General features: G+C 42.4%; 48 protein-coding genes. 17 read left to right on the top strand and 31 right to left on the bottom strand.

All coding sequences use genetic code 11. The features are described from left to right. Nucleotides 1-1,617: 1,617 nt before the first annotated feature. Entirely contained in the window at nucleotides 1,618-2,451 is an 834-nt protein-coding gene (gene psbO / locus DP114_RS30240) for a photosystem II manganese-stabilizing polypeptide (protein WP_169266848.1), read from the bottom strand. 965 nt (nucleotides 2,452-3,416) lie between these two features. On the opposite strand from psbO, the gene DP114_RS30235 reads away from it, so the two are divergent. From DP114_RS30235 to DP114_RS30220, 4 genes are all read left to right on the top strand, one after another. Further along, nucleotides 3,417-3,767 carry a hypothetical protein gene (locus tag DP114_RS30235; protein WP_171977883.1) on the top strand — a complete coding sequence of 117 codons (351 nt, stop codon included), beginning with the start codon at nucleotides 3,417-3,419 and terminating at the stop codon, nucleotides 3,765-3,767. 499 nt (nucleotides 3,768-4,266) lie between these two features. Continuing rightward, complete coding sequence (locus DP114_RS30230) at nucleotides 4,267-5,124, top strand: cell division protein FtsQ/DivIB (protein ID WP_169266851.1); 858 nt, start codon at nucleotides 4,267-4,269, stop codon at nucleotides 5,122-5,124. Nucleotides 5,125-6,775: 1,651 nt separating this feature from the next. Continuing rightward, nucleotides 6,776-8,107, top strand: a complete 1,332-nt coding sequence (gene ftsZ, locus DP114_RS30225) for a cell division protein FtsZ (RefSeq protein WP_171977882.1) — start codon at nucleotides 6,776-6,778, stop codon at nucleotides 8,105-8,107. Nucleotides 8,108-8,370: 263 nt separating this feature from the next. Beyond that, nucleotides 8,371-8,544, top strand: coding sequence for a hypothetical protein (locus DP114_RS30220; RefSeq protein WP_169268724.1), 174 nt, complete (start codon nucleotides 8,371-8,373; stop codon nucleotides 8,542-8,544). Between the two features lie 4 nt (nucleotides 8,545-8,548). Here the strand turns inward: DP114_RS30220 and gshB are convergent, their stop codons facing one another. Together gshB and grxC are read right to left on the bottom strand one after the other, a co-directional pair. After that, nucleotides 8,549-9,514: a glutathione synthase gene (gene gshB / locus DP114_RS30215; protein ID WP_171978347.1), complete on the bottom strand. Its 966-nt coding sequence runs from the start codon at nucleotides 9,512-9,514 to the stop codon at nucleotides 8,549-8,551. A gap of 200 nt (nucleotides 9,515-9,714) precedes the next feature. After that, on the bottom strand, nucleotides 9,715-9,987 hold the full coding sequence (grxC, locus tag DP114_RS30210; RefSeq protein ID WP_171977881.1) for a glutaredoxin 3: 273 nt from the start codon (nucleotides 9,985-9,987) through the stop codon (nucleotides 9,715-9,717). Between the two features lie 212 nt (nucleotides 9,988-10,199). On the opposite strand from grxC, the gene DP114_RS30205 reads away from it, so the two are divergent. From DP114_RS30205 to DP114_RS30195, 3 genes are all read left to right on the top strand, one after another. Beyond that, the gene (locus DP114_RS30205; protein WP_171977880.1) at nucleotides 10,200-11,393 is read left to right on the top strand and encodes a Coenzyme F420 hydrogenase/dehydrogenase, beta subunit C-terminal domain; all 1,194 of its coding nucleotides are present in this window, start codon (nucleotides 10,200-10,202) and stop codon (nucleotides 11,391-11,393) included. Between the two features lie 159 nt (nucleotides 11,394-11,552). Then, nucleotides 11,553-13,778 carry a photosystem I core protein PsaB gene (gene psaB, locus DP114_RS30200; protein ID WP_171977855.1) on the top strand — a complete coding sequence of 742 codons (2,226 nt, stop codon included), beginning with the start codon at nucleotides 11,553-11,555 and terminating at the stop codon, nucleotides 13,776-13,778. A gap of 299 nt (nucleotides 13,779-14,077) precedes the next feature. Continuing rightward, nucleotides 14,078-15,352, top strand: a complete 1,275-nt coding sequence (locus tag DP114_RS30195; RefSeq protein ID WP_169268641.1) for a competence/damage-inducible protein A — start codon at nucleotides 14,078-14,080, stop codon at nucleotides 15,350-15,352. Between the two features lie 630 nt (nucleotides 15,353-15,982). Here the strand turns inward: DP114_RS30195 and DP114_RS30190 are convergent. The 4 genes from DP114_RS30190 to DP114_RS30175 form a co-directional block, all read right to left on the bottom strand. Further along, complete coding sequence (locus DP114_RS30190; protein ID WP_169268640.1) at nucleotides 15,983-16,264, bottom strand: hypothetical protein; 282 nt, start codon at nucleotides 16,262-16,264, stop codon at nucleotides 15,983-15,985. A gap of 2,116 nt (nucleotides 16,265-18,380) precedes the next feature. Then, nucleotides 18,381-19,379 (bottom strand): UDP-N-acetylmuramate dehydrogenase, encoded by a 999-nt coding sequence (murB, locus tag DP114_RS30185; RefSeq protein WP_169268639.1) that lies wholly within the window; start codon nucleotides 19,377-19,379, stop codon nucleotides 18,381-18,383. Between the two features lie 155 nt (nucleotides 19,380-19,534). Then, nucleotides 19,535-20,998, bottom strand: a complete 1,464-nt coding sequence (gene murC / locus DP114_RS30180; protein ID WP_169268638.1) for a UDP-N-acetylmuramate--L-alanine ligase — start codon at nucleotides 20,996-20,998, stop codon at nucleotides 19,535-19,537. Nucleotides 20,999-21,738: 740 nt separating this feature from the next. Beyond that, on the bottom strand, nucleotides 21,739-21,894 hold the full coding sequence (locus tag DP114_RS30175) for a hypothetical protein (RefSeq protein WP_171977879.1): 156 nt from the start codon (nucleotides 21,892-21,894) through the stop codon (nucleotides 21,739-21,741). Nucleotides 21,895-22,211: 317 nt separating this feature from the next. Between DP114_RS30175 and DP114_RS30170 the strand changes: the two genes are divergently transcribed. Further along, complete coding sequence (locus tag DP114_RS30170) at nucleotides 22,212-23,228, top strand: type I glyceraldehyde-3-phosphate dehydrogenase (protein WP_169267907.1); 1,017 nt, start codon at nucleotides 22,212-22,214, stop codon at nucleotides 23,226-23,228. Between the two features lie 35 nt (nucleotides 23,229-23,263). Here the strand turns inward: DP114_RS30170 and thiL are convergent, their stop codons facing one another. The 8 genes from thiL to DP114_RS30130 form a co-directional block, all read right to left on the bottom strand. Continuing rightward, nucleotides 23,264-24,337, bottom strand: coding sequence for a thiamine-phosphate kinase (gene thiL, locus DP114_RS30165; RefSeq protein ID WP_169267908.1), 1,074 nt, complete (start codon nucleotides 24,335-24,337; stop codon nucleotides 23,264-23,266). Nucleotides 24,338-24,532: 195 nt separating this feature from the next. Continuing rightward, complete coding sequence (locus tag DP114_RS30160; RefSeq protein ID WP_169267909.1) at nucleotides 24,533-25,735, bottom strand: LL-diaminopimelate aminotransferase; 1,203 nt, start codon at nucleotides 25,733-25,735, stop codon at nucleotides 24,533-24,535. An 83-nt stretch (nucleotides 25,736-25,818) separates the two neighbouring features. Further along, complete coding sequence (locus DP114_RS30155; protein WP_171977878.1) at nucleotides 25,819-26,148, bottom strand: thioredoxin family protein; 330 nt, start codon at nucleotides 26,146-26,148, stop codon at nucleotides 25,819-25,821. A 260-nt stretch (nucleotides 26,149-26,408) separates the two neighbouring features. Then, nucleotides 26,409-27,569 (bottom strand): glutaminase A, encoded by a 1,161-nt coding sequence (gene glsA, locus DP114_RS30150; RefSeq protein ID WP_216669948.1) that lies wholly within the window; start codon nucleotides 27,567-27,569, stop codon nucleotides 26,409-26,411. Nucleotides 27,570-27,945: 376 nt separating this feature from the next. Then, nucleotides 27,946-28,206, bottom strand: a complete 261-nt coding sequence (locus tag DP114_RS30145) for a hypothetical protein (protein WP_169267911.1) — start codon at nucleotides 28,204-28,206, stop codon at nucleotides 27,946-27,948. A gap of 256 nt (nucleotides 28,207-28,462) precedes the next feature. Continuing rightward, complete coding sequence (locus tag DP114_RS30140) at nucleotides 28,463-29,239, bottom strand: PspA/IM30 family protein (RefSeq protein WP_171977876.1); 777 nt, start codon at nucleotides 29,237-29,239, stop codon at nucleotides 28,463-28,465. Between the two features lie 166 nt (nucleotides 29,240-29,405). Next, a complete protein-coding gene (locus tag DP114_RS30135) occupies nucleotides 29,406-30,104 on the bottom strand; it encodes a PspA/IM30 family protein (protein WP_171977875.1) in 699 nt (232 codons plus the stop codon). Nucleotides 30,105-30,322: 218 nt separating this feature from the next. Further along, complete coding sequence (locus tag DP114_RS30130; protein ID WP_171977874.1) at nucleotides 30,323-31,510, bottom strand: hypothetical protein; 1,188 nt, start codon at nucleotides 31,508-31,510, stop codon at nucleotides 30,323-30,325. A gap of 211 nt (nucleotides 31,511-31,721) precedes the next feature. Between DP114_RS30130 and DP114_RS30125 the strand changes: the two genes are divergently transcribed. Further along, on the top strand, nucleotides 31,722-32,279 hold the full coding sequence (locus DP114_RS30125; RefSeq protein WP_171978345.1) for a DciA family protein: 558 nt from the start codon (nucleotides 31,722-31,724) through the stop codon (nucleotides 32,277-32,279). A gap of 691 nt (nucleotides 32,280-32,970) precedes the next feature. After that, nucleotides 32,971-33,270 (top strand): hypothetical protein, encoded by a 300-nt coding sequence (locus DP114_RS30120; protein ID WP_169267915.1) that lies wholly within the window; start codon nucleotides 32,971-32,973, stop codon nucleotides 33,268-33,270. Between the two features lie 319 nt (nucleotides 33,271-33,589). Here DP114_RS30120 and menB read toward each other — a convergent pair whose 3' ends face one another. Continuing rightward, nucleotides 33,590-34,423: a 1,4-dihydroxy-2-naphthoyl-CoA synthase gene (gene menB, locus DP114_RS30115; RefSeq protein ID WP_169267916.1), complete on the bottom strand. Its 834-nt coding sequence runs from the start codon at nucleotides 34,421-34,423 to the stop codon at nucleotides 33,590-33,592. 86 nt (nucleotides 34,424-34,509) lie between these two features. Then, complete coding sequence (locus DP114_RS30110) at nucleotides 34,510-35,199, bottom strand: phosphatase PAP2 family protein (RefSeq protein WP_171977873.1); 690 nt, start codon at nucleotides 35,197-35,199, stop codon at nucleotides 34,510-34,512. A 376-nt stretch (nucleotides 35,200-35,575) separates the two neighbouring features. On the opposite strand from DP114_RS30110, the gene DP114_RS30105 reads away from it, so the two are divergent. Beyond that, on the top strand, nucleotides 35,576-37,600 hold the full coding sequence (locus DP114_RS30105) for a KAP family P-loop NTPase fold protein (RefSeq protein WP_171977872.1): 2,025 nt from the start codon (nucleotides 35,576-35,578) through the stop codon (nucleotides 37,598-37,600). Between the two features lie 789 nt (nucleotides 37,601-38,389). On the opposite strand, the gene DP114_RS30100 is transcribed toward DP114_RS30105, so the two are convergent. From DP114_RS30100 to DP114_RS30080, 5 genes are all read right to left on the bottom strand, one after another. Further along, on the bottom strand, nucleotides 38,390-39,547 hold the full coding sequence (locus DP114_RS30100; RefSeq protein ID WP_171977871.1) for an acyltransferase family protein: 1,158 nt from the start codon (nucleotides 39,545-39,547) through the stop codon (nucleotides 38,390-38,392). Nucleotides 39,548-39,720: 173 nt separating this feature from the next. Then, nucleotides 39,721-41,010 (bottom strand): sensor histidine kinase, encoded by a 1,290-nt coding sequence (locus tag DP114_RS30095; protein ID WP_171977870.1) that lies wholly within the window; start codon nucleotides 41,008-41,010, stop codon nucleotides 39,721-39,723. Nucleotides 41,011-41,014: 4 nt separating this feature from the next. Then, nucleotides 41,015-41,692: a response regulator transcription factor gene (locus tag DP114_RS30090; RefSeq protein ID WP_171977869.1), complete on the bottom strand. Its 678-nt coding sequence runs from the start codon at nucleotides 41,690-41,692 to the stop codon at nucleotides 41,015-41,017. A gap of 119 nt (nucleotides 41,693-41,811) precedes the next feature. Beyond that, entirely contained in the window at nucleotides 41,812-42,510 is a 699-nt protein-coding gene (locus DP114_RS30085; RefSeq protein ID WP_171977868.1) for a phosphatase PAP2 family protein, read from the bottom strand. 183 nt (nucleotides 42,511-42,693) lie between these two features. Beyond that, nucleotides 42,694-43,551 carry a COG4705 family protein gene (locus tag DP114_RS30080; protein WP_246162896.1) on the bottom strand — a complete coding sequence of 286 codons (858 nt, stop codon included), beginning with the start codon at nucleotides 43,549-43,551 and terminating at the stop codon, nucleotides 42,694-42,696. 223 nt (nucleotides 43,552-43,774) lie between these two features. Between DP114_RS30080 and DP114_RS30075 the strand changes: the two genes are divergently transcribed. Together DP114_RS30075 and DP114_RS30070 are read left to right on the top strand one after the other, a co-directional pair. Then, a complete protein-coding gene (locus DP114_RS30075; protein WP_169263283.1) occupies nucleotides 43,775-44,269 on the top strand; it encodes a PepSY domain-containing protein in 495 nt (164 codons plus the stop codon). Nucleotides 44,270-44,447: 178 nt separating this feature from the next. Continuing rightward, nucleotides 44,448-44,897 (top strand): DUF2127 domain-containing protein, encoded by a 450-nt coding sequence (locus tag DP114_RS30070; RefSeq protein WP_171977867.1) that lies wholly within the window; start codon nucleotides 44,448-44,450, stop codon nucleotides 44,895-44,897. Between the two features lie 20 nt (nucleotides 44,898-44,917). On the opposite strand, the gene DP114_RS30065 is transcribed toward DP114_RS30070, so the two are convergent. The 4 genes from DP114_RS30065 to DP114_RS30050 form a co-directional block, all read right to left on the bottom strand. After that, nucleotides 44,918-46,150, bottom strand: coding sequence for a sensor histidine kinase (locus DP114_RS30065; RefSeq protein WP_171977866.1), 1,233 nt, complete (start codon nucleotides 46,148-46,150; stop codon nucleotides 44,918-44,920). A 90-nt stretch (nucleotides 46,151-46,240) separates the two neighbouring features. Beyond that, a complete protein-coding gene (locus tag DP114_RS30060; protein WP_169266932.1) occupies nucleotides 46,241-46,915 on the bottom strand; it encodes a response regulator transcription factor in 675 nt (224 codons plus the stop codon). A 173-nt stretch (nucleotides 46,916-47,088) separates the two neighbouring features. Continuing rightward, nucleotides 47,089-48,156: a hypothetical protein gene (locus DP114_RS30055; RefSeq protein WP_169266931.1), complete on the bottom strand. Its 1,068-nt coding sequence runs from the start codon at nucleotides 48,154-48,156 to the stop codon at nucleotides 47,089-47,091. Continuing rightward, complete coding sequence (locus DP114_RS30050; protein ID WP_171977865.1) at nucleotides 48,153-49,067, bottom strand: hypothetical protein; 915 nt, start codon at nucleotides 49,065-49,067, stop codon at nucleotides 48,153-48,155. The genes DP114_RS30055 and DP114_RS30050 overlap by 4 nt, the downstream gene beginning before the upstream one ends. Before the next feature lie 538 nt (nucleotides 49,068-49,605). Between DP114_RS30050 and DP114_RS30045 the strand changes: the two genes are divergently transcribed. Continuing rightward, nucleotides 49,606-50,031, top strand: a complete 426-nt coding sequence (locus DP114_RS30045) for a glycosyltransferase (RefSeq protein ID WP_169266934.1) — start codon at nucleotides 49,606-49,608, stop codon at nucleotides 50,029-50,031. Between the two features lie 83 nt (nucleotides 50,032-50,114). Here DP114_RS30045 and radA read toward each other — a convergent pair whose 3' ends face one another. Further along, on the bottom strand, nucleotides 50,115-51,680 hold the full coding sequence (radA, locus tag DP114_RS30040; RefSeq protein WP_171977864.1) for a DNA repair protein RadA: 1,566 nt from the start codon (nucleotides 51,678-51,680) through the stop codon (nucleotides 50,115-50,117). A gap of 169 nt (nucleotides 51,681-51,849) precedes the next feature. Between radA and rpaB the strand changes: the two genes are divergently transcribed. The 3 genes from rpaB to DP114_RS30025 all read left to right on the top strand — a co-directional run bounded on the left by rpaB (nucleotide 51,850) and on the right by DP114_RS30025 (nucleotide 53,933). Further along, nucleotides 51,850-52,578, top strand: coding sequence for a response regulator transcription factor RpaB (gene rpaB, locus DP114_RS30035; RefSeq protein ID WP_169266933.1), 729 nt, complete (start codon nucleotides 51,850-51,852; stop codon nucleotides 52,576-52,578). Nucleotides 52,579-52,608: 30 nt separating this feature from the next. Continuing rightward, complete coding sequence (locus DP114_RS30030; RefSeq protein WP_169266928.1) at nucleotides 52,609-53,247, top strand: cofactor assembly of complex C subunit B; 639 nt, start codon at nucleotides 52,609-52,611, stop codon at nucleotides 53,245-53,247. 167 nt (nucleotides 53,248-53,414) lie between these two features. After that, entirely contained in the window at nucleotides 53,415-53,933 is a 519-nt protein-coding gene (locus DP114_RS30025; RefSeq protein ID WP_169266927.1) for a DUF456 domain-containing protein, read from the top strand. A 23-nt stretch (nucleotides 53,934-53,956) separates the two neighbouring features. Here DP114_RS30025 and DP114_RS30020 read toward each other — a convergent pair whose 3' ends face one another. The 4 genes from DP114_RS30020 to DP114_RS30005 form a co-directional block, all read right to left on the bottom strand. After that, nucleotides 53,957-54,586 carry a hypothetical protein gene (locus DP114_RS30020; RefSeq protein ID WP_169266926.1) on the bottom strand — a complete coding sequence of 210 codons (630 nt, stop codon included), beginning with the start codon at nucleotides 54,584-54,586 and terminating at the stop codon, nucleotides 53,957-53,959. Between the two features lie 86 nt (nucleotides 54,587-54,672). After that, nucleotides 54,673-55,395: a Stp1/IreP family PP2C-type Ser/Thr phosphatase gene (locus tag DP114_RS30015; RefSeq protein ID WP_169266925.1), complete on the bottom strand. Its 723-nt coding sequence runs from the start codon at nucleotides 55,393-55,395 to the stop codon at nucleotides 54,673-54,675. Nucleotides 55,396-55,411: 16 nt separating this feature from the next. Further along, the gene (locus DP114_RS30010; RefSeq protein ID WP_169266924.1) at nucleotides 55,412-57,097 is read right to left on the bottom strand and encodes an ABC1 kinase family protein; all 1,686 of its coding nucleotides are present in this window, start codon (nucleotides 57,095-57,097) and stop codon (nucleotides 55,412-55,414) included. A 113-nt stretch (nucleotides 57,098-57,210) separates the two neighbouring features. Next, the gene (locus tag DP114_RS30005) at nucleotides 57,211-57,540 is read right to left on the bottom strand and encodes a DUF6825 family protein (RefSeq protein ID WP_169266923.1); all 330 of its coding nucleotides are present in this window, start codon (nucleotides 57,538-57,540) and stop codon (nucleotides 57,211-57,213) included. Nucleotides 57,541-57,671 lie beyond the last annotated feature (131 nt).

Here is a 57,671-nt window from a genome sequence, read left to right as displayed (position 1 = left end):
AAAGAAATACTCACTTTTAAACCAAGCTGCGATTGCAGTTATAGCAGGGAACGCTTAACGCTTAACACCCGAACGCTTAACAGACTTGAAAGTCTCTTAGTGACCGTGTTTTCTCATTAGTTCGTGTCCTAATCTACCTGGCGACTGCTATGTATATCAGATTTTTTGCAGCATAGCCATTGGAAGATCAACGTCCGGACAATATAACGGCTCTATTTTGAATACAGTACAACCTGCCCCTAATCCCCGGAGAAGTTCGTTAACCCTCCCCGTTCTAGCAGGTGACGTGAAGATACCTAGTAGGGCGGCTGGGGTTTTGTACTTTATCCAACTCAGAAACGCTATAAACACACGAACGCCTTATAGATGCTTTTGTGGAAGGCAGCGAACTTATACCAAATACAGGAGTGTCCGATACCTACATAACACACAAGCTCCAATGGCAGTTAACAATTCAAAATGGACTGCGTCCCGCTGTGCTAACAAAATTTACGCATTAAAGACATTTATGCCTACGGCACGCTACGCGAACAGTTGGGGATTTCAACCCCTACTAAAACTGAAACTACGTATAGACGTAGAGGTCACCGGATCCTTTAATTTACGATAAAGAACTTTGTGCTCAAAGCAGCCACCACAACTCAATTGACAATGCAGCTTAATTTAAATTGGAGGGTTCTTTTGTTTTTTATACCAATCCGCCTTCTAAAACGTAATTTAGATTTTGCCAATACTCTTAAAATTGAGATACTTGAGGCATTTCAGTTTTACGGTAAGAATTGCAATTTGGTATTAATTAACTTTCTGGTATATCCTGTGACTTTCCGAAAACCACATAGAAATAAAATAAAAAATTATAACTCAATAATAAACCGTAATTATACTGAATTATAGTTGTGAAGAAATTGGAGATTATGGGAAATTAAAGAATATATACCAAAAATAAAAACAGATTCTAACAGGGATAATACTTAACTTTGAAAGACATGATCAGCGCTCGCCCCAAAAGATCATATTTATTAGTGAAGGAAGTCAACAGTTTTGCCCACCCGTTAACGAATACGGCTGGATGTTTTATTTTTTGGATTTCCTCTAGTAAACGCATCAGCTTATCAAATTGACTTTACAATTCATAATCTAAATTTAAAAGAATTAAAGATATTTACATGCTCAAATAAAAAGCGCCATACACCCGCTTGATCGAAGGACTGAAAAACTGCGGTGCCCAACGGGAGAGTTCTTCGGGTATGCCTGAGCCTTCGGCACAGCTTCGCTCTCACGGCACGTCTGAGCGCAGAGCGCACGCGGCTTGGGCGAACGACGAACGCAGTCGCCTCTGTCGGGAGACCCCTTCGGGTGTGCGCAGAGCGCACGCCCGAAGGCGTTGCAAGAGCGTCTGGTGGAGGAGATACGCCAGATGCCTAGCTGTTGGGAAACAAGGATCGCAGCCGGTTGTGGTCACTTCCTGCAGCGCTGTCTCACCAGTCGCCTGTAGAAGCAAACAAGAAGCGCACTTGATGTCGTTACCCAACCAACAGAGGTAACTCCAAAACCTCCTTCTTTGAAATTCTCCTGTCAAGAGGGTAAGAGGTTACCTCTTAGGTTTATCAGAACAATCTAGACTTGAGCAGGTTCTACACGAGCGTAGAACAAACCACGAATTTTGACTTCCTCAGGCTCTTTCGCGCCTAAGTCGGTATCTGAAGGCTGTTCGCTCACGAAAGTACCTGCAATTTCACCAGTAGAGCTATCTACTTTCGCTATTTGCAGAAAAATTTTGCCATCAAGAACATCACCTCGCTTAACGTTGGCGTTAATGAGTTCTTGATTATCAGATCTGGCAGGCAGAGCCACCGCGTTATCATACCCACTGGTAACACCGCGACCTTTGGGGTCGAGGAAGGCAGAACCTCGATAGGAGGGGACTTTGAAGGTTCCTTCAAAGTCTGTTGAGGTGTTAATGGTGGTCAAGCCAGGTTGTGTTTGAGCCACCAAGCCTTTGAGACTAAACAGGAAAGGTATGCTTTCACCGCCAGGCAGTTTGACTGTAATAGCTTGAAAGTCAAAGCCATCTTCTTCTACAAAGGTGAGGCTTTGATCTGGATTGATTTTGAGATCGCCACTAATTTGATCCAAGGAGTAGGTGCGGCGAGTCAACAATTTGCCAGCAACATATTCTGCTCGTTGCCGTTTATTAAGGGGTTCTTCTTTCACAAAGTATTGGGTTGGCTCTAAGCACAGTTCTTTTATGCTGTAAGACTGGCTACTATCTATGGGAATAAAACCACGACTTGTTTCTGCCAGTTGGGGGCATTTGACAGCCAAGCCGGTGCCTTTAATCTGGTCGTAGGTTAGAAACTCTGTACTACTCGATGATGGACCTTCACTACAAGCAGTAACTAAACCCAAGCATAAAGCCAAGAGTGCAACAATTAAAGCGCGAAACCTCATGGTTAACCTCAATGTCAAAAATTAATATTTAACTTGTAAAACTGCACCCAAGCTTTGGTAAGCCCAAGCCGTGACTTAAATTTATCAGGAGTTATGCGTTTTTAAACGTGTTGCTTCCTTTAGCCCAAGCTTTTAGCCTCAAACTACCCAGCCCACTGCATCTGTGGGGATGCGTGGTTAAAGGGTGGTCAAAGAATAAGCAGTTTTACATACAGCCCATTGTTTTATGGGAAAATCAGCTGATCATCAGCCAGATCATACGATTTTTTTTAACTCAAAATCAAAGCTTTCTGATGTTTACTAACAAAGCGGGATCGCAAGTAGCTATCTGCCGCTATGCAGAGCGCCAAGCTATCGCCCGTGTCACGCCCAGAGGCTTGCGCAATAACTCGTTACTTTTTTATCTGAGTCGTCAGAACTTCAACTGTTGCTCTACAGGTAGTTGGATCGCTCTTTTATGTATAAAATACAACACTTAATTCTGAAAAAATGTGCTCAATATATGAAATCCATAAGCTATGATTAAACAGGTCGTTAACAGTTATTGCTCATATAAATTTTTCAAGTATATATACAGATATCAAAATTATAACTATGTTTTCAGTAAAACAGTCATTAGTAGCTTACCAAAGGAACGTTAGCGGATGGTAAAGGCTTATGAACTTTACACTTTTGCGTCATCCTCACAACAAACCCCACCATCGGTGCTCAATACCTGTCAATATTGGGTTAATAAAGTACTAGCACCAAAACGAGTTCGGGTAGTGAGTCCTTATATCATCAAGCTATTCACCAAAGTCACAGACTCACAAAAACCTATTTTATTTAAGATATGTAAAGAAAATTTATCACAGCAACACTTGATAAATCAATTAACCTTTTCAACGAATGGTTGACTGGTAACAGGTGAATGCACAAAATCTCCGGTAAATTTGAGCAAACCTGATTCACAAGGACAGCGGTGTATGAGTAATGGTAAAAAGTTAGAGTTAACGAAATTGTCTTGTCAACTGCAAACAATTGCATCAGCAGTCCATGATACAGCCCAAGATTGTCAAGGGAATGCTAAAGCTATTTTAGCTTTACTAAGACAGTTGGAGCAGTTACACCGAGAGATCCGAGATGGGGCTTTTCAACAGAGTTTGCCCGATAATCGTCAAGGTCTCTACTCACTGCTTCGCGATATTGAGGCTGAAGGAGGCTGGCCGTATATTGAACGTATGAGGTTACAAGCCTTTTTAACAAAGGCAGAACAACAGACGGCTGTTGAAAACAGCAGTGAGGTTTTGGAAAACGATAGCTCCTTGAACTGGTAATACTAATTTTGAATTGTGGATTTGAGATTGGGAATTGTCAGTTGTTTTTCATTGATTGTTCTTAACGACAAACCTCTGATTTATCCCCATGACCATCTTTAAGGCTTGCTCCTACATCACATGCCTATATGGGCATTATATTCAGCACTATCACGTTAATCATGATATTATAAAAGGTTAACCTGTTTCTTCTTTTTTTGTTAAAAATAAGACATTGTATATACTCTGATTAAATTTCTTCAAAATCAACAAATTTTATGCGTTTAAGTACTCTTGTGTTGTTTTAGCTCCTGAGTACTGGGTCGGACAATGAAAAAGTAGTATGCGGATAATACTATTTTTTTTGTAGATTTTTGCAGTAGGAAATGGTTGCCACAAAAAAATCAAAAGGCTAGATTCATCTGGAGAGCAGATCTAATTTCCGCTAACAGGATTTACTAAAATTACGTAATAATACATGCGTAATTACGACTAGGACTAAAAATATGGAAGGGTTTAAATGGCTGGCATTATATCGGTTTCCCGTTCAGATTTAAAAGGTCGCCGTAAAAAATTACGTCAAAAGCGACAGATAAAAATTATTCAGACAATTTGGCAAACCATTACCGTAAGTTCATTGGCGGGAGGTTTGCTGTGGACGGCTATCCAACCGATTTGGGTACTTAAAACACCCCAAGATATTGAGGTTTCAGGTAATCACTTACTATCTAGTGAGGCGATTGAGTCATTGCTTGTGCTTTCCTATCCTCAGTCTTTATGGCGGATAGAACCTCATAGAATCGCCGAATCTTTGAAACAGCAACCGATGATAGTACAAGCGATTGTCAATCGTCGTCTGTTTCCACCAGGATTAATCGTCCAGATTCAAGAACGAGTTCCTGTAGCGATCGCCCAAAGTCGTAGGGATCAAGGAAACAGTGACACGGATCACAAAAAAATATCTGTAGGATTGCTAGATGTTAATGGCGTTTGGATACCTATAGAAAAATACACATCTGGTGATCCCAGCTTGCAATTGCCTAGTCTGAAAGTTTTTGGCTCATTAGAGCAGTACCAACCTTATTGGACTGAACTTTATCAAGCTCTGGGCCAGAGTTCTGTTAACGTTAAAGAAATTGATTTCCAAGATCCAACAAATTTAATTTTGAAAACAGAGCTGGGAAGTATACATCTTGGAGCACCAAATTCTTTGTTGTCTGAAAAAATTAAGGTAATGGCACAAATGCGCAATTTACCTGCACAACTGAATCGTAGTCAAATAGACTACATTGACCTCAAAAATCCAGATCATCCGTTAGTACAAATGAATCAGAACAACAACAGTCTAACTGCTCAGCAAGTATCTAAAAAGATTTGATGGATTCGATGTGTAAGACACACCTAATTGATAAGGAAGTTTTATGCTGAATAAATATACAATTTTCGATATTGCAGTAACCAACGATATGGCAGTACCCAAGTAGAAACCACCGTTCACTTCTAATGACAATGGGAGGAATAATGATTAAAACTTCTACATTGGAGTAGAAGTAGAGGTTGTTATTGCCCTAACATTTAAATATAGTGGGTGCATAAACGCCATAGCTAACTGATGATGGGGTCTAAGCTGAAAAACGCTTATTGGCTACCTAGTGTTCAACAGAACGCATCAGGTGACCGGGTTGAGTTCATGAGCTTTTTATTTTCTGCTAACCCAAAAAAGGAAAGCAATATCGTCTTCGAGGAAAAGTGTGGTGAGTCCAGTGCGCATGAGGAGGGTTTCCAACGCCAGAACAAGCGTGTTCAAAGTAGCGTCTCTGTCAGGAGAGGGAGAGCCTCATCAAGTACTGGCTCCTCTGTAGGCGACGGGCGTTCCCGATAGCCCTCCGGGAACGCCCGTCGCCTGACGCCACATTCTACCCTGCGGGAAGGCGTTCCGCCTACAACGGGGGGAACCCCCGCACAGAAGTGGCACATGAGGGAGACCCTACCAAGAGCGCGCTTACTCACCGTAAGGCGTGGCGTTAGCCATAGGGTTTACAACAGTTCCCTGTAAGGATGGACAGTTTGTTCTTTGAGCAGGTTTTGAAAACAGTTGTATTCAGACATCCAAACAGTGAATTTCCGTAAGTAAAACCTCTATAGCAACAAAAGTGAAGCATACTGACACAGACGTGTAAGGACTGCTTCCCTTCGATTCCTCTAAAGATCCTTAGACTTTCGTGCTAGTCAAAAGCGCAACTCTTCCAAAGCAAAGGTAAAATTTCTTTATTGCAAAGTTTTCCTTATATATAAGGTGAAGCTGATAGCAAAAAACCAGGGTGTTCCATTTAATAAGTCATTTCTCGGTTATGTCCAGTTCAGCAATAGATAATGAGAATAGAAATCTTGTGTCTTAAATGGTAAATCCGATTGTTCAAACCTTAATGACAGATGAGACTCACCACGGTCTGCCTTTACAAGTTACGCAGTTAGTTCTGGATTTTGTGTACAGAATTTCCTTTTTATCAATCTTGTGTATACGTAATCACTTAAACTTACTCCGAAAAGACAATTTTGAAGGCGGTAATAGTTGGTTATACCAACGGTTGAGAAACGTGTATTTTTTAAATTTATACCATAAAAAATCTGTGTGCGGATCGGAGAGCGAAAAAAAAACCTCTAGCTCTAGTCGTAAAATAAACGTCCAATGTCAGCCACAATCTCGAACACGGAGATATGATTGGGGATACCAGGGGTATACTGAGCCAAATTGGCTAAATAGTAGTGAAGATATTAATGTCTGGTGGAAGTTATACAGGTCAATTTTCGGTAAATATAGGTATACTTCACTAGAATTAGCTATGCGACTGGATGCTTTAATGCCTAAGCCGATAGCAAACTTTCTACCTCCAATCTTACCAAGGCTGGAAGTTGAAAGAAACATAAACAAAAATGCCATAGATTATGGCGACCTCGCGTCAAACTATAGTTGACTCTCAGGTGAATAACACCATAAAAAGTCGTTTATCTACATGCTCGCAACTCCGATGACACTTGATAATAACCAAGGGCTTACCTATAAAAACTCCCAGTCTCCCGGACAGCAGGGGTTATCGCTGGCAATCAACTCGACCAATCCCTTTAATAATACTGGGGTAAACTATGGGCAAAACCATGACACCAAGAAGATTGCTAGTGAAGAAACACGAATGGGTGATATTGTTCCTGGTCGAGTCGCCAATATTAAAGTAATTGGTGTGGGTGGTGGCGGTAGTAATGCTGTTAACCGCATGATTGCGTCTGATGTAATTGGCGTAGAGTTTTGGTCAATTAACACTGATGCACAGGCTCTGACTTTAGCATCTGCTCCCGCTCGCTTGCAAATTGGACAGAAACTTACGCGGGGTTTAGGAGCCGGTGGTAACCCTGCTATTGGTCAAAAAGCTGCTGAAGAATCACGCGACGAAATCGCCAAGGCTTTAGAGGGTGCTGACTTAGTCTTTATCACTGCTGGTATGGGAGGAGGTACTGGTACTGGTGCAGCTCCGATTGTTGCTGAAGTGGCAAAAGAAATGGGCGCTCTCACTGTCGGCGTGGTGACGCGTCCATTTATCTTTGAAGGGCGTCGCCGCACCAGTCAAGCAGAGCAAGGTGTTGAAGGTCTAAAAAGTAGAGTGGATACACTCATCATTATCCCCAACAATAAGCTTTTGGAAGTCATCCCAGAGCAGACACCTATGCAGGAAGCTTTTCGCTATGCAGATGACGTGCTACGTCAAGGGGTACAAGGTATTTCAGATATCATCACAATCCCTGGTTTGATTAACGTTGACTTTGCCGATGTACGCGCTGTTATGGCGGATGCGGGATCAGCATTGATGGGGATTGGCATTGGCTCAGGAAAATCAAGAGCTAGAGAAGCAGCAATTGCTGCCATTTCTTCGCCGTTACTAGAGTCTTCAATTGAAGGAGCTAGAGGTGTTGTTTTTAACATTACTGGTGGTAGTGACCTGACTTTGCATGAAGTAAACGCCGCAGCAGAAACAATTTATGAAGTTGTTGATCCCAACGCCAATATTATTTTTGGAGCAGTGATTGATGATCGGCTCCAGGGTGAGGTCAGACTTACCGTAATTGCCACAGGATTTACAGGTGAAGTACAAGCTGCACAACAACAAAACGCCAATCAAGGACGGGTTGTCTCGCCAGCAGCAACAAGGCGACCAATGCCACAGCCACAGTCACAGCCACAATCACAGCCACAGTCACAGCCACAGCCACCAGCAGCTAATCCTCCAACGCCGATCACCGAACCCAAAGAAAAACCAGGACTAGACATACCGGATTTTCTCCGTAACCGACGCACACCCCGTAATTAAGAAATTATGAACTTATCGATGGGATCAGGGTGAAAAATTTTATATGGCTGATCATTCATTAAGTCTTAGTTGGAGGGTTTTGCAATCTGCTGAAAAAGTCTCAACTTTGGACGAAAAGTCATCCCCAACTTTATGGAGGAGATAGAGGAACCTGGGCGCGTGCACACAGCACCGCCCTAGTGGGAACGGGCAAGCCTTACGGGTATCGGGTATCTCCTGGGCGCACTAACGCACGCACCCAGGCGAATCAACACGCAAAGCGTATGCCTGCGGCACGCTTTGCGCTTATGGAAACAAGAGCGTTGTTACCAGTGGCGTGGACTGGTGTTTATTGCTGTAGTGGTTCATCAATTGAGAATGCACTTGAGCAATTTTGTCGAGCTTTGACTTATTGTCGAGCTTTGACTTATTTGAACGGTTTATGGCAATGGTTATGATTGATCATTTTTTTGCCCGCTCAACCCATTGAATTACCTGATGACCAATACGAGTGCCGTCAAACCGATCTATCTCACGCACTCCGGTAGGACTTGTGACGTTGACTTCGGTCAGGTAACCACCGATCACGTCAATGCCGACAAAAATTAAGCCATCTTTGCGTAAGGTTTCAGCGAGTTGGGTGCAAATTTCATACTCTCTTGGAGTGATATCAGTTTGGGCAACCGTACCACCTGTTGCCATATTATTACGAAAGTCGCTGCCAGATGAAAGGCGATTGAGGGCACCGATTGGCTCGCCATTGAGCAGGATAATCCGCTTGTCTCCGTCTTTTGCCTCCGGTAAGTAGGTTTGTACCATAACTGGAACTTGACCTTGGAGAGTACTGAGTTCAATTATAGAATTGAAGTTGCGATCGCCTCCTTCTAAAATTAAAATCCCTTCTCCGGCTTTATTCCCCAGTGGTTTGAGTACCGCTCTTCCTTGAGCCTCTACAAATTGCCTAATCAACTGCTTCTGTGGAGTAACAATAGTTTCTGGAATCGCTTTGGTAAACTGAAGGGCATACATTTTTTCATTTGCCGCCCGAATTCCTGAAGGACTGTTGATAACCAAAGTTTTGTTTTGGTCTATGTAGTCCAGAATGTACGTAGCATAAAGATAAGCAACTGTGACAGGTGGATCTGTCCGCATAAAGACGGCATCCAATGTTTCTAGGCAAACAAGGGTACGGCTACTCAACTTGTACCAAGGATTAGCTGCTTGATAACGTCCTTCTACCAACTGCACGGGTATAAGTTCCACTCTTTCTAAGAGCGCCCAAGCTTTGCCTTCCACCACACTGAGTTGATTGACTTGAGTTACCCAAATTTCATGTCCTAGAATTTGCGCTGCTTCCATCAGAGCAACACTTGTGTCGTGACACGGATCAAGTTGATGGATAGGATCAATGATAAAAGCCAGTTTCACACTTTCTGCCTCAATTGCCAAAAATTCTTCTAAGGTTGTTCCATTTAGATTATGCCCTTAAGAGTTATAACTGACCAAACAAAGAACTCAGGAATCACCAACTCAGTAGTTATGGGGCATGAATAGCAAAAAGGATACAAGCCTAACTGTGTTCTGCGTTCTTCTTAATTTTCCTTAACTGTAATGACTTTTATGTCAACTTATACAGTTTTGCTCGACGCTAGTAGCTCATCCAGCTTGCCTTGATCTTCTAAGGCATAAATATCATCACAACCGCCAACGTGATGGTCGTTGATAAAAATTTGTGGTAAAGAGCGCCTGCCATTTGCTCTTTTAGCCATAAGATTGCGTGCAGCTTCATCTCCATCAATGCTGTATTCTGTGTAATTTACCCCCTTGTTTGCCAGCAAATTTTTGGCTTGAATACAATATGGGCAAGTTCTCCAAGTATAAATTTCTACTTTTGCAGTCATAAGTTCCTCAAGTTTTATTAATGTTTTTTAATTTTAAGACAATAATCTTTTTGTGGCTGTATATGCTTTCACTTGTGTTTGCTCTGCCAATTAGGTGCACTCGTTGTCTTTTTTAGGCAAATTCAAATTCTGAATGTAGTAATACTTCTAAAAGTTTGTGTAAAGTAAAGCTTTAGAATATCTTATTTTTTAGTTAATAAACTGCTCTTAAGATGACATCCCTGTCTCCTCACAAAAAAGCCAAAGCCCTCAAACCCAGTAGCCGTCGCCCTGCTAAAGAACTCTGTAGCGAGTGCGGTTTGTGCGACACATACTATATTCACTATGTCAAACAAGCTTGTGCTTTTATTAATCAGCAAATAGATAAACTCGAAGAACAGACGCACACTCGCGCTCGAAATTTTGACAATTCTGACGAGTTGTACTTTGGTGTGCATCAAGACATGATGGCGGCGCGGAAAAAGGAGCCTGTTCCTGGTGCTCAATGGACGGGAATTGTTAGTACCATCGCCATCGAAATGTTGAATCGCGGTATTGTTGAAGGTGTCGTTTGCGTACAAAACACCAAAGAAGACCGTTTTCAACCGATGCCCATCATTGCCCGTACGCCAGAGGAAATACTGGCAGCACGAGTCAATAAACCAACACTCTCACCAAATTTATCCGTCTTGCAACAAGTAGAAAAATCAGGAATGAAGCGGCTGTTGGTGATTGGTGTTGGTTGCCAAATTCAGGCATTACGAGCCGTCGAAAAACAACTAGGCTTAGAAAAACTTTACGTTTTAGGAACGCCTTGTGTCGATAATGTCAACCGTGCAGGACTGCAAAAATTCTTAGAAACAACCAGCAAATCACCTGACACGGTAGTGCATTACGAATTCATGCAAGACTTCCGGGTTCATTTCAAACACGAAGACGGCTCAACCGAAACGGTGCCTTTCTTTGGGCTAAAAACCAATAAACTGAAAGATGTGTTTGCCCCCTCCTGTATGAGTTGCTTTGATTACGTCAATTCTCTAGCAGATTTGGTCGTAGGTTACATGGGGGCACCTTTTGGGTGGCAATGGATTATGGTGAGAAATGAAACAGGTCAACAGATGCTGGACTTGGTGACAGATCAACTAGAAACTGGGCCAGTTATGTCAAAGGGCGATCGCACAGCCGCAGTCCAACAAAGTATACCCGCCTACGATAAAGGCGTTACCCTCCCGATGTGGGCGGCAAAATTAATGGGTGTCGTCATCGAAAAAATTGGCCCGAAAGGTTTAGAATACGCTCGTTTTTCAATTGATTCTCACTTCACCCGCAACTATTTGTATGTGAAGCGGAATCATCCAGAGAAATTAGATGCACACGTTCCAGGATTTGCCAAGCGTATCGTTGAGCAGTATAAGTTACCAGAGTAAAAGACAAAAGTAGCCGACTAAGAAGCTAGCTATAATTCTCGATAGTCTCTTAAGCGACCCAGCAGAACTGGTGACAGCAAAGCTTGAGTTTACTCAAAGTGAGTTGCAATGGGTATTTCAGGCGTAGAATTTGATGTGGGCAACAAAGAGTTCATCCTTATGGCAACAAAATTTCCAAAATTTAGCCAGGATCTAGCACAAGATCCGACTACGCGTCGGCTGTGGTATGCGATCGCAACAGGAAATGACTTTGAAAGCCACGATGGCATGACAGAAGAAAATCTTTACCAAAAGATATTCGCAACTCACTTCGGTCATGTGGCAATCATCTTCCTGTGGGCATCGAGCCTGCTGTTCCATGTAGCCTGGCAAGGTAACTTTGAACAGTGGATAAAAGATCCTCTGCATATCCGTCCAATCGCTCATGCAATCTGGGATCCGCACTTCGGGAAACCAGCAATAGAAGCCTTTACCCAAGGTGGGGCGAGCTATCCAGTCAATATCACCTACTCAGGCCTTTACCACTGGTGGTACACCATTGGTATGCGGACGAACAATGAACTGTATGTAGGTTCAGTATTCCTGCTGCTGTTAGCATCATTGTTCCTGTTTGCAGGTTGGTTGCACTTGCAACCGAAGTACCGTCCGAGCTTGGCTTGGTTTAAGAGTGCAGAACCACGTCTGAACCACCACCTAGCAGGTCTGTTTGGTGTGAGTTCTTTGGCTTGGACAGGTCACTTAGTTCACGTAGCAATACCCGAATCTCGGGGAATTCATGTGGGTTGGGACAACTTCCTAACGACCTTGCCTCACCCAGCGGGTTTAGCACCATTCTTTACGGGAAATTGGGCAGCTTACGCGAACAACCCTGACACAGCAAACCATGTGTTTGGCACGTCCGAAGGTGCAGGAACAGCAATTCTGACATTTTTGGGTGGGTTCCATCCTCAAACCGAATCGCTGTGGCTGACGGATATGGCTCACCACCACTTGGCGATCGCGGTAATTTTCATCATCGCCGGTCATATGTACCGGACGAACTTCGGAATTGGTCACAGCATCAAAGAAATGCTCAACGCCAAAAACTTCTTTGGCAGCAAAACCGAAGGTCAGTTCAATTTGCCTCACCAAGGACTGTACGACACGTACAACAACTCGCTGCACTTCCAGTTGTCGATCCACCTGGCAGCACTGGGAACAATCACGTCCTTGGTAGCGCAGCATATGTACGCGATGCCTCCTTACGCATTCATCGGTAAGGACTACACAACGCAAGCAGCTTTGTACACTCATCACCAATACATAGCTGTGTTCATAATGCTGGGTGCATTTGCTCACGCAGCAATCTTCTGGGTACGTGACTACGACCCAGAGCAAAACAAAGGCAACGTACTAGACCGGGTACTCAAGCACAAAGAAGCAATCATCTCGCACTTGAGCTGGGTGTCGTTGTTCTTGGGCTTCCATACCTTGGGTCTATACGTCCACAATGACGTAGTGGTTGCTTTCGGTACACCCGAAAAGCAGATCCTGATTGAGCCAGTGTTTGCACAATTCATTCAGGCTTCTCACGGAAAAGTGCTGTACGGGTTGAACACCTTGCTGTCTAATCCAGATAGCGTTGCAGCAACTGCTTGGCCTAACTACGCGAACGTTTGGTTACCAGGTTGGCTGGATGCAGTCAATAACACGACCAACTCGCTGTTCTTAACTATTGGTCCTGGTGACTTCTTGGTTCACCATGCGTTTGCTCTGGCGATCCACACCACAGTTCTGGTACTGGTAAAAGGTGCTTTGGATGCGCGTGGTTCCAAACTGATGCCCGATAAAAAGGACTTCGGTTACTCGTTCCCTTGCGACGGTCCCGGTCGTGGCGGTACTTGCGACATCTCGGCTTGGGACGCTTTCTACATGGCCACATTCTGGGCACTCAACACTGTAGGTTGGGTGACGTTCTACTGGCACTGGAAGCATCTGGGTATTTGGCAAGGAAACGTCGCACAATTCAACGAATCTTCAACTTACCTGATGGGCTGGTTCCGTGATTACCTGTGGGCGAACTCGGCTCAGTTAATTAACGGTTATAACCCCTACGGCATGAACAACTTGTCAGTGTGGGCTTGGATGTTCCTGTTCGGACACCTGGTTTGGGCGACAGGATTCATGTTCCTAATCTCTTGGAGAGGTTACTGGCAAGAGTTGATTGAAACTTTGGTTTGGGCACACGAGCGTACTCCTTTGGCGAACTTGATTCGCTGGAAAGACAAGCCCGTTGCCATGTCCATCGTTCAAGGTCGTCTGATTGGTTTAGCTCACTTCAGTGTGGGTTACATCTTGACCTACGGAGCATTCCTGATTGCCTCTACTGCTGGTAAGTTTGGTTGATTCAGCGGTGAGTAGTAGGTCAGTCATCAAAATCCTCTGCCGTCAGGTGGGGGATTTCCTTATCACCTTTACTTTGTTTTGTCAATTGAGTTTTACTTACCTCTAATTGATTTATTCCCTACACACGCCCTTCGGGTATGCGCAAAGCGCACGCCTTACGGCGAACGCCAGTCGCCTACGGAGGGAAACCCTCCTGCAGCGCTGGTCTCACCAGATACCTCTGTCGGGAAACCCTCCTATGGCACAAAGTGCCACGCTACGCTATCAGTACTGGCTCCCTTACACCCCTTCTTCATTTTATGAGTGCAGAAATTATTTGTGTTGGAACCGAACTCCTGTTAGGAGATATCCTCAACGGTAATGCTCAATATTTGGCGCGGCAGTTGGCTGGGCTAGGTATTCCCCACTACTATCAAACAGTTGTCGGAGATAACCCAACAAGATTAAAACAGGTTATAGAAATTGCAAGTCAAAGAGCGGAAATTTTGATTTTTACTGGAGGTCTTGGTCCGACACCAGATGACTTGACTTGTGAAACAATTGCGGATTTTTTTGGTGCTCCTTTAGTAGAGCGTCCAGATATTATTGAAGATATTACCAGAAAATATGTTCAACGCGGTCGAGTTATGACTGCGAGTAACCGCAAACAAGCTTTGTTACCCCAAGGTGCCGAAGTTTTACCAAACCCTACGGGAACAGCACCCGGCATTATTTGGCAGCCTCGTTCAGGATTAACGATTTTCACCTTTCCTGGTGTGCCAAGTGAAATGTACCGGATGTGGGAGGATACTGCTGTACCTTATCTGAAAAGTCAAGGTTGGGGTAAAGAAATTATTTATAGTCGGATGTTAAAGTTTTGGGGTGTGACGGAATCAGCAATAGCCGAAAAGGTCGCAGCTTATCTAAACTTGCCCAACCCAACAGTTGCACCTTATTCCAGTAGAGGAGAAGTGAAATTACGAGTTTCTGCTAAAGCTGCTTCCCAATCACAAGCACAGGATTTGATTGCCCCCATTGAAAAACAGATTAAACAAATTGCGGGGTTAGATTATTATGGTGCAGATGATGACACTCTTGCCTCAGTTGTGGGTGAGTTGTTGCGTGGTGCAGGGGAAACCCTTTCTGTGGCAGAATCTTGCACTGGTGGCGGATTAGGGCAAATGTTAACGGAGATTTCTGGAAGTTCTGATTACTTTTGGGGTGGGGTGATTTCTTATGATAACTCCGTAAAAGTAGGGCTTTTGGGTGTTAACTCCGAAGATTTGGCAAAGCATGGGGCTGTCAGTTCTATTGTTGCAGAACAAATGGCTGCGGGAGTGCGGTCGCGTCTTTCGACCACTTGGGGATTGAGTATCACTGGTATTGCTGGACCCACAGGTGATACGGAGACTAAGCCTGTCGGGTTGGTTTATATCGGGTTAGCTGGATCGAATGGAGAAGTGCAAAGTTTTGAATATCATTTTGGTGCAGGGCGAGGTCGGTCTTTAATTCGCCACCTCAGTGCGTGTACAGCATTGGACAATCTGCGAAGGAAGTTGTTGAGTCAGAAGCCAGCTGTTATGCCTTCTAAATAAATGACGTTGTTGGCAAATTTATCGCAGGAAGTTTGAAAGAATTGTTCCTTCAAACTTCCTTCAAACTTGAACGAACCCATGATCAATCAAAACTAAAAAGGAAAGTAGCACGCCTGATGCCCGGAGAGTGCGAACAGTTTAGAATCCCCACTCATTCATGGCGCTTAGAGGTCAATCTTAATTGTTAAGCAACCTAAATATCCGCTAATCAACCCATTATGAAAACGATAGGGAATAGCTAATAGTATAAAAAAATGACTAATGAATAATAACAGTCAGAACTGTGATTTTTATAACTGAAGCAAAATTAATCTAAGTAAGCTGGCTGTAAAAAGTCTATAAAAAATATAGCTTTTACAACCAACTAATGCTAGGTTAGGCATAAGCCATCAAAACACTAAGGCTAACAGAGTCTGGCTATCCCTATTAGCCGGACTCTACCTAATTCTTGACACATATAAAGCTTATGCAGAGCATTTCAACAATTTACACCCCGATTCGGGTTGTAACTGCCAAATAACAAAATATCCACACTAGATCCTGTGAGATTGGATGGCTGTATGTCCTAGGTAAGAAGGAGACAAGATATCTGCACCACAAGATTGGATAATGTATTTTTTGGTATTTCCTTTAGTGGCCTTTACCTGGACCTGATGAGCCACCTGATGATGAGCCAGATGATGAGCCAGCTGATGCGCTTGATGAGCCACCGTTGCTGACATAAATATTGTTAATAACAGTAGTAGTAGTAGTAGGCTGCTGATTCCCGTACAGAGGCTTGAAAATCCCACCTAAAAGCCCAAAAAGTAAACCAAGAGTACCACCCGAAACTGTGGATTGATTTTCATCAGACAAATCGGACATGTAGCTCTCATCAAGAGAAACTAGTTGATATTTAGATTCGGTCGTCATGATAACTCACTATTTGGTGAAAGTTTTCTTTGTGTTGATGAGTTTTTCTGAATACTTCACAAAACAAAATGCTAGTAAATGCATCTGCTAGAAAATACCAGTTATTAATATTACAATAAATTCCATGCAAAGAATAAAAGCCAAATGCCCTTTACTTAGCTGAAACTACTGTTGTTTTTGAAACTCACAAGTATCAAATTACAATAAACAAACAAAAAAGTATAGTGTTTTTATTTTTTTTTTAATAAAATTCTGATAAAGACAAAAAAAATACATTTAAAAGTATGGTACTTCTAAAAAAAGAAAATTAAAGTAGCTAATATTCTTTTTTTTTCATAGCTTTTCAGTTTATAGCAATTCTTTTGTTCAAAAAATAAGCTTTTTTTTACTCAGTAGTAAAATGTCAATATTTAGCTAATATCAAGTTGTTTAAAAGAAATTAAAATTCTTCTAAAGATATCAAAAAATCTAAAAACCATGATATATCGCACATGAAAAATAACGAATTAAAAAATATTACGAAGAAAGATTTCTTTTTTTTAATAAAATTACTGATGTCTATTGATTAGTAACTTTCTAAAAAAACAAATACTATAGGACTCATATTTGATTTTGAACGAAGCTAGGTACACTTTCTGTTAAGCGTTAAGCGTTCCCTACCTCTACTTTGTCAATTCACCCTTCGGGTTCGCCAGTTGCCTGCGGAGGAGCCAGTACTGTTCGCGTTTGCGTAGCGCCAAAGTCTGCCGGGGGGAGTATCCCCCGGCGAGCTTTGCCCCTTCGGGGCTAGCGTGTCCGTTCGGCACGGGGCCGTGCCCGTTCGCGCAGCGTGTCCCTTTGGGACTCAGGGCTCAGGACATAGGAGGGTTTCCCTCACTTGGTATCTGGCGTTGGAAACCCTCCCGCAGCACTGGTCTCACCAAATCAAACCGAATTCCTATATGATTAGAGTTTTGCTGGTAAATGACCAACAAAATATATAGTAATCCGTGCAGAAGTTGTGAAATTATTCGTTGAGGCGCTTAACAGGTGAGACCAGCCCCCATCTTGGCGGTCTCCGTCACGAACGCGAGTGCGTCTGGTGCAGGAGTTTGGGGGACTGGCGTTCGCCCTTCGGGCGTGCGCAGAGCGCACACCCGAAGGGCAACAGGCAAAATAATAAAAAATGAACCGCATAGACAACGGATCTGCTTATTCCAGGGTAGGACGCAAACAGCACGTTTTTGCATAAATTCTAATTGGGTTAAAAAAACTCCCTTTACATAAATAAAGCCCGCGCAAGCGGGCTACAAATAAAAATATTTAGCATTTTTGTAAAAAAACTTCTGCTTATTTGAACAAGAAGGGGAGAAAAAGTTATATTTTTCTCAGAAAGCTTGGTTCAGTGAAGTACCCACCACTAAAACGGAGTACCGTTTATAGTGGGGGCTTCCAGTTTCATCGGTCAGTGCCACGTTGGGTATACGCGAAAGTATTCGTCACTCAAGACGATAATGGTCTTACCTGTCCTCCGGAGGTTTGAGACTCGCTCCTTACTCCCGTACACCCGTGTGTACCCTGGCGCAAAGTCTGCCACCGGGGAGTATCCGCTTCATTTTCCATAGACAAAAATGGACAACCCTACACAATGTCTACTCGTAAGACTCAAGATCTGGGTGTATTTTTGCGGCCATACCCAAAAATTTTGGTAAAACGAGTTGACTGGAGGCCGCAAAAATACAAGGGTTGTCCATTTTTGTCGAGGGTTTGCCCAACCCCGTGGCGAGCTTTGCAGCCGCCCGCCTCCCGCAGGCAGTTTGATTTTTGTTCGAGGATTTACCTGCGTTGTGCATACGCGCAAGAGCCGCAATTCCTTTTCCCCTTTTCTCTGGCTCTTAGACTTGGGTTCGCATATTACTGCTACTGTGACCGGTTGTTATGAGCCGAGTGGGTGGGTCGCAACCAATATTAGTATATAACATTGGTTTCGTTAATTCCGAAGAGATTAGCAACTGTGCATACACCAATTCTTGATTTTACCTTCGGCAAAAATAAATAAAAGATGCAATTGTCGTTGCCCGCCTTATATCCCCACGCTAAGTGGAATACCACTATAGCGGGGGACGAGGGCGACTAGTTAAGCAGCTTGAAACTCTCCTAACATTTTTACTTCTGGTTCTAACGGAATAGACCAACGTTGTTGTACTTGATGTTGGACATGGTGAATGAGATTGAAAATATCTGAAGCACTAGCACCACCACAATTAACGATGAAATTAGCGTGCCTTAGTGCAACTTGCGCTTTGCCAATTTGGTAACCTTTGAGGCCTGTTTGCTCAATTAACCAGCCTGCAGCATGAGGTTTAGGATTGCGGAACACACTACCACAACTGGGCAAGTGATAGGGTTGAGTGTTTAGTCGATGCTCTTTGTGTTGTTTGGTAGCTGCTAGAACTTCTGTTGGGTTTGCCCCTGGCTGGAGTTGAAAAGTGGCTTGGGTGACGATGCGATCGCTTCCTTGGAGGATAGAGGTGCGGTAGCTGTAGCTCAGCTGTTCGCGGGTGAGAGTTTCCAGACTTCCATCTGGTAAAAGTACTTGAGCACTAACTAATATATCTGCGATAGAACTATTGTGTGCCCCTGCATTCATCACTACGGCACCCCCAATAGTTCCAGGAATACCAACAGCCCACTCAAATCCTTGCCATCCCCGCTCTGCTATCTGCCATGCTAGGCTTGGAATTGGGTCTCCTGCAGCGACAGTTAACTGACCTGTTTCTAAGTCAAAGTGGCTATGGCGCAAATGACGAGTCACAACAACTAAACCTGGTATCCCACAATCACTGACGAGCAAGTTAGATCCTGCTCCTAGTATTGTGACTGGTAATTCATGTGTTTTCGCAAACTGAATACTAGCTTGCAGTGCTTCTAAGTTTCGAGGAGCAACACACCACTCAGCAGGTCCACCGACTCTGTACGAAGTATACGCTGCAAGCGAAACTTGAGATTTAATAACACAATCAGTACCAAGTAAATAAATTTCTTTACTTTCGATGGAATTATTAGATGTTATTAGCCTGCTATTTGTCATACCAGAAACTTTGCAGACATTTGCTACTGCCTGGGATATTGTCATATCTTTTAGAACGCGCTGAATTTAGATGTTTGTATGCCGTAAAAAGACGACACCAATGAGAAGCCATGTAACTATTGCTAAACGGACACTATGCGAATAAGGGAAACCAACTTGCACGAAAGTTGTACTCCGGTTTTGGGGGTAAAAAACTTTCCTTAAGAAGTAGCCTTAACAGGTGGACATTGTGTCGCCATGACTTCGGGAATGACTTGATTAATATTCCCAGCTCCGAGAAACAGCGCCAAGTCTCCATAATGCAAAGTTTGCTGTAAGTATTCGCGGACTGAGGCTAAAGTTGGTTGGTACATTACCTGCGAATGCTGTTTAGCAACTTCACTTGCAAGTTTTTCACCACTGACTTGCCCCAAGTTTGGCTCGCCTGCACTGTAAATATCAGTGAGGACAACTAAATCAGCATGACTAAACGATTGAGCAAATTCCTCCAAAAAGGTAAGCGTCCGGCTATAGCGATGGGGTTGGAAGATAGCAACAACTCTCTGCCCTTGTTTTGCCTGCAAGCGTGCAGCAGCAAGAGTAGCACGAATTTCACTGGGGTGATGGGCGTAGTCATCAATAAAAGCGATGCCATTGGCTTCACCCCGGAATTCAAAACGGCGTTTTGCGCCTTCAAAGGTCGCAAGACCCTTGGCTATTTCTGCAAATTCTAAGCCCAAGATCCGACCAACCGCCACTGCTGCTAGGGCATTACTGAGGTTGTGCTTACTGAGTAAGCGCAAGTTCAACACACCCAAAGCCTTGCCCCTTTCCCATACAAGAGCTGTGGTACCATCGGCTTTATAGTCCACGTTGGTGACAGTGTAGTCAGCAGCAGTATCAGGATTTAGGCTATAGCTAATCGTTGGTTGTAGGCGATCGCGTACAGTTGTGCAATCAATGCTCCCTACCAAAGTTTTACAGCCTTTTGCAAATGTTTGAAAAGTTTCCACCACTTCCTCTAATGTGTCGTAGTGGTCAGGATGGTCTAGTTCTATGTTAGTGATAATACCTATTTCTGGGCTATGTTTCACCAGAGAACCATCTGATTCATCTGCTTCTGCTACTAAATATCGACTTTGCCCCAATCGGGCATTGCCTTCCCAAGCATTCACTTCTCCACCGACTAAAATCGTTGGATCAAGACCTGCTTCGAGTAGCATATAACCAATCATGCTACTTGTTGTCGTTTTTCCGTGGGTTCCTGCGACAGCAATACTATTATATTGAGTAATTAATGCTGCCAGTACATCAGACCGATGAAAAATTGGACAACCTAATTCTAATGCTGCTTTGTACTCTAAATTAGTTGTGTTAATGGCTGTTGAACAAATAACTTGAGGTAATTTTGCTTTCGAGAAAGTAGATAGTTCTTCTTGAGTGTTTAATACTACTCCAGTCGGCTGAGAATGAGGACGAAAGAATTCCAGATTGCTTGCCTCTTGTTTACCAAAAATATGAGTTCCGATAGATTCTAGACGTCGAGTAATATGGTTTGGACGAAGATCTGAACCAGATACTGGCAACTGACGCTTTGTTAACACATATGCTAAAGCAGACATGCCTATGCCGCCAATACCAATGAAATGAAATGGTTTACCGCCAAACTCTACTGTATCTTTCATTGATTTATCCTCTATCACCACACCACACAATCATCCTAAATGACACGCGTATCATAACAGGAATTCGATTTTTACTGATACTGCCTTTGTACCATCATTTTTATAACCGATAAGTTGTTTTTTTCACGATTATTTTTCTCATTCAAATCGATTTTACCCTTGTTAGTCATTTTTTCTCTTTCTTAACAGATATTATGATTATTCTGAAACTTTATGCTCAATCGGGAAACTCCTCGTTGTTATTGTAAATATATGTTTTTCGCTGCCGATCTCAAATTTGCTATAATTATCAATTGGTAAATAAAGCCTTTTAAAATTGAAGAAAGCTTGAGCGTTGGTGGATACACCAATTGGCAATTATTTGAGGTACTTTTGCTCCAGTTCCTAATTTACACATGCTTCTAGCCAAGACATCTTTGGACGGAACTCTTTTATAACGAGTCGTTTGGGTGTCTTCACAAAATTTTTCTCAGAAATATATATAGTGCAACGACTTATTGCAGACAACCTGGGATTGACTGTATCACTCGTTTTTGAAAAGTCGTTCTGGGATTTTTTATGCTATTGACACCCTGATTGCCTTGCTGGCTACTTATCCCAATACTCACTGGTACTAGATTCTTGGTTGAGATACATTTAAAGCCTTACCTCATTGGTACCGTGGACAAGAATTAGGACAATTGTGTGATTGGTTAATTGCACCCTGACTCCTAGGCTGTGAGAACATAGCTTAAGGTAGGTTAATGTGCAAGTGAGCCAGCGCGGTCTTGGGGGTTCCCAAGGCACGTTTTCGGGGGAAGCTTCCCCCGAAAAGCTGCCGCCCCGTTGTAGCACCTGGCGTTCTCCCGACCTAGGCGACTGCTAACCCGATAGCCGTAAGGCGTGGCATTAGCCATAGGGCGAACCCCGAAGGGGTAAGTACAACTCAATGGAGTAGACGAACATTTTAGCATACATTGGTACTTTTTGCATGAGATTTTAGTGAAGTCTTATTCATAAATTTTGCCATGATTGCCAATCAATTCCCTATTTAGTTCCACTAAGGAGTTGGGGCTTATATTGATAACCACAACCTGTATACAAACAGGTAGGAAGAAAATATTTATTTTTTTTATAATGTAAAGCTTTATAGTTATAAATACTCCCCCTTTGCGGTATGATCGGGGTCATGAGTAGCTTTTGTTAAGTATAAGTAGACAGAGGGCAAGACGCTGTGATTAGAGTTGCAATTAACGGTTTCGGGCGCATCGGGCGTAACTTTGCACGTTGCTGGGTAGGGAGAGAAAATAGCAATCTCGAACTTGTCGCTATCAATGACACATCCGACCCTAGAACCAATGCTCATCTGCTGAAGTATGACTCGATGCTAGGGAAGTTAAAAGGTGTTGACATTTCTGCCGATGATAACTCAATCATCGTCAACGGTAAGACTATTAAGTGTGTCTCCGATCGCAACCCAGAAAACTTGCCCTGGAAAGACTGGGAAATTGACCTAATTATTGAAGCAACAGGGGTTTTCACTTCCAGAGAAGGGGCGACAAAACATCTTAACGCTGGTGCAAAGAAAGTTCTCATCACCGCGCCTGGAAAGAACGAAGATGGGACTTTTGTGATTGGCGTCAATGATCACGATTACGACCACCAAAAGCACAACATTATCAGTAACGCTAGCTGTACCACTAACTGCTTGGCTCCCATCGCGAAGGTGTTGCACGAGAAATTCGGCATCATCAAAGGCATGATGACGACCACTCACAGCTATACTGGTGACCAACGCTTGCTAGACGCCTCTCACCGCGATCTTAGGCGGGCACGTGCAGCAGCTATTAACATTGTGCCTACCTCCACAGGTGCGGCGAAAGCTGTAGCGCTGGTTCTACCAGAACTCAAAGGCAAGCTGAATGGCGTGGCGTTGCGCGTACCCACCCCTAACGTTTCCATGGTGGACTTTGTGATTCAGGTTGAAAAGTCTACCATTGCCGAAGAAGTCAACCAAGTCCTCAAAGAGGCTTCCGAAGGTCAACTCAAAGGCATTTTGGATTACAGCGATCTTCCCTTGGTATCATCCGATCATCAAGGTACTGATGCCTCTTCAATTGTTGATGCTAGCTTGACTTTTGTTATGGGCGGCGACTTAGTGAAAGTCATGGCTTGGTATGACAACGAGTGGGGTTACAGCCAGCGAGTCACTGACTTGGCAGAGTTAGTAGCCGAAAAATGGACTAACTAGTCATTTGTCATTTGCATAAGACAAATAACTAGCAGCTAACGATGAAAATGTTGAAACCCTCGATCAAGACTGAGAACTTGGTCGGGGTATTCTTTTGTTTGGTCATGCAAAAGGACTGTTGATCCATCTGTGATTTTTCCCACAATAGCCGCGCCCTCACCAAGCTGTTGTACAAACGTATATGCTTGTTCTTTTGGCAAGCACAATACTAGCTCAAAGTCTTCACCACCGTATAAAGCATATTCCAGGGCTTGTTCTTGTGTCAGCCAAGAATTGAATTGTTTTGGTAAAGGAATTTGAGTGCGTTCAATAACAGCACCAACACCACTGGCGCGGCAAATTTGCATTACAGCATCTGCTAAGCCGTCGCTACTGTCCATACCAGCTACAGAGTGTGGGGTATGAGAGTCTAGAATTTCCCATAGAATTGGTAACACATCTAGTCGGGGTTTCGGTCTTTGGTGTGCGTGAATTAAGACTGTGCGATCTGCTGAAAGCAGCAGCGCTGAGTGCAAAGCACACGCTTCGCGAACGCTATCGCCATCACTCAGATTTTCCCCAAAATCAGGATGCAGAAGCAATTGTAAGCCAGCAGCACTACCCCCGTGAACACCTGTGACAACTATGGCATCTCCCACCTTAGCTTGGTTACGACGAATAACACGTGAGGGGTTAACTTGACCAAAAGCGGAAATGGCTATCGTAGTCGTGGGCGATCGCACTATATCACCACCAACAATTGGCGTATTGTACCTTTGCAAGCATTGTGTCATTCCCTGGTATAATTGCTCCACCCAACTGACAGCAACCTCGCCAGGGAGTCCCAATCCGACAGTAATTCCTAACGGAGTTGCACCCATTGCTGCTATATCTGATAAGTTAGCAGCAACGGCACGCCAACCAGCATCTTCTCCAGAAGTCGTCAGTTCGCTGAAATGGACACCATCAACCAACACATCAGTTGTGACTACCAAAGATTGTCCTGGTTCAGTAGAAAGCACAGCCGCATCATCTCCGACAATTTCTGGAGGACAAAAGCGCTGTAATCTTTCTAAAAGACCTTGCTCTCCAATATCTTGAACTTGCAAAGAGGATAATTCACTGTTCACAGTAAGTTTTCTGCTTTGGACGGTTATTTTGATGATTTAGTTTTTTGACATTTTGTATTATATGTGTTTTAAGAAGACTCTTTAGGCTATTTTGCAGATAGTTTAGATAATTTATCTGTGTGCATCTGTGATGTCGTGCTCAAAAAAAATTTACTTTTACAAAAGATGCATATAAACGACTCGTGATAAATTTTCTTATAAAAACGTTGCAATTCTCTCAACAGCAGTTTCCAAAACTGGTGTATCATGCACTAAAGCAAAACGGACATATCCTTCTCCAGATTTACCAAAGCCTGCACCTGGTGACGCTGCCACGCCTGTTTTTTCTACGAGCTGAGTACAAAATCCGATAGAATCTTGACTCCACCGTTCTGGTAACTTTGCCCAGATATACATTGTTGCCTTGGGCGTGGGAACATACCAACCAATACGGTGTAAAGCGCTGACAAAGGTATCTCGGCGTTGGCGCAAAATGTTCACAGAGGTTTTGACTCCAGTCTGTGGACCTGTTAAGGCAGCAACAGCACCATTCAAAATTCCCCGATACTGATTAAAATCAACGGCTGCTTTTATTTGGCGTAAGGCACTAATTAACTCGGAATTACCGATGGCGTAGCCAATACGGAAGCCGCCCATGTTGTATGACTTGGAAAGGGTGAAAAACTCAATTGAGACGCTTTTGTCTGGATCAGCTTGTAGAATTGAGGGAGCAAGGGGTCTGTCCCAATTCTCGGTTCCTAGTTCTGAGTCGTTACTTTCCTCAAAGACCAAATCTACGTAGGGGAAATCGTGGACTAGGACGATATTGTGTTGCTGACAAAAACTAACTGCTTCTTTAAAGAATGATAGCGGTGCGATCGCCGCAGTTGGATTATGAGGATAGCTTAAGACCATCATCCGCGACTGTGCTAATACAGGCGTCGGAATATCTGTAAACACAGGTACAAACCCGTTTTCTGCCCGTATTGGCATTGGGTAAATTTGACCGTTCGCCAAGTGGACTCCCCCTGCATGGGAGGGGTAACCCGGATCAAGCAATAGGGCGAAATCTCCTGGGTTGAGGACTGCTAGAGGCAAATGTGCTGTGCCTTCTTGGGAACCAATCAGGGGCAGTACCTCTGTTTCTGGATTGACAGGAATACCGAATTTATCAGTATACCAGCTTGCGGCTGCTTTGCGAAAAACTTGGGTGCCGTGAAATAGTAGGTAGCCGTGGGTACTTGGGTTGTGTAAAGATTGGGCGATCGCCTCAATCACGTGCGCCTCTGCGGATAAATCAGAAGACCCCAGTGACAAATCAATTAACTGTTGTCCATAAGCCAAAGCTTTTGTTTTGGCTTTGTCCATATCAGCAAATACATTTGATTGCAGGGGTTGTATACGTTTAGCAAACTGCATTTTTCGTCCTTTGTCCTAAGTCAATTGTCTTTAGTCCTTAGTCTTTAGCAAGGGACTAAGGACTTAGGACTAACGACAAATGACTAATTGAGATGAGAATCTAAGAGGCTGAGTAATTTGTCTTTGCTGATGACTCCCTCAGTGGATGCCAAAAGTTTGTCTCCTTGAAGAAGTCTGAAGGCTGGTACACCTTCGACCTTGTACTCCTTGACTGCTACTGGGTTAGGATCAACTTCGATTTTTACCACTTTCAGGCGATCGCTGTAGGTGGTAGCTGCGGAGTTTACCAGTGGCGACATCAATTGACAAGGTCCACACCAGGAAGCCCAAAAATAAATTAATACAGGCTTCTTGGCTTTCAACACTTCGGTTTCAAACTCAGCATCAGTTATGGTTACAACACTGCTGCTCATTGCACTCTCCAGCAATACCCATTCATCATAACTTGCCCACAGACTACTCTATCCCAATCTGAGGACAATACCCACAGGATTTATCCGCTTTCTTAAAAAATGACGCTACGTGCCAGTGTTGTCATCTGGTTGTGGTTGTCTTGACAATGTCCAATTTTTTGTAACAGCTAATCGACTATAGCTATAGATGTCAATTGTTTCATTTAACTGAATCGCCGTAAATCCTTCACTATAACGCTATTGCATAAGCGTTTCTTGCTTTACTGACCCCCTTGCTTCGGATAACTAGCAACTTGGGTTCTTGATGTAGCGCCCGAAAATATATTAACACCCAGCTTGCTAGTAATGTACTCTATTGCTTTCTGCCCACGGAAGCTGTTGCCAGCTTGATCCAATGGAGGTGAGTAAGTGGCGATCGCAAACTTACCTGGAACAACTGCTATAATTCCGCCAGAAACACCACTTTTCGCTGGTAATCCAACCTGGTAAGCCCAGGTGCCTGAATCCTCATAAAGTCCGTTGGTTAACATCACAGCCAGCACTTTGGGGACGTAATTTTGAGCGAGGACTCGCTTTGAAGTGATTGGATTAACCCCGCCATTTGCCAGCGTCGCACTCATCAGCGCCAGGTCGCGTGCTGTTACTTCTATAGAACATTGCCGAGTATACAAATCCAGCGACTCCAAGGGATCGCTGCCAAGCTTCTTATAGCTATCCAGCAGTTGGACAATTCCTCGATTACGCAAGTTGGTTTCGGATTCAGAACGATAGACTTCCTCTTGAACTGAAAGCGGACGACCGGCAAAATCGCTCATCGTTCCGATTATCTGATTCCATCGGTCTTCAGGAGTGTTACCTGGGACGAAACTGACAGTAGTAATAGCACCAGCGTTGACTAACGGATTGACACTACGCGTCTCATTTAGTTCAATTGCTATCAACGAGTTGAAAGGCAAGCCTGTTGCATTAACTCCTATTTTTTCTTCAACCGCAGTGCTACCGAGAGTCTGTAGTACATGGGCAAAGGTAAAAACCTTGCTCACCGATTGCATACTAAACGGGTACTTTGAATCGCCAATCTCGTAAACCTTTCCATCAACGGTTGCGATCACAATTCCGAATAAGTTGGGATCTGCCTTTGCTAGAAATGGAATATAGTCGGCATTCTTTCCTTCATTGACTCCTTTGAAAGTTTCGTAGGCTTCCTTAAGGACTTGTTGGAATGTCTCTGGAGTCGGTATATCTTTTTTATATAAATCAGTTTTTGGAGTATCAGTGCTAAGCTGTGTCAAAAAATTGCGAGTCTTCAAGTCACTGACTTCCTGCTTCGCTTTAGTGTAGCTCCAAGCTGGACTTATCAGAACTAACGGGATCAATCCGAGCAGAATTAATCGCAGTTGCATGAATGGGGTTGCTTTCATGTTTATTTTTATCTTTTTTTAGTTTGAAAACTATCGCAATTGTCTTGATAAATATTCATTACATTATTGACTAGCTACAAGTCAATACATTAACGACCAAGTTAAGCTGTAGCGCATCTCATTTGCATAAAATCAGAGTAGGAGAAAAAAGGGTATAAATGTGTTATGCCGGTAAAAGGCTTCTTAATACCAATTTTATATGAAGATGCGCCCAAATATATGAGGAACGAACCGCGTTCGTGTCCCTTGCGCGTGTCGCTTTACGACTCAGCGTGTCCCAAGGACATAGGCGCAAAGAACACAAAGAAAGAAAGAAAAAGTCAAGAAAATTTGGCGCAGCCTCACAAAGAAATGGTATAACAAACGAACAAACAACTCAGCTACAAACAGCATTAAGTTCAAGTGAATGTTCGATATTTAGAGAGCGAGTGTTAATATTGCTGCTGATCAATGATGGTAAGCTGTTGTGCATTAAACAATGAACAACAGCTAGGCAGAGGAGCCAGTGCGGTGGTGAGGCAGTCCGGTCTTGGGGAGCCACTGCGTTGGGGAGCCAGCGCCGTGCGGAGGTTCCCTCCGTTGAGGCGACTGGCGTCCGGCTCTGCCGACTTGTAGCATGTGGCGTGGTTTCCCCCATGAGGAACTGCCGAAAGGGTTCCACAGGCTACACCACCTGGCGTGGCAGAAGGCAGCTATGCTGAAGGGAAGAGGGTTTCAATGATTGACTAGATCAAAATAAGGCTGCAAATTGAAAGCGCGACAGCTTAACACGCTAAAAGAGAAACCTTGATAAACTCTTTGTCAAAAACACAAAAGAATATCAAGGTTTCTCTTGAAAGTAGTATAAATCCGCTTGTGGTGAACCCAACACAGAGCGCTTGTCAGTGTAAAAATTACATTTGATCCAATTGCTTGCGTAGCGAATCCAACTCAGCATCAACCACTTCATTTTTGTTTGATTTTGGAGGAGTGGTTTGTTGCGGTAGTTGGGGTTGATTTGGTGAACCTCCGGGTAAAGACATTTGCGCTTTCAAAGCTGCCAATTCATCATCAACATCGCTACCACTTTCCAAAGATGCAAATTGGTTTTCTAGATCAGCACCTGCCAACTCAGCTGCTGACTGAGCACGGGCTTCTTGTGTCAAAACTTTTTCTTCCATGCGATCAAAAGCAGCCATAGCACTGCTGCTATTCATACCACGCACCATGCCTTGAAGTTGCTCTTGAGCTTTTGCTGCCGTAATCCTTGCTCTGAGCATTTCTTTCTTGGTCTTTGCCTCAGAAATTTTGCTTTCCAGTTGGATTAAGTTGCGCTTGAGAGTCTCAACCTGGCCAGTTTGCTGATCTAGACTGGCTTTGAGTGCATTTGATGTGTCAGTAAAAGTTTTTTTACGCTCCAGTGCTTGTCTTGCTAAGTTTTCTTCACCTTTTTGCAGTGCCAGTTGAGCGTTGCGCTGCCACTTATTGATTTCGTTCTGAGCATCATTGTACTGTTTCTCAGTCCGTTTTTGGGCTGCTATTGCCTGAGCAACGCCCTGTTTTAGCTGTACCAAGTCTTCCTGCATTTCTAAGACGGCTTGTTCCAGCATTTTTTCTGGATCTTCGGCTTTACTGACTAGGTCGTTCAGGTTGGCACTGACGACTCGTTTCATGCGGTCAAATAATCCCATAACTTTGTTTTTCCTCTTGTGATTTACGCGCCTAGTTGGGTAGTTAGGTTTTTTACTATTTCATAGCTACTTATTTCAATGTAATCGTTCCGGTTTGGATTGGCGCTGACGAAAGTGTCCTTATTTTTTAAGATAAGCTGCAAGTTAGATCATTGCCCAATCTTCATCAATCTGGAGTTTTAGGTAGCTGTTGTCTTTTTTGTGATTCAGTGGAAAGCTGCTTTTGCAGTGCTGCTAGTTCTGCATCAACATCACCAGCCTGTTCCAAAGAAGCAAATTGCTGAGCCAAAGCATCTTTACTCGTTGTGGAAATAGCTTCTGTTTGAGCTTCTAGCTGCAAAACTTTTTCTTCCATACGCTCAAAAGCTTTGATGCCATCTAAGCTGGAACTTGTGCCCAACATTTCTTGAAGTTTGTATGATGCTTCAGCAGAACGGGCGCGAGCAATGTACATATCTTTTTTTGTTTTTGCTTCGGCAATTTTTAGCTCTAAGGTGCGCATATCTTTTTTGATTCTAGCCACAACAGTACTTTGTTCGTCTATCTGAGTGGCAAGAGCTTCACCCGTTTGTTGATATGCTAGCCGTTTGGTAAGAGCTTCGCGAGCTAAAGATTCGTTACCTTGTTGCAGTGCTAGTTGAGCGCGGCGATACCATTCTTCTGCTACAGACTGAGCATTAGCCATTTGTCGTTCTGTGCGCTTTTGGGTGGCGATCGCTTGCGCTATCCCTTGTCGCAATTGCATCAAATTCTCCTGCATCTGTTGGACAGTTTCTTCCAGAATTTTTTCTGGATCTTCTGCACGCACAGTTAAGCTATTGAGATTAGCGCGAATCACCCGCCTGATACGGTCAATTAGTCCCATGTCCTACCCTCGATGAACTTTTAAATTGGGATGTAAGGGTTATCAGTCGTCAGTTATCAGTTATCAGTTATCAGTTTGAAGAAGAATTCAGTATTCAGAAGGAAGAAATAAAGAATTCCGAATTCCGACTTCCGACTTGCGACTTCTGACTCCTTCACTGTTCACTGTTAACTGATAACTCCTATTCCATATCCCCTTTTAGGGCTGCGTCAACTACCTTAAGGCTGCTCAATTTTGGCATTAATGCCTTGTGCTTGTAATTCTTTGAGGAGTGATTGTGCTTGCTCTTTTGTCTTGAGGGCACCCAGATAAATAATTTTACCGTCGGGTGATAAGTAAGCATCGCGAACGACTTGCCGTACAGAGGCAAAAGCGCGATCGCCTTGATTGTCTATAATCACATGATAAAACCCATCTGCTGACGGTTTGATTTCTGTATCCGGCTTTTGGGAAGTTGTTGCTTTTGAGTTGGGCGTAGAGTTCTGTCCAAGGTTAGGTATGGGTGTGAAGGTTGGTTGAGCTACAGTTTTCACATTTTTGTTACTTTCTGACGTCTTTTGAGCCGTTTTAGGCGTATTTTGCGGAAATAATCCATGGTGGAAATTGAAGACGATGTAGCCCAGCGTCAAACTTCCTAAGAATAGTAGTAACATCGAGCCAATGCCCAAGGGAGATAGCAGACTGTTCTTAGAATTCTTTGGTGCTTGAGTTTTTGGTTCATCTTCTACTAAACTTCTCAGTAGCGCTTCAGACGATTCCAAGTAGTCATTTGGTTCTTTGCTTGTATTTTGTTGTGAGTTTGAAACATTTTCCCTCTGACTCTGACTTGGTTCCTGAATTTGTGTATGTACGACAATGGCATTTGACGCTCTTGAGATTTGTGCTTCGGCAGAGTTGCTTGGGATTGAATCTACATTCGATTGTAGATGTGTCTTTGACGAAGCTGACGTACGCGGTTGGGAGGTTTGGGGTGCTAACAAAGCATCGAATATTGTATCTGATGCACTCACCTGATCTTGAGTTTGTACTGTAGGTTTAGGTGGGTTAATTTCAGTTTCAGGAAGAATAGATTCCTCCTGAAGAAAAGTATTTGAGGTATGTGTTTTTCCTATTGTCAGTCCATATTTCCGGAAACTTTCTTTGAGATTATCCTCTGCTGATAATTTTGTATTGCCCCCTGTTGTACTCATAGCAGTCAACGCTTGAAGTTTACTGCTCGGGGAAATGCTTGTACCGGATTGGCTTGGGGTTCTGTATCCAATTCGTGTACGTCGGTATCGAGCTAACTCTTGATCTAGTTGGACTTCCAAACTCGCCAGTGCGGCTGCTAGTGGTGGTTTCAACCCTATTGTTTTAGAAGATTGAGCACCCGACGACGACGTATCTATTAGGGGATTTTGACTCATTGCCTATCTGCCTCAAACCTGGAGTGTGGGATTGATTTAAAAATATATTTTTGCCAATCAAGCGCGATAAATATCATATAGCAGTCCGATTTTAGTTGTGAAACCACTGTTGGGGTTGTCGAGTGTTCTTCATGAAAAATTTCACTAATCATTTAGGATTGCTATAAATATATTTCACAGCTGTGCTGTAGTTTTTGCGAGGGTTAGGTAAATTTCGTTGAAATCAATTAATGATATTTTAGAGGTTTTGGCACCTCAAGCTGAATGGCAAGAGCAGCCATTTCAACGTTTGCTGACGTGTTGGGCTGAAGTTGTAGGAGCAGTAGTAGCTACTCACACTAAACCGTTGTCGATCGAGCGCGATGTTTTGCGGGTGGCAACTTCGAGTGCAGCTTGGGCACAGAACCTAACTTTTGAGCGCCAGCGCTTAATTTTAAAGTTGAATCAAAAACTCTCAATTGGTTTGAAGGATATTCATTTTTCTACAGCCCGATGGCAGCGTCCTCAAAACACTCCTAAGGAACAACAAACAATATCGCGTCAAGAACATCCCAGTTACGTGGGTGATGAGATGAGTAGAAACGATGATATAACGCCTAAAGCTAAGGATGCCAATGCTGCTTTCCAAAATTGGGCTAGAACAGTGCAAGAGCGATCGCACGATTTACCTGTTTGTCCCCTGTGCCATTGTCCCACCCCACCCGGTGAACTTCACCGCTGGGGTGTCTGTTCTGTGTGTGCTGCTAAACAATTTTCAAAGTCCTCCTGAGCATTTAAACAAAAAACTCACCAATCGGTGAATTCACAACTGTTGGAATTCTCTGAATAAACAAAGCCGAACACCGAAAGAGTGTTTCTTTCATTCATAACGGGCGGTGCGCCGCCTGTGGGACTGCTCCTAAGTTGTTCATTGATTCTTGTTTCTACTTTCGTTAATCCTACTCAAGACTAATGGCTTAGCATTGTGCAGCGAGCTTTTTCTCATATATATCTCAAAATAGTTTTGTGCTCATGTGATAAATGGCTCAAAACCGTTATCTTTTTTTACAATTACTTCATCTTCCTAAAGAAATAATCTATATAAATTTTGAAATTTTATCTTAGTGACGACTCAATCATATCAGTTCTTCCTAAAGATACAGTTAATTGCATCTGAAAAAGTGTTCCCAAAGCCTGAAGTTCAAAGGTGACTCACATCGTTATATTCATAAGTAGCTTTGATCCCCAATCATTTTCAGCTAAAACCGAGTATGCTTAATCCACCGCAATTAATGTATCACTTTGTTAACAAAAAAGTTGAAAAAGGTAACACAAATCTAAAAAGATTATAAAGTTAATCTTTTCGTTGGGATCGCTATAACCTAGTTAACACATGGGTTGTAGCCAAAAGCCACATTCTCTCTGTTGATGCAAAATAAAGGAACAAAAGTAGCCCGAAAACGGCACTAAAGGCATTAAATATGAAACAGATAAAATCATTGACTTCTGCCTGTAAACATTGTCGTTATTACGATATAGAGGGACGTCGCGGCGGATTCTGCCAACAGTTGGGAGCACCAGTTCGAGGAAGTTGGAAGGCTTGTTCTTTGGCGATCCCAGCGTTCGCTCCTTCTTGGGAAAATTTAGAAGATGTTTGGAGTTTGTCAGATGCAACATTAGTCTTGGCTTCAGGTTTAAACAACCCAGCCCTTGATCCCGTTGAGGAAACAGCCGCTCCCTGCTCTTTTGAAAAGGCGAAAGCTGAGGCTGTACTAATATAGCTTTCTTTTGCCAAAACAGGAAAAGTCAAATTGTAGAAGCACCCTTTTAGTGCTGTTTTGGGCGAATTGGTTCACACCTGTTTTTGTGGAAGACAAATAAGACCTAGACCGTATAAAGCGCGAACATTTCAGAGTTTACTTTGTGGAAGTGACATACATAGGGTAAAAAACTGAAAGGGAGAATTTGGACAAAGTTGGATAATTTGATAAATTTCAAAAATAAAATTCGCTTTTAATATCTATAGGTCTTCAAAAAACCTGAACACTCAAAAAATCGCACCTTTTATCAAAGGTGCGATTTTTGCGAGTTTTTATATTTTTAGGGGAGCCAGGGATATTGATGAAAGTTCGGTGGACGCTTTTCTAGAAAAGCTTGTTTTCCTTCTCGTCCTTCTTCTGTCATGTAATAGAGTAAGGTGGCATTGCCTGCTAATTCTTGCAAACCAGCTTGTCCATCACAGTCAGCGTTAAATGCTGCTTTGAGACAACGAATGGCGATCGGGCTTTTTTCTAAAATCTCTCGCGCCCACTGGATACCTTCAGCTTCAAGTTGTTCTATTGGAACAACGCAATTGACTAAACCCATTTCTAGTGATTGCTGTGCATTGTACTGTCGGCAGAGAAACCAGATTTCTCGCGCCTTTTTTTGTCCAACAATGCGGGCAAGATAACTAGCACCAAAACCTCCATCAAAACTACCTACTTTCGGACCAGTCTGTCCAAAAATGGCGTTATCTGCCGCAATAGTTAGATCACAAATTAAGTGCAGGACGTGTCCTCCACCAATTGCATACCCAGCAACAAGGGCAATAACTACTTTTGGCATGGAACGAATCAGGCGTTGTAAGTCCAGCACGTTCAAACGTGGTACACCATCATCGTCTACATAGCCAGCGTGTCCTCGCACACTTTGGTCACCTCCTGCACAGAAAGCATACTTACCATCAGTGTGTGGACCAGCACCAGTAAATAGGACAACGCCGATACTAGTATCTTCGCGGGCGTCGCAGAAGGCGTCGTATAGTTCAAAAACAGTTTTAGGACGAAAGGCATTTCTTTTGTGAGGACGGTTGATAGTAATTTTGGCAATGCCATCTGCTTTGTGATAGAGAATGTCTTCGTAGGTTTTAGCTATTTGCCAGTTAGTTTGCATGGCGAGAAAGAATCACTTGTATCAGCTTAAAGATTCTATCAGGAGCTGTCGGGAGGACTCCGCTACGATGTGTAATTTCTAAAGCATCATTTCAACTGCCTCAATCTTTGCAGTTTTAACATCGTGATACATGTCATCAACCACAAGAAACCGACTCCATAACCTGCAATAATATCTGTAGGCCAATGTACTCCCAAATATAAGCGACTGATGCCAATGGCTGCGATTAAAGTAACTACTAAACTGTAAATTACTCTGGATAACTTAGGATAGTGAATTGCTAGCAAATAACCGATAAAACCATATAGAACCATAGAACCCAGTGCATGACCACTAGGAAAACTAAAAGATTTTTCCGAAATCAACTGATGCCAAAGTTCAGGGCGAGGTTTAGAAAAAAATAACTTCAGTTGTGTATTTAAAATAAATGCTCCCAAGCAAGCAAGTACAAAAACTTTTGCTTCTTCTCGGTAACGTCGCCACCAAAGTAACAAGACAGTAACTGCTGCAACCGTAACCACTGTCCTAGGACTACCAATATTTGTAATAAACAGCATCAAGTTATCTAAACTTGGATTAGCAAACTGATGTAGCCATAACAGAAAAGTCGTATCAAATGCAAAAGCTTCTCGCTCTAAAACCTCTTCAGCTAAGTTCGCTAAAACAAAAAGGATAAGCACACAACTAATAAGTCCAACAATACCAGTTGTGGCAATTAAGGGAGCCAAACGAGGATGTATATGACGCAACCAGAAATGAGAAATTTGTCGGAGCATACTTTAATATTATTCATCGTTAGAAGCCCCGGCCACACTTAGTCTTATCTGGTTTAGAGTTGTGAACAGAATACAGCAGACTCCAAGTATTGACATAAGGACTATAGATGAGCCGATAGTAACAAAACCGAGGCCACCTTTTTCGTCTGGTTTTGTAAGAACATCCTTGGTTAGGCATACGCATACCTATGATATGTACGGAAACCGCCCTTTAAGCGATAAGCCGTAAGTCCTGCGGACAGGCACTCTCGGCGCGCAGCGTGCGCTTTGCGCATACGCTTGACGCTTTGCGTCAAGCACAGAATTCTATCTTAGGATGGCGTAGTCCTACCTAATATATGTGCCACGATGAGAATAAATCTCAAAAAAGTTTCTTATGGCACAAACTGAAACTCATAACCATCAGCAAGATGACTTCTTCATCGAACCAGAAAAAGACCGACTAGGATACGCGCCTTTCGCCAAGCATTTGGCAGATAGTATTTGCAAAATGAGCCTGAGTGAAGGGTTTGTGATTGCAGTGTACGGTTCGTGGGGTTCCGGCAAATCGACACTGTTGAACTTTGTAGTTCATTGTCTTAAACACAAGCCTGATAAGGAGCAACCAATCGTCGTTCATTTTAATGCTTGGTTGTTTACTGGAAACCAAGACATTACAACACGCTTTTTTGACCAATTACACAGCGTTTTAACCTCTGTAAAATATATGCCCAAAGGCTTGAGAGAGCGAATAGCCGATATTGCTAAAGTTGTTTCTCAAGTTCCCCTCCCTTACGCTCAAGCTGGCATGGCAGTAGCAACATTATTGGATGATGAATCAAAGGAAGCTTCCGAGTTAAAAGAAGAACTCGAAAATATAGTGGTGCAGCTGGAGCGGCGAATAGTCGTTGCAATTGATGATATTGATAGGCTTCCCATAGAAGATATTAAGCAGCTATTTCGCATTTTTAAAGCAATTCCAAATTTTCGTAACGTTGTCTATCTTCTGGTTTTTGATAAAGAAGTTGTTAGTAAAGCACTTTGCGAAACTCAGGAGATATCACCAGAAGCATATTTGGAGAAAACTATTCAAGTTCCTTTTGAGTTACCTTCTCCAGATAAAACTTCACTTCGCAGGCTATTTTTTGAAAAACTTAATAGTGTTCTAATTGCAACACCAAAGGATGGCGATCTGCGCTCCGCGCAGCAGCGTTTGCGCAGCGCCCCCTTAGGGGCTAGCTATCGCTCAAAGGACGGCTCGCTGCAGAAGCATCGCCCTAACTCGAATCAGCCGTCTGCTAACAGAGATCTCAGCGCCGACTTGGAACAATCAGAACCTCAAGAAGTTCCTGACTTGGAGGAAGCTGACGTGGAAAATCCAGCCACAGAAGTCACTCAACTATTTGATCAAACCTATTGGAGCAATGTTTACTTTCAAGGAATAGACCACTTCATTACTAACCTCCGCGACATTGTTCATCTAACTGACACCTTAACAATGACATATCCGGTAGTGCAAGGCGAAGTGAACCCAGTAGATTTTATTGCTTTAGAATCACTACGGGTTTTTCATCCAATGGTACATAACATAATTCGCAAAAACAAAGATGCTTTTATAGAGCCAATCAATTATTCCTTAGATGAATTGAAAAATTTTCATAATTCTTGGTTGGCTCAGTTGCGAGAACAAGATAAGCAACCTGTTCAAACTCTGCTCAGAATTCTTTTTCCTCAATTACAAGCTGTTTGGGGAAACAGATGTAATAAGGAACAAAAATTAATGTGGCGAGAGCAACACCGTGTATGCTGTCCAGAAATATTTCCTATCTACTTCCGTTTAACTTTACCAGAAGCTGATTTATCTAAGACTCAGATCCAAGCCATTCTTGCTTGCGCCTATGATGCCAAGGCATTTGGAGAAAAACTTATAGAACTGTCTGAGCAAATACGTCCTGATGGTACAACTCAAGTTCGGGCATTTTTAGAAAAACTTGAAGATGGCGCAATAAAAGAAATTCCTACCTCTAGCATTACCTCAATTGTGGAAGCTTTATTTGATGTGGGAGAAGAACTGTTACTTTCTGAAGATGATTCTCATACCACAATTTTTGATTTTGGGAATGAAATTAGAATTCGTCGTATCATCTTACGGTTATTATGTCGTCTTGATGAAGCGACACGGTTTGAAGTGTTAAAAACCTCAATGAGTCAAGGAAAAGCATTGTCAATAATTACAAAAGAATTAGAAAATTTAAATGAGCAACAAAGTGAGTACACCTCAGATATATTTAATCTTCAAGATGAAGGGCTGATTAGTACACAACATCTCAAAGAACTGAAAGAAATTGTTGCTAAAAGAAAGCAGGCACAAAACGCAGAATGTTCTGAAAAAGCTAGTCCTTCAGTTTCTGATAGCGATTAGGCAAGGAACACTGCCGTAAGTTCTGCGCACAGGCATTCTGGGGCGTAACGTATTTGAAGGAGAAGGCGATGCTCCAGCTTTCTCGCCGCCCAAAGGGCTTATCGCAATTCCTTATGTCGATTCACGAATTATTTATCGTCTTAACAAATTAATGTCGTTTAAATTTTCAGTTGATGTAGCAGACATTCCAGCGATGTCGGGTTTTTTAACTAAAAATACAAAGACAAAGTATATATACTGTACGGGTTAATCCTTGATACACCTCGTTTTGGCATATAATTGCCTAGTGACATTAATTTGTTAAGACGACAAATAATTTGTTATCTGACATTTGGATAGATTGCTTCAAGCTTGTATAGCAGTCGCCACAATTGTTAGGACATTTCCCTGTTAAGCGTTCCCTGTTCCCTCTTAATCAAAATACGATGTCCTAAACGATATGTCTGTTGCTATATTTCATGAACTCAGCACTGCTAGGTCATTTCTTGCTGCTTAGTCTAAACTCTAAATGTAAATGGCAATCATCTAAACTCCAGTAAGAAGGGTAACGCAAGATAATCAAGGTAAAAAGACCGCAGGAGTGGCTTACCCTGTACGGGTTTGAGGCTTGTTTCTCCTTCAGAAATGTTTAAGTTCCGTTATCTGCCAAGGATTTCAGGTACTTTTCCAGTCCGAATTTTCTAAAGTCCCAATAACTAGACTTCTTGCAAAAGTCAAAAAATCCTGAATGTCATTCTGTAAGCGCAAGCGCACACTACGTGTTCGCCGTAAACAAATCACCTCAAAATCTCACTTGCAACGATTGAAGTTGGACATAAATGGTCGCTCAAAAATTAAATAAAACCAATAAGCAATGAGTAGGGATAGTACTACACCCATTAAGTAAGATGTTGTCGCAAACATGAAGGGCGTCATATTTAGAGTATAAAGAAAGTAACGTAGCATGGTGATGACTGGTCCATGGGTGAGATACAGACTGTAAGAAAATGCGCCCAATGTAATTACCCAAGGATGCTCAACTACCCCTAAAACATGAGGTAACTTTTTGCCCGAAATCACAAACTGAGTGCAGTAAATAAATAAACAAGCTGCAGAAGAACCAAAAAAACTCTGACCAATCCATATCGGTAATCCCAGTCTTTTCCACTCAGTTATAAAGGCAACAATAGCGAAAATTATTGCCATCATACTCCACGGTAAAGACTTTCTAAAAGCTATTAACTTAGGTTCTTGAGAAAATCCAATTTCTGCTGCAGCCATCCCCAAGGTAAATAAGCCAATGAACCAAGAACTGGTTGCCATTGAAAAATCATTCAGAATATAAAATGGTAATATTCCTAAACCAAAGCCGGTCATAACGACGGCTAGCAACCCGAAACGTCGCCATATGGGTAGTAGTAAAAGTGGAAATAAAAAATAGAGTTGCCACTCTGTAGCCACACTCCACATTGGTGGGTTAATAGTCATGTATGTACTACCAGTAAAATTGTGAACTATAAACAGGTGGGATAACACATCGATCAATGAAAAGTAGGGAAAAAATGGACCTTTTCCGGCAACCTCATCCCATTGAAAATTAGTAAACTTTTCTAGCAAGAATATTGCAAATGCGAGTAATAGACATCCCAAAAGAGTCGCATAGTAAGGTGGTAAAATTCGACGTGATCGCCTTTTAAAATACTCAAGTAAACCACCAGAAACAAAACCACTTTGTGAACGTGTAACTGGCAACATGAGAACATAGCCAGAAAGGACAATAAAAATAACAACACTGAATGCACCATATCTCAGTGTATTTTGAAAAAGTAACCAAAATCTAGGTAACTTTTCTCCTAGAGATGGTTCAATATGTACGGCTACCACATACAAAGCTGCAATTCCTCGTAAGCCATCCAGGTAATGAAGATGCAACTTTTGACGAGGCGATTTTTCAGTGAACGGATTCATTCTGTTACTGTTCTAGTACAGGTAAACGGAATTTGCTAACCCTTTCCCACTTTTGTTAAAAGCTACAGAACAATCATGGTTTTTGAATTTCGCAAAGCAGTACTAGCTACTTTAGATGTGAAAAGTAAAAAACTCGGAAAGATGGTTAATATCTGAACAAATTTCTGTGCTCACTATGTTTTCAAAACAGCAAGCAGACGTACTTGAAAAGAACTACCAACGCCAACTTGACTTTTGACAGTAATTTCTCCACTGTGAGCATGGGCGATCGCAGCAGCAATAGCTAATCCCAAGCCCAAGCCTCCTTCTCTGTGACTTCTGGCTTTCTCTGCCCTCCAAAAGCGATTGAAAATTAGTGGAATATCTTCTGGGGCAATACCAATACCAGTATCATTGATAGAAACAAAAACAAAGCGATCTCGTCTAATTACCCTGACACTTACAGTTCCTCCAGTTGGTGTATACTGCAAAGCATTTTCTAGGAGATTAGAAAATAATCGCTTTAACTCAACAGGGTTCCCCTTAACAAACACCTCTTCGGGTATTTCTGACTTGAGGATGATTCCCTTAACATCTGCTTGTAGTTGCAGTAAATCCATCAAATCTTCTAAAAGTTCATCTAGGGGAATTGATACCCACTTAAAAGTTAGCGTTTGTGTGGCGTCAGTTCTTGCTAACAGGAGTAAATCTTCTACTAAACGAGTCATTTGGTTAGTAGCACTTGCGATCGCTTTCAACTTCTTTTCATCATTGGGGTGAATTCGTTCTGGGTGATTCATCATCACCTCAACAGAGGTTTTCACAACTGTAAGGGGACTTCGCAACTCATGGGAAGCATCTGCAGTGAACTGTTTTAATTGTTGAAAACTTTGTTCAACAGGCTTTAAGGATCGTCTTGTCAACCACCAACTGCTAACCCCAGTTAAAATAACAGCAATGAGTCCTCCACAACTGAATCCCCATAATAGCCTATCAAGTTCTTCTTGCAAATTTTCAATAGATTCGTTTACCCGCACATATCCCTGTAGTTGTTTTCTTTCTGGAATAAAACTAGCGGAGTAGACAGGAATAATAATGCTGCGAATTTTTTTGTGTTGAGAAACTTTCGTATTTGGATTAAATGGAATGTGAGGAATATAACGACCTGCATGACCCAATAACCGACCATTGCCATCAAACCATTCTACACCTTGATGATTATTGTATAAATCTTGCCAAGGTATATCTAAATCTTGATCATAATCCAAATTCCGAGGAGTTCTACGCGAAATCGCTTTTGCATCAGCCTTAATTGTTAGTAAACTATGAGCAGCAGCATCTGCTAATGTAATCATCTGGCGGTCTAGTTTTTGATAAAGTTTGTAGGCAACAAACTCATAAACAACTACAGTGGATACTCCCAAAATCACCACCATAACACTTATATATGAAAGTAGAAGCCGCCAGCGTAAAACCTGAAACATAAACTTAAGAAGATTGCTTGAGGCGATAACCCAAGCCGTAGATTGTCTCGATAAAATCAGTAGATGCTCCAGCTAATTTTAATTTTTGACGTAAACTTTTAATGTGAACTTTAACTGTTTCTTCTCCTGGTATTTTCTCAAAAGACCAAAGATGCTCAATAATTTCACTACGACTAAACACTCGATGAGTATGACGCATAAATAACTCTAATATTCGATATTCTTTTGGAGAAAAATGTATCGACTTTCCCTTATATGTCACCTCAAGTTTACTAGAGTCTAAACACAAATCTTCCCATTCTAGAACAGGAGGTAAAATAGCAATTCCACGTCGCAGCAAAGCGCGAATTCGAGCCATTAACTCTTGTAAATCAAAGGGTTTGACCACATAATCATCTGCACCTACATCTAGCCCCATAACTTTATCAGTGCTTGTATCTTTAGCTGTCAGCATTATAATTGGCATAGAATAACCTCTTCTACGCAACTGCTGGCAAAAGCTGATACCATCTAACTGAGGTAACATTATATCTAATACAATTAAGTCATAGAAAAAAATTTCTACAAACTCCCACCCTACTTGACCATCCGACGCGATATCAACCACATAATGTTGGTCAGTTAACGCTTCTGCTAGTGCTAGGGCAATCCGCTCATCGTCTTCCACCAAGAGAATTTTCACAGTTGTCTTTCTGTTGTTTCACTAGCCAAAAACAATGTAGTTCTATATTAACAGTGTTACGAGAACGAACATATGCGCTATTTCATCCCACCACAACCGATCAATCAAGTTTAGCTTTTTCAATCAAGAGACTGTCCCTGCCTTAATCTCTGTAGCTTCAGCATTGTGATACATATCATCAACCACAAAAATCCAATACCGTAACCTGCAATTATATCTGTCGGCCAATGTACTCCTAAATACAGCCGACTGGTACCAATTGCCACAATTAAAATAACTGCTAAAGTGTAGATTATCTGTGAAAATTTCCGATAATGAGTAGCTAGTATATAAGCAATAAAACCGTACAGTACCATAGAACCTAATGCATGACCACTGGGAAAACTAAAAGACTTCTCAGAAATCAAAAGAGTCCAAAGTTGCGGACGAGGTTTAGAGAAAAATAACTTTAACCCTCTATTTAAAATTAACCCTCCTAAACAGGTAAGCACAAAAATATATGTTTCGACTCGGTAATGTCGCCACCAAAGTGTTCCTAAAGTCAATGCTGCCACTACTACTACTGTCGTTGAACTACCAAGACTCGTTATAGCCAGCATTAAATTATCTAGAGTTGGATTAGCAAACTGATGTAGCCATAACAGAAAAGTCGTATCAAATGCAAAAGCTTCTCGCTCTAAAACCTCTTCAGCTAAGTTTGCTAAAACAAAAAGGATAAGCAGACAACTAATAAGTCCAACAATACCAATTGTGGCAATTAAAGGAGCCAAACGAGGATGTATATAACGCAACCAGAAAGTTGAAATTTTTCGGAGCATATTTTAATGTCATTCATCGTTTCAGCAAAACCAAAAATCAGAAGGGGAAGGTTTAGCAAACCTACAATTCCGAGGATGAGGGGTGAATCATCTATCTGCTTAAATGCATCACTCAAGTGGCTGATATCAAATCCTGTTGATTGCACGCAGTTCCCACAAACCTTCACCCTTAATTTATAATGCTTATGGGTTTTTTATACCATGTGCATTTACCCGGATTTGATATGACGCACTTTTTTTCTCATTTCGCACGCAAAAGAATAGGACAACTGCAAGCAGGATAAAGGCGATCGCCGAAGCATAGCCCCTTGGCAGTGATAGACCGCCATCTTTGACTGGTTTGGTAAGAAAATCTCCGAAGGTGGCTCCGAAGGGTCGCGTGAAGATAAACGCGAGCCAGAATAAGAGAATATCACTCAACTTTGTTAGGTAGTGAAGCGCGATGACAACACCAATGACGCTAGCCGTCACGAATGCGCCGTGGATATAGCTCAGTCCCAAGTTGCTTGTCAGAAAGTCACCAAAAGCCGTTCCCAAACTGTTGGAGAACACCATGGCCAGCCAATAGGTGGTCTCTGCGTCTTTCCTCATAATCGGATAAACGCTCAGATCCCGATCTCGATAGTACCAGATGGCAAGAACGCTCAACAGACCGGCTACCAAGATGAGCGATCCCACTGCGTAGCCCAATCCGAAAGATCGATCCATCAGGTCTGAAACTTCGGTTCCGGCTGTGGTTGTCGCAATGATAGCCGCCCAATAAAGGACTGGACGATATCTGTCGGATTGAATTTGAAAAAACAGGAAAATAGCCAGAATGGCGAACGTTACGGCAAACGCTATGTAATACCCCAGCCCAAGAGACATTGAGATGAAGTCACCAGCTGTCTCACCAAGCGTCGTAGCGATGATCTTCATGATCCAGAAGAAAATTGTGACTTTTGCAACTTTGTTCATTTCTTTTTCACAATAAAAAATAGTACTTAAAAACACTCCCATCAATAGAACCAGAGAAAAGTTTTTTTCATAACTGGAGTTCATAGTGATTGCACTATACACACCAAAGGTCAAGAAAAAGTCAAGATTTTATTTCAAGCGGAATTTACCCTTGATAGATGAATAGAAAATTGCTTAAATCTCTAATTCTTACTTGATTTAACGATTTGATATTGAATTTTGTTAACTCCAACCAATCTTGACTATTTCTGAACTTTTCTTACATACCGTGAAAAGACAAACCCAGAATGAAAGGTATTCTACAACTATGAAAACTTCAACAAAAATCATTTTGACAACAGCTTTTTTTGGTACTTTGGGACTTGCTGGATTATCGCGAGTTGTGTCTGCAAAACAACCACAATCTCCAGTTGCAATTGTGCGTCAGCATCATAGTGTTACCCAAGTTGCGCAAGCTAGTGATGGCGATGGTGAAACCAACGACGATGCACAAGAACAGCAAGAAGCAACTAAATTACAACCTCTAGCTAAAATTACAGCACAACAAGCACAGCAAGCAGCTGAAACATCTGTAGGAGGTAAAGCTAGCAGCGTCAAACTCGAAAATGAAAATGGCAACTTAGTTTATGCTGTAGAAATTGCCCAGCAAGAGATTAAAGTTGATGCTGGTAATGCTAAGGTTCTCTACACTGAGAATGCCAATCAAGAAGACGATAAGAATGAAGCCACTCGCCCCAAAAGTAGCATTCAAGTTCAGCAAACCAGTGATGGCGATGGTGAAACTAATGATGATGGTAAGTAGGGAAATTGAAATTTACACTATCTCAGTTGTAAGCACCAGAAGTTAAGTAAAATACTGCTGTAGCGCGTATTAACAAAACATCAACTACATGGGGATTGTTGAAGATAACCTTCACAATCCCTTATTTGTATAATTGGGATTAGAATCAAGTAGATATTAAACAATTTGAAGAGGTTACGTGAAAAATAAGCGCCCACCTGGTTTATTAGCAATTGTCATTTACAAGACCTTTGTCGCTTCACTCTTAGCTGTTACTTCTATCGCCTTGCTATTAGCACTAAAAAATTACCAAAACTTAGCTGATTTTTCAGAATCTTATGTTTTAGAAACCAAAATGACAATTATTGAATTGCTCATAGATAAAATTCTGAAGATAAGTCCAACAAAACTGAAATTCAGCGGAATAGCTATTGGGGTTTATGCTATTGTAACTGCAATTGAAGCAGTTGGTTTGTGGTATGAAAAATCTTGGGCAACACTGTTAGTTGTGGGACTTGTTGGCATTAGTATCCCTCCAGAAATCTTTGAGTTAATTAAAGGAATTACAATACTAAAGTTCATAGTACTTTTCTTGAATTTAGCTGTCTTCTGGTACTTGCTGCGTCATTTTATGAAGCATAAAAAGTAAATTTTATCAAGTCTTGATAGTCAAGAAGCTGGTAAGCGTACTGTAAAACAACTACCAATTCCTAATTGACTCGTGACAGTAATCAATCCACCATGATTTTGAGCAATGGCTTGAGCGATCGCTAACCCCAAACCAGAACCACCTCCCCAATAAGAACGAGACAGATCTGCTCGCCAAAAGCGCTCAAAAACCTTGTCGATATGTTCTGGCGCAATTCCCACACCTGTGTCTTGCACGTTCACATAAAGCTGGGAAGCGACACGACTAGTTTTGATTTCAACTACACCGGATGATGGTGTGTAATAAAGGGCGTTTTCAATTAAATTCGTAAATAGCCGTGTCAATTGAACTGAATCACCCATCAAATAAAGATTTTCGCTCAACTGAGATATCAAGTTAATTTGCTTGGCTTGAGCTTGAGGTTTATACAGTTGTACTAAGTTCTCTAAAATAGACGTTAAATTGAGAGTCTCCCAATTTTGATTCGGAACTTTATCGGTGCGTGCTAAGAATAGTAAGTCTTCTGTGAGGCGAGTCATCTGGTTAGTAGCGCTGGCGATCGCCTGAAACTTTTCTACCTCTTTTGCTCCTATTTCTTCTGGGTATTCTAGCGCCAAATCAGCATTAATTTTAATTGCCATTAACGGACTGCGTAGTTCGTGGGAAGCATCAGCAGTAAACTGTTTGAGTCTTTGAAAACTCTCCTCAATTGGCTGCATCGCTTGACGAGTTAGTAAAATTCCCCCAACTCCACTAAGAACCAAAGTTATAATAATTCCACCGCCTAATCCCCAGTCCAATTTTTCCAGGGTTTCCTCAAATTCTTCTAGAGATTGACTTACTCTGACATACCCAACTAGTTGATTATTATCGCTACCAATAATTGGTATAGTCACTGCTTGAATAGGAACTTTATCAGTCTGAATTTGCACCATTTTGCTTGGTAACAAGGGTAAAGTTAAGACAGTTTCTCCTTGTTGGGCAATCAAATTTCCCTGAATATCAAACCACTGCAATGCTTGATGACGAGTTATTAAGTCTTGTGGACGAAAGTCACTTTCTACTGTCAGGTGACCTTTTTCAAACTCTACATTTGCAGCCGCACCTTGTCCTATGGCTATGAGTCTATTTGTTGTTTGTTGAGTCAGACTGCGAGTGAAAGCAACTCGGACTGCGATCCCAAATATTGCCAGCAGCGATGCGAACACCACTAAGTAAGACAATAACAACCGATACCGAATTTTTTGAAACACATTCTTGTGACTATTAAATTATCAGTTACTAGCAGAGAGCTTTGTTGCTTTAACTGTGAAAAACTGACCAAAGATTTCTACTAAATTATTTTACTTGTGACCGAGACGATAACCAATACCATAAATATTTTCGATGAAGTCTTCTGAACTTCCAGCAGATCTGAGTTTATTCCGTAAATTGGTGATATGAGTTTTGATACTTCCTTCTCCAGAAGATTTATCAATTTCCCACAGTTTATCGAGGATTGCCGAACGAGTCAAAACTTGATTTGGGTTTCTCAAAAAACATTCTAATATCATGTATTCTTTAGGGGTTAATGATAGAGCATCCCCTGCATAAGTAACCTGTTGGGTAGCAGGATCGAGTTGCATTTCCCCGTGAATTAAAATCGGTGGGCGAATCTCTTGACTTCTCCTAGCTAAAGCCCTGATGCGTGCTGCTAACTCTTTTAGATCAAACGGCTTGACTAAATAATCATCAGCACCAGCATCGAGTCCAATAATTTTATCGCCTGTTGTATCTCGTGCTGTCAGCATTAAGATGAGAGCGTTAGATGAAGCCGCACGTAAACGCTGACACAGAGTAATTCCATCTAATTTAGGGAGCATTAAATCTAATAAAATGAGTTCGTATAACCCTGATTGAGACCATTCCCAGCCCTCAATTCCATCGCTTGTGATATCCACAATATGGTGTTGGCGTCTTAAATACTCAGCTAATGGCTTGGCAATGCGATCGTCATCTTCAACTATCAAAATTCTCATAATGACCCACTTCTAACTTGTTAGGGCTTGACAAAACTGGGTAAGTATGTATATTGTCAAGTCCGATGTCTAGCGACCAGCAACTCTCAGGTATTGAATCTAGGACATTGCTCTCATTCCTCGGCTCAAAAGTCAGAAATACCTAACATTTTAGCCTAGAGGCGCTACTAGGGTTAAAGTACGTATTCTCCATAAAGTAATCCCTTTGCTTGTAGAGTTTCTCCTTGTAGAAAAAGGCTAACTTCAACTGTGCCAGTGACTTCCTCAATGAAAGTATATTGACGGTCTTGATTGTCTGGCACAACTAACTCTGCTATCGTTTCAAATTGGACATTGAGTAGCAATCGACCTTGTTGATCAGCAGCTTCGACTTGCAGGGCTTGAGGAACTCTGATGGCGCGATCGCCAAACAGCGAAGCCATAATTCCAGGGAGACGCACAGGCGTGACAGCAGAAGGCGACCATTCCCAGTTAATGTATAAACTAGAACCCATAAAAACTTTGGTTAACTCGTTACCAATATAGACAAAAATATAGGGTAAGCCTTTGCTAGAATGGTCTTTGTTGGTACGTTGGTCTAAAACTAAGGTTATTTGCCGACCATCATCACAAGTGGCGAAAGCGACAAACCATTCCCACCCAATATCTTCACCCCAACGAAAACGACCAAAGTTGCGGTCATGATAGCTAAACCAATTCTCGTCGATACTGAAGCTTTGTCCGCCTACAGATAATTCTCCCATAACCTGTAAACCTGGTACTAAACCCCAACCGATGAAACCACTACCAAAGGGTGAATCTTCAGTAACTAATAAGGGCATGGCTTGTGCCTCGCCTTGAAAACGAATCGATAATTGCATTCTTTCGTCCCGGACTTCTAGCGTCGAGTGCTTGCCGTTAATTTCTAGGTTGAGTCCGTTTCCGAAAATCCGCAAGGGGTTTTGGCGCACCATGTCGGGTTGCCATTCCAAACTCAAGGCAGTACCAAATGTTGCTATGGGAATATCAATGTGGTATTCTGCAGGAAGCAGGTCGCTAGCTATATTAATCAAAAAACTGACTTGAATCTCTCCCTGTTCTGGTCTTCCCACCAGCGCTATGTTCACCAGTATCCGTATTTTTCCCTGTAGATCCCAAAGAAGGAAGTGATACCAGTCTTTCCAGTCGATGGGCAAGTCGGGATCATCCAAAGGAATACGTAAGGCTTCAACACGAGATAACAGTTGTTCGTCAATAGTCATCGCTGTAGCGATCCTTCTTCTTGGAGAACCGAGTCGAGTATTGTTTGTTCAGATGGTGGTGGAGAAACTACGGTTGTGACAGGAACGCTTGTGGCGATGCTGCCAGAGGGAACCTTACCTGGCACAATCGCAGACAAAACCTCAGCAATTCTTGGCGATACCAACGCAAGTCCCAAAGCAACGCAACTAAACCAACGTTCTGCATCTATGCCCAAAGATGCCACAAAAGTGTCTGTAGTAGCACCCGATACCGAGATGTCACTTTTGAGTTGACTGAGATTTAAGTCTGTTGGCATCAAACTCCATAACCACTGTTCACCCACATCAAGCAAATAACCTTGCTTTATCTGAGGACTAGCAGAAGTTTTATAGGCTTCGGCTGCTTCATGACTGATGGCTAACCAACGAGGAACTTGCGCACAGTTAAAGGCAAGTACTCCATTTTTAAAGAAGCGAGTAGGTTTGAGTTGCTGCAATAATTGCCCCCCTGCTTCGGTTTGGGCGTACTCGTCACCTTTTTGAGATAGCAAAACCAACAGTTCTACCACTAACCAACGGACTGGAAGTATATCTAGAGTTGGTAGTGTGGTTATGAGAGTGTGAGTTGCACCTGTTGCGTACTCGCTGTGTCGTGTTGGGATTGAGATATCTTGAGTTAGGTGAGAGATTTCAGTTGAGGCGATCGCACTTAAGGTGGTGGCAAATTTCGGTGAAGTGTGTGCCAGTCCCAAGATAATTCCAGCAAACCAGCGATCGCCCTTTGGGCGGCTAAGAGCTGGAGCATCGGCAGCTTCACCGAATTTGGAGCTGATAACTTCTGCCAAGATAGGAGAAACAGAAGTCTGCCCTATTTTTTGTACGTCAGATCCAATGGTGTAAAGTCTCCTTACCCCGTCGAACTTCGGAACCATCTTGGATATCATCCTTTCTGGACGAACTCATGCAGCGCAGCTCACAATGTTAGGTAAGTCAGCATAATAAAACCAATGTATGTTAATTGTTGAAAAAACTGTGAAATAACCTATTTTCAAGCTATCTGCAGATTTAACATTTCATTAAATAGGTTGATTTTTTCACGCCGACTTACTCAAGAGCAAGCCATTTATTTCGGATTATTATTTTCTGAGTTCACAGTTTGAATCATACGTATAAATAATCGAATTAGAATAATTTTTTTATTTACAATTTCAAAAATCACAAATTAGATCAATACATTTAACATGTTTTTTTATGCTAAATGTATTGATTATTGTTAAATAATTTTAAAGAAAATATGATTATTTTGAGTTGAAATTTAAAGATAGAATTCATGAATAAATAGAATTCTTGCCATTGAAATCATGATTCAATCTGATAATTCAATTGACAATTCATTTCTAAAAATGGTGTCAGTCAAATATGACAAATCAATTCATCAACGTCATCTCCAATTTCCAGAACGGTAAAACAATGAGCAAACATATTGTGCTTGCTACCAGTGGCTCTTTTGGGGATGTATTTCCCTTTATTGCTCTAGCTCTTGAATTACACGCACGAGGACATCGTGCTGTAATAGCAACCAGCGAGATTTTTCGCCAGATGATTGAATCGGAAGGGATTGAGTTTTGTGCAATTAGACCTGATGGGTATATCAATGTTGAACAAGTAGGACAGTTCATCCAGTTGCTGTCAGAGTCTCAACAGGTTCTTGATTATGGCATCAGCTATTTAACGATGCCCCATTTACGGGCAACATACTATGACCTGATGGAGGCTGCACGAGAAGCCGACTTACTGGTGACACACCCTCTTGCCTGTCCGGCGAGCCTCGTGGCTGAGAAAACTGGAATTCCTAGAATATCCACTTTGTCAATCATGCCGCCGTTGTTTACTTGACATGTCCCCTCCCTGTCTGCCTTACAGCCATCTTAAGAAAGATGTGGGTAATGGATAGGGTGCAAGCGACCAGAGGTATAATTCTACTCCTCATCCTCCTCATCCGGTGCCAAATCTTCTTCTGTCAGCCCCTGCTGCGGCGGTATCGCTGCAATAATCGCATCTATGACTTTTGAGACTGGCAAAATTTCTATATTATAGTCGGGGTATTTTTGCCCTTTTGGGACAATTGCCCTTTTAAATCCCAACTTTGCTGCTTCTTTTAGCCGCAGTTCCATTTGCGATACTGAGCGGACTTGTCCTCCTAAGCCAACTTCCCCTATAAGTACGGTACCAGGATCGACAATCCTGTCGCGGAAACTGGCAACAATGGCGATCGCTATTCCCAAATCCACTGCTGGTTCTTCTACATTCAACCCACCTGCAGACGCCACATAAGAATCCAGCTTTGACATTGGAATCCCCACCCGCTTTTCTAGCACTGCCAAAATTTGCACTAAGCGGTTATAATCTATACCTGTACCCGCCCGACGTGGTGCGGGATAGCTGGTAGGACTGACTAAAGCTTGCAATTCTACGACAATCGGGCGTGTCCCTTCACAAGCAACGACAATTGCAGTACCAGGAGCCGGATCATCGCGGTTACCTAAAAAGAGTTCTGAAGGGTTGGGGACTTCTCGCAGTCCGTGGTCAACCATTTCAAAGATGCCGATTTCGTGAGTTGCCCCAAAACGGTTTTTGACTGTCCGTAATAACCGGTGAGAAGCAAAGCGCGCACCTTCAAAATACAACACTGTATCAACTAAGTGTTCTAATACCTTTGGTCCGGCGATCGCCCCTTCTTTGGTAACGTGTCCCACAATTAACATTGTGATGTCGTCGTGTTTTGCCACCTTCATCAAAGCTGCGGTACATTCGCGTACCTGAGCGACAGAACCTGGTGCAGAAGTTAGAGCAGGGAAAAACACTGTTTGAATACTATCAATGATTGTCACATTGGGTTTGAGTGAATCCATCTCCCGCAAAATCTCTTCCAAGTCTGTTTCTGGCAAAATATACAAATCAGCACCTATACCCTCAGCTTCCTCTACTTTCGGCATTTCTTGGAGAGTTACTTCGGGAGTTTCTTGTGCTGGTTTCCCATTACCGTTACCATCACCTATTAGACTGAGGGATTTTGTCACTCCCAAACGAGAGGCTCTTAACTTCACCTGTTGTCCTGATTCTTCTCCAGATACGTAGAGGATGCGGTATCTCTGCGCCAGTTTATTCGATACTTGCAACAGCAGCGTAGATTTCCCAATTCCTGGTTCACCGCCTATCAGCACCATTGAACCAGGAACAACTCCACCGCCAAGCACCCGATCAAGTTCCTCATAGCCAGAAGCCCAACGTGTGACTTGGCGATCGCTAATCTGATCAAAAGTCAAAGAAGCTCGCGGTTTGGCTGGTTTAGTTGCAGGAGTTTTGCCTCCCCCTGCTTGACCATGCCATCCACTCACTCCGCGACTTGGCACATCTGTTGATGACTGAATATTAATTTGCTCTTCTAAAGAGTTGTAGGTGCCGCAAGCTGGACACTTACCAAACCACTGAGGGGATTCTGCTCCGCATTCGTTACAAACGTAATAACTTTTTGGCTTTGGCATTCTTAATCTTATGAAATATTCTTAATCTTTGCTTAAGTTTTTCAGCAAACTAAAATCCAATTATTGTAGTACATGCGGGTTTTTTTCAATCAATTTGTGAAATGATATCTTAATAATATGGTAGTAAAAATTAATCATGAAAAATTTTAGTTAAGGAGTATTGACAAACTTGGAAAGTCATAAAGAAAAAATTCTAGTGGTAGATGACGAAGCCAGTATTCGCCGGATTTTAGAAACGCGGCTTTCGATGATTGGTTACGATGTGGTAACAGCTGGTGACGGGGAGGAAGCTCTGGATACTTTTCGCAAAGCAGAGCCTGACTTAGTGGTTTTAGACGTGATGATGCCGAAGCTAGATGGTTACGGCGTGTGCCAAGAATTACGTAAAGAATCAGATGTCCCTATTATTATGTTAACAGCCTTGGGGGACGTTGCTGACCGAATTACGGGTTTAGAATTAGGTGCTGATGATTACGTAGTCAAACCTTTTTCCCCTAAGGAGCTAGAAGCCCGCATTCGCTCAGTGCTACGGCGTGTGGACAAAACAGGTGCCTCTGGTATTCCTAGTTCTGGAGTGATTCACGTTGCTACTATCAAAATTGACACGAATAAGCGGCAAGTGTATAAAGGCGATGAGCGCATTCGCTTGACAGGCATGGAGTTTAGCTTACTAGAGTTGTTAGTCAGCCGTTCTGGAGAAGCTTTCTCCCGTTCAGAAATTTTACAAGAAGTCTGGGGATATACACCAGAACGCCATGTGGATACTCGTGTAGTCGATGTACATATCTCCCGTTTACGTGCAAAATTAGAAGATGATCCAAGTAATCCAGAATTAATCCTCACGGCAAGAGGAACTGGTTACTTATTTCAACGCATTATTGAACCAGGAGACGAATAACAACAAGGGGATAATACGGACTTACGACTCATGACTAAATCCGACCCCAATAGGGTTCTGCGGCGTCTACCTATCGTAGTAGGTGGGTTGGGCGCTGTCCTATTGCTGATTAACCGTTTGCTCTCAAGCGAATTAACAAATTCTCAAGCGCGTGCAGATGTTTTGGGTGTGATTTTGAGTGCTGTCTTGATTTTAGTAGGGTTAATTTGGCAGCAAGTACAACCGCGTTTACCTGAAGCCGTACAACTGACTGGTGAAGAAGGTTTTGTACTTGCACCGGATTTACCGCAAACTGTGAAAACAGAACTAGCCTGGGCATCACATTTGTTGTTAACTAATACTGTGACGCGATCGCTCGTCGTTTTCTACAAAAATAAAGTTTTGTTACGTCGGGGAATTCTAAGTCCCAAGTCGGAAGTTGTACCAGGACTAATCTTAAAAAGAGTGCTAGAAAAACACAAGGCAGTTTATCTGGTAGATTTAAAAGTTTACCCAGGAAGAGTTGAATTTGATTATTTGCCAGAAAACACTCAAGGTGTCATTTGTCAACCCATTGGTGAAGATGGAGTCTTAATTTTGGCAGCGAATGCTCCTCGCAGTTACACTAAACAAGATGAAAATTGGATTGCGGGAATTGCAGATAAATTAGCTGTAACTTTGAATCAGTGAACGCTTAACAGTGAACAGTGAACAGTGAACAGTGAACAGTGAACGCTTAACAGTGAACAGTAAACAGGGAACAAATAATTTTTAATCGCTCACTGATAACTGATAACTGATAACTGATAACTGATAACTGTTATTTGGTGTATAGCAAAATCAACAACGAAAAAATTATGCAAATTCTTTATTGGTTACTAGTTGCCGTTATGGCTGTGGGTATTGTCGGTGCTGTAGTTCCTGCGATTCCAGGAGCCAGTTTAATTTTAATAGCAATTATCATTTGGGGATTTATAAGTGATTCTTTTGCTGCAATACAAACGCCACTCATTGTCACAGTTGTTGTTTTACTCCTGAGTGTAGGAGTTGATTTTTTAGCAAGCTACTTGGGTGCAAAAAAAGCAGGTGCAAGTCAGTGGGGACAAATTGGTGCAATTGTTGGGTTAGTACTAGGTTTCTTAGGATTCTTGCCAGCACTACCTTTTGGTGGTCCATTACTTGGAATGTTACTCGGACCACTTGTTGGATCAATTATCGGTGAGTATCTTTATCGACGAGATTTTGGACTAGCGATTAAAGCTGGTATAGGAATTGTCGCAGGTACGCTGGTTGGCAATTTGATTCAAGGGTTGTTGGCGATCGCAGCAGTTGTCGTTTTCCTCGTCACAACTTGGTCCCAGGTTTATGGAACTTAGAATGGGATGCTCCTGGTGCTTTTTTAATTGTTTCCTTTCAAAGCTGCTACTAAAATTCGCATCACTTGTTCCAAATCTTCAGGAACTCGATAGCTATTAATCCCCTGTTCAAAATGCTTTATGTTACGGTCAAGCCTACCGAATTGCCATATTGTACCTGTAGAAACAACGCCAATTAAAATTGGCTGTTGTTCAATTGTAGTTGCTCTTGACCACTGGTCGAGTGCCACTAATTCAGCGACTAACTGCGTAAAACCTCGCGTTAAATCTTCGTATTTTGCCTCAATGACTAATAGTTGATTAACGGAATTTACCCGTAGCAAATAATCTAAATTGCCCTGCAGCCAATTAGAAACCTTCAGACTATATTCAATTCGTAATTCTGCCTGTGTGTAATGAATTAACTCCGTCACCACTCGCGAGATGAGAATTTCTCGTCTTGCGAGTTCGTTCGTCAACGGTACAAATGGTAGTACTTCCTCAATGCGAGCGCGCAATTCTCCCAAACGGTCAAGTTCATCAGGGAACTGGGGTAAATTGAGCGTTTTTCGAGTTAAACTATAGCCAAATTCTTGAGCGAGTTCGCTAGCTTCAAAGCCAAGCTCAAAGTATCGGCTGAAAGTGTAACTTTGATTGGAGTCAAGAATTGACATAGCTAAAGCCGCACATGACATTTTTCTTATATCACGGATAGATAAGCAGTGCTTTAGCTAAAGTCCTGTTTTGAAAAACCTCTTTCCTACTCCAACGCGACAATAACAACGGTGATGTTATCGTGTCCGCCGTGCTCTTTGGCAGCTTCAACTAGGGAAACAGCAGCTTTTTTCGGCACACTTAGTTGGAGATAGTCAGCAATTTTCGGATCGGCGAGTTCTTCTGTTAAACCATCACTGCATAACAGTAGGCGATCGCCCCTTTTCACATCTAGTTGTTGCACATCAATTTGATTGACGTCTTCACGCCCTAAACACCGAGACAACACATGACGATAGGGATGAATCCGGGCTTCTTGTTGCGTAATTTCACCCATTTTAATAGCGCGTGCTATCCAAGTATGGTCTTCTGTGATTTGCTGCAATTGCGAATCTCGAAAACGGTATAGCCTTGAGTCACCAACATGAGCGTATAAAGGTGGCTCTTGGGGACGAAAAATGACGACTACAATTGTTGTGCCCATGTCAGAACGTTCCGGATGATTTTGCTGATCAAGCAAAATCGCTTCATTCGCCTGTAATAAAGCTTCCTTTAATAACTCCTGCGAAGGCTTAGAGGAATCCCAATTAGCACTCAAGTACGCCTCAATTTGCCCTGTCGCAATACGGCTTGCTTGTTCACCTCCTGCATGACCACCCATGCCATCAGCGACAATGAAGAAGCGCCCCTGTTGGTCGATATAGTGAGCATCCTGATTATTAGAACGAATAAGTCCCGGATCAGTAACACCGGTAAAATTAAGTTTCATATACCATTCACTAAATTTATGACATACGGTCGTAGCGGTCGAGGCGCATCAGCAGTCGAATCAGTAAACCTGACACTGCAACTGCGATCAAACCTGCAAGCGTTGCCAACCATATATATTCTTTTACCAATAAGATCGTAGCCGAAAGCGTAAAACCACTCACAATAACAGCATAAGTCATCCCCAGCTGAATACTGGTTTGCCGTCGTAGCAGACGCTCTGTTTCAACAGATCTGACACGGACACGTACGTCTCCCCGTTCTAGCTTTTCGAGTGTGTCTTCCAGCCTGCGTGGTAGTCCCAATGCAGTACTGCTGACCTGAACTGCTTGACGACTCAATTCATTGAGAAAGCTATTGCTATCAGAACCATTCATATTGGTCATAAGCTGCATGGCATATGGTTGGGCAACTTCCATAAAATTAAATTCTGGATCTAACCCTTTTCCTACACCTTCGAGTGTCGAGAAAGCTCGCATCACAAAAGTGAAGGTGGCGGGAAATCTAAACGGTTGACCATATGCTATTTCGTACAAATCGTCACTAATAGCAGCTACCGATTGATTTTCAAAGGGCTTATCCATAAAATTATCCAGCATAAACTGGACAGAACGCCGTACAGGTCCCATGTCCTCTACTGGCGCGAGTGCTCCCAAATCAATGAGAGATTGAACAACGCGATCGCCGTTTTTTGAAGCAATACCAAACAGCGTGTCCATCAGTCCATCACGCACATTGGTTTTGATGCGCCCCATCATGCCAAAATCATAGAATATCAAAGCACCATTAGGACTGACGGCAATATTGCCGGGATGGGGGTCAGCATGGAAAAACCCATCATTGAGTAGCTGAAGCAGGTATGCTTGGGCACCCTGACGGGCAATAATTTTCCGATCCAAACCTGCTGCTTCTATTGCTTCGTATTGGCTAATCTTTATACCAGGAACATACTCTAAAGTCAATACCCGCGATGAAGTGTAACGCCAGTAGACGCGTGGAACTTTTACCCAGTCGTAGGTACGAAAATTACGACGAAAAGTATCAGCGTTGCGACCTTCATTGAGATAATCAATTTCTTCCCAAAGAATGCGACAACACTCCTCGTAGATGCCCATCCAATCGCGTCCACGTCCCCATTTAGGATGGTTTTGAAAGTAGCGTGTAATTCCCTTGAGAATTTGTAAATCTATTTCAAAAAGTTTTTTAAGACCAGGACGTTGGACTTTGACAACAACAGCTTCTCCCGAATGCAGTACAGCTTTGTGTACTTGTCCTAAGCTTGCTGCAGCTAGAGGTATGGGTTCAAAACTTTGGTAGAGTTGGGGAATTTTCTTGCCTAGTTCTTGCTCAATAATCGCTTCTACCTGCTCATAGCTAAATGCAGGCACTTTATCTTGTAGCTTGGCTAGTTCTTCAACATACTCGCTAGGGAAGATATCAGCACGGGTAGAGAACAGTTGCCCAACTTTGATAAACGTTGGTCCTAAATCTAGCAGAGTATTGCGAATCCATACCGCTTGAGCCTTACGTCGAGCAGCTTGTTTGACTTCGCTGACTCCTCCTGGGTAACTCCAAGATTTGTTGTACAGCCACAGCCTGAACAATAAAGTCAAGACAAAAGACCAAATGTCCAAAAAACGCCGTCTACGAGAGTAGTTTTCGCTATTCCAGCGGTATGCCTTATCTGAATAACCTTTTTCCATATGTTTTGCGTACCGCTGGTTTTTGACCGAGTCAGTAGGAAGAAAAGACACTCTGATTCCAAAACTGTTCCTTTATAATTTTCTAGTAGAAAGGTTGCTGCGCAGCAACCTTTCTACAAAGAATTTCCAGTGCGATAGCGTTGTAATTCTGTTCGCAATGTAGCTATTTCTGCTCGTAGTTCATCAATCGTGGCTTGTAAGTCAACTGACGTTGAACCAGTTTCTCCATAGCCGCCTGTTGTTTGAGTCGCACCAGCAGCATCTGCTGTACGATTTGCCCGCTCTATGACCTCTTCAGTAAATTGGCGCATTTGCTCTCTAGTTTCAGCGTCCCATTTGCCGAGTTCCGATAAAGCATCTGTAATGGCGAACTCCAATCTCTCGGTGAGGATTTCCGCAGCTGCTCTACCGACGAAAAAGGATTGTAGAAGGGGGTTAGTCATAAATTTTTGTTACGTTCATCTGCACAAAAATTATAACTTGCCTGTCTGCTTTACTGCTTATGCTTGAGTGCTGAGCTTGTGGGGAGATAGAGATTTAGTTTGAGATAATTTTTTGCAATTATTGTTTTGTC

The sequence above is a fragment of the Brasilonema sennae CENA114 genome (assembly GCF_006968745.1).
Classification (GTDB): Bacteria; Cyanobacteriota; Cyanobacteriia; order Cyanobacteriales; family Nostocaceae; genus Brasilonema; species Brasilonema sennae.
The sequence above is the reverse complement of the archived record's forward strand: the minus strand, read 5'-3'. Positions and strand labels throughout refer to the sequence as shown.

What these genes read in the sequence shown, in the direction of transcription:
- DP114_RS30195 (WP_169268641.1), top strand. Translation starts at nt 14,078, where the DNA reads ATGAGTGCAGAAATTATTTGTGTTGGAACCGAACTCCTGTTAGGAGAT.
- DP114_RS30015 (WP_169266925.1), bottom strand. Translation starts at nt 55,395, where the DNA reads ATGAAACTTAATTTTACCGGTGTTACTGATCCGGGACTTATTCGTTCT.
- psbO (WP_169266848.1), bottom strand. Translation starts at nt 2,451, where the DNA reads ATGAGGTTTCGCGCTTTAATTGTTGCACTCTTGGCTTTATGCTTGGGT.
- DP114_RS30060 (WP_169266932.1), bottom strand. Translation starts at nt 46,915, where the DNA reads ATGAGAATTTTGATAGTTGAAGATGACGATCGCATTGCCAAGCCATTA.
- DP114_RS30120 (WP_169267915.1), top strand. Translation starts at nt 32,971, where the DNA reads ATGAAACAGATAAAATCATTGACTTCTGCCTGTAAACATTGTCGTTAT.
- DP114_RS30105 (WP_171977872.1), top strand. Translation starts at nt 35,576, where the DNA reads ATGGCACAAACTGAAACTCATAACCATCAGCAAGATGACTTCTTCATC.
- DP114_RS30080 (WP_246162896.1), bottom strand. Translation starts at nt 43,551, where the DNA reads ATGAACTCCAGTTATGAAAAAAACTTTTCTCTGGTTCTATTGATGGGA.
- DP114_RS30190 (WP_169268640.1), bottom strand. Translation starts at nt 16,264, where the DNA reads ATGACGACCGAATCTAAATATCAACTAGTTTCTCTTGATGAGAGCTAC.
- DP114_RS30075 (WP_169263283.1), top strand. Translation starts at nt 43,775, where the DNA reads ATGAAAACTTCAACAAAAATCATTTTGACAACAGCTTTTTTTGGTACT.
- DP114_RS30205 (WP_171977880.1), top strand. Translation starts at nt 10,200, where the DNA reads ATGACATCCCTGTCTCCTCACAAAAAAGCCAAAGCCCTCAAACCCAGT.
- DP114_RS30095 (WP_171977870.1), bottom strand. Translation starts at nt 41,010, where the DNA reads ATGTTTCAGGTTTTACGCTGGCGGCTTCTACTTTCATATATAAGTGTT.
- radA (WP_171977864.1), bottom strand. Translation starts at nt 51,680, where the DNA reads ATGCCAAAGCCAAAAAGTTATTACGTTTGTAACGAATGCGGAGCAGAA.
- DP114_RS30020 (WP_169266926.1), bottom strand. Translation starts at nt 54,586, where the DNA reads ATGTCAATTCTTGACTCCAATCAAAGTTACACTTTCAGCCGATACTTT.
- DP114_RS30085 (WP_171977868.1), bottom strand. Translation starts at nt 42,510, where the DNA reads ATGCTCCGAAAAATTTCAACTTTCTGGTTGCGTTATATACATCCTCGT.
- murB (WP_169268639.1), bottom strand. Translation starts at nt 19,379, where the DNA reads ATGACAATATCCCAGGCAGTAGCAAATGTCTGCAAAGTTTCTGGTATG.
- DP114_RS30230 (WP_169266851.1), top strand. Translation starts at nt 4,267, where the DNA reads ATGGCTGGCATTATATCGGTTTCCCGTTCAGATTTAAAAGGTCGCCGT.
- DP114_RS30155 (WP_171977878.1), bottom strand. Translation starts at nt 26,148, where the DNA reads ATGAGCAGCAGTGTTGTAACCATAACTGATGCTGAGTTTGAAACCGAA.
- DP114_RS30130 (WP_171977874.1), bottom strand. Translation starts at nt 31,510, where the DNA reads ATGAGTCAAAATCCCCTAATAGATACGTCGTCGTCGGGTGCTCAATCT.
- DP114_RS30220 (WP_169268724.1), top strand. Translation starts at nt 8,371, where the DNA reads ATGCCTGCGGCACGCTTTGCGCTTATGGAAACAAGAGCGTTGTTACCA.
- grxC (WP_171977881.1), bottom strand. Translation starts at nt 9,987, where the DNA reads ATGACTGCAAAAGTAGAAATTTATACTTGGAGAACTTGCCCATATTGT.
- DP114_RS30235 (WP_171977883.1), top strand. Translation starts at nt 3,417, where the DNA reads ATGAGTAATGGTAAAAAGTTAGAGTTAACGAAATTGTCTTGTCAACTG.
- DP114_RS30175 (WP_171977879.1), bottom strand. Translation starts at nt 21,894, where the DNA reads ATGGCTAATGCCACGCCTTACGGCTATCGGGTTAGCAGTCGCCTAGGT.
- DP114_RS30135 (WP_171977875.1), bottom strand. Translation starts at nt 30,104, where the DNA reads ATGGGACTAATTGACCGTATCAGGCGGGTGATTCGCGCTAATCTCAAT.
- DP114_RS30030 (WP_169266928.1), top strand. Translation starts at nt 52,609, where the DNA reads ATGACTAAATCCGACCCCAATAGGGTTCTGCGGCGTCTACCTATCGTA.
- DP114_RS30050 (WP_171977865.1), bottom strand. Translation starts at nt 49,067, where the DNA reads ATGGTTCCGAAGTTCGACGGGGTAAGGAGACTTTACACCATTGGATCT.
- murC (WP_169268638.1), bottom strand. Translation starts at nt 20,998, where the DNA reads ATGAAAGATACAGTAGAGTTTGGCGGTAAACCATTTCATTTCATTGGT.
- DP114_RS30100 (WP_171977871.1), bottom strand. Translation starts at nt 39,547, where the DNA reads ATGAATCCGTTCACTGAAAAATCGCCTCGTCAAAAGTTGCATCTTCAT.
- DP114_RS30140 (WP_171977876.1), bottom strand. Translation starts at nt 29,239, where the DNA reads ATGGGATTATTTGACCGCATGAAACGAGTCGTCAGTGCCAACCTGAAC.
- DP114_RS30145 (WP_169267911.1), bottom strand. Translation starts at nt 28,206, where the DNA reads ATGGGGGAAACCACGCCACATGCTACAAGTCGGCAGAGCCGGACGCCA.
- DP114_RS30025 (WP_169266927.1), top strand. Translation starts at nt 53,415, where the DNA reads ATGCAAATTCTTTATTGGTTACTAGTTGCCGTTATGGCTGTGGGTATT.
- DP114_RS30010 (WP_169266924.1), bottom strand. Translation starts at nt 57,097, where the DNA reads ATGGAAAAAGGTTATTCAGATAAGGCATACCGCTGGAATAGCGAAAAC.
- DP114_RS30005 (WP_169266923.1), bottom strand. Translation starts at nt 57,540, where the DNA reads ATGACTAACCCCCTTCTACAATCCTTTTTCGTCGGTAGAGCAGCTGCG.
- DP114_RS30045 (WP_169266934.1), top strand. Translation starts at nt 49,606, where the DNA reads ATGAGCAAACATATTGTGCTTGCTACCAGTGGCTCTTTTGGGGATGTA.
- psaB (WP_171977855.1), top strand. Translation starts at nt 11,553, where the DNA reads ATGGCAACAAAATTTCCAAAATTTAGCCAGGATCTAGCACAAGATCCG.
- DP114_RS30160 (WP_169267909.1), bottom strand. Translation starts at nt 25,735, where the DNA reads ATGCAGTTTGCTAAACGTATACAACCCCTGCAATCAAATGTATTTGCT.
- ftsZ (WP_171977882.1), top strand. Translation starts at nt 6,776, where the DNA reads ATGACACTTGATAATAACCAAGGGCTTACCTATAAAAACTCCCAGTCT.
- glsA (WP_216669948.1), bottom strand. Translation starts at nt 27,569, where the DNA reads ATGAAAGCAACCCCATTCATGCAACTGCGATTAATTCTGCTCGGATTG.
- menB (WP_169267916.1), bottom strand. Translation starts at nt 34,423, where the DNA reads ATGCAAACTAACTGGCAAATAGCTAAAACCTACGAAGACATTCTCTAT.
- DP114_RS30110 (WP_171977873.1), bottom strand. Translation starts at nt 35,199, where the DNA reads ATGCTCCGACAAATTTCTCATTTCTGGTTGCGTCATATACATCCTCGT.
- DP114_RS30055 (WP_169266931.1), bottom strand. Translation starts at nt 48,156, where the DNA reads ATGACTATTGACGAACAACTGTTATCTCGTGTTGAAGCCTTACGTATT.